55 protein-coding genes and 1 riboswitch (1 of these 56 cut by a window edge) are annotated in these 56126 nt (G+C 61.2%); of the genes, 27 read left to right on the forward strand and 28 right to left on the reverse strand.

Annotated elements, in window-relative coordinates:
- The 4 genes from AC1D17_RS10545 to AC1D17_RS10560 form a co-directional block, all read right to left on the reverse strand.
- Window positions 1–660 carry the 5' portion of a tripartite tricarboxylate transporter substrate-binding protein gene (locus tag AC1D17_RS10545; protein ID WP_477565359.1) on the reverse strand. The gene continues 324 nt to the left of window position 1, outside the view, so only the first 660 of its 984 coding nucleotides appear in the window; it begins with the start codon at window positions 658–660; the stop codon falls past the left edge of the window.
- Between the two features lie 202 nt (window positions 661–862).
- Window positions 863–2218, reverse strand: a complete 1356-nt coding sequence (locus AC1D17_RS10550; RefSeq protein ID WP_477565360.1) for a sigma-54-dependent transcriptional regulator — start codon at window positions 2216–2218, stop codon at window positions 863–865.
- A complete protein-coding gene (locus AC1D17_RS10555; RefSeq protein ID WP_477565361.1) occupies window positions 2215–4035 on the reverse strand; it encodes a sensor histidine kinase in 1821 nt (606 codons plus the stop codon). The genes AC1D17_RS10550 and AC1D17_RS10555 overlap by 4 nt, the downstream gene beginning before the upstream one ends.
- Window positions 4036–4143: 108 nt before the next feature.
- Complete coding sequence (locus AC1D17_RS10560; RefSeq protein ID WP_477565362.1) at window positions 4144–4389, reverse strand: hypothetical protein; 246 nt, start codon at window positions 4387–4389, stop codon at window positions 4144–4146.
- 121 nt (window positions 4390–4510) lie between these two features.
- Here AC1D17_RS10560 and AC1D17_RS10565 point away from each other — a divergent pair, with 121 nt between their 5' ends.
- Window positions 4511–5395: a LysR substrate-binding domain-containing protein gene (locus AC1D17_RS10565; RefSeq protein WP_477565363.1), complete on the forward strand. Its 885-nt coding sequence runs from the start codon at window positions 4511–4513 to the stop codon at window positions 5393–5395.
- A gap of 20 nt (window positions 5396–5415) precedes the next feature.
- On the opposite strand, the gene AC1D17_RS10570 is transcribed toward AC1D17_RS10565, so the two are convergent.
- From AC1D17_RS10570 to AC1D17_RS10615, 10 genes are all read right to left on the reverse strand, one after another.
- The gene (locus AC1D17_RS10570) at window positions 5416–6486 is read right to left on the reverse strand and encodes a DNA topoisomerase IB (protein WP_477565364.1); all 1071 of its coding nucleotides are present in this window, start codon (window positions 6484–6486) and stop codon (window positions 5416–5418) included.
- Window positions 6487–6546: 60 nt separating this feature from the next.
- Entirely contained in the window at window positions 6547–8547 is a 2001-nt protein-coding gene (locus AC1D17_RS10575) for an ASKHA domain-containing protein (RefSeq protein ID WP_477565466.1), read from the reverse strand.
- 96 nt (window positions 8548–8643) lie between these two features.
- A complete protein-coding gene (locus AC1D17_RS10580; RefSeq protein WP_477565365.1) occupies window positions 8644–8982 on the reverse strand; it encodes a hypothetical protein in 339 nt (112 codons plus the stop codon).
- A 16-nt stretch (window positions 8983–8998) separates the two neighbouring features.
- Entirely contained in the window at window positions 8999–9964 is a 966-nt protein-coding gene (locus tag AC1D17_RS10585) for a methyltetrahydrofolate cobalamin methyltransferase (RefSeq protein WP_477565366.1), read from the reverse strand.
- A 104-nt stretch (window positions 9965–10068) separates the two neighbouring features.
- A complete protein-coding gene (locus tag AC1D17_RS10590; RefSeq protein WP_477565367.1) occupies window positions 10069–11163 on the reverse strand; it encodes a methylenetetrahydrofolate reductase in 1095 nt (364 codons plus the stop codon).
- Window positions 11164–11166: 3 nt separating this feature from the next.
- Window positions 11167–11748 carry a methylenetetrahydrofolate reductase C-terminal domain-containing protein gene (locus tag AC1D17_RS10595; protein ID WP_477565368.1) on the reverse strand — a complete coding sequence of 194 codons (582 nt, stop codon included), beginning with the start codon at window positions 11746–11748 and terminating at the stop codon, window positions 11167–11169.
- Window positions 11741–12043: a virulence factor gene (locus AC1D17_RS10600; RefSeq protein WP_477565369.1), complete on the reverse strand. Its 303-nt coding sequence runs from the start codon at window positions 12041–12043 to the stop codon at window positions 11741–11743. Before AC1D17_RS10600 ends, AC1D17_RS10595 begins: the two co-directional genes overlap by 8 nt.
- A 112-nt stretch (window positions 12044–12155) precedes the next feature.
- Window positions 12156–12932 (reverse strand): formyl transferase, encoded by a 777-nt coding sequence (locus tag AC1D17_RS10605; protein ID WP_477565370.1) that lies wholly within the window; start codon window positions 12930–12932, stop codon window positions 12156–12158.
- A 20-nt stretch (window positions 12933–12952) separates the two neighbouring features.
- Window positions 12953–13591, reverse strand: coding sequence for an exopolysaccharide biosynthesis protein (locus tag AC1D17_RS10610; protein ID WP_477565371.1), 639 nt, complete (start codon window positions 13589–13591; stop codon window positions 12953–12955).
- Between the two features lie 217 nt (window positions 13592–13808).
- Window positions 13809–14414 carry a DUF1638 domain-containing protein gene (locus AC1D17_RS10615; protein WP_477565372.1) on the reverse strand — a complete coding sequence of 202 codons (606 nt, stop codon included), beginning with the start codon at window positions 14412–14414 and terminating at the stop codon, window positions 13809–13811.
- A gap of 54 nt (window positions 14415–14468) precedes the next feature.
- On the opposite strand from AC1D17_RS10615, the gene AC1D17_RS10620 reads away from it, so the two are divergent.
- The gene (locus AC1D17_RS10620) at window positions 14469–14627 is read left to right on the forward strand and encodes an entericidin domain-containing protein (RefSeq protein ID WP_477565373.1); all 159 of its coding nucleotides are present in this window, start codon (window positions 14469–14471) and stop codon (window positions 14625–14627) included.
- 78 nt (window positions 14628–14705) lie between these two features.
- On the opposite strand, the gene AC1D17_RS10625 is transcribed toward AC1D17_RS10620, so the two are convergent.
- Entirely contained in the window at window positions 14706–15404 is a 699-nt protein-coding gene (locus AC1D17_RS10625; RefSeq protein WP_477565374.1) for a corrinoid protein, read from the reverse strand.
- Window positions 15405–15771: 367 nt separating this feature from the next.
- Here AC1D17_RS10625 and AC1D17_RS10630 point away from each other — a divergent pair, with 367 nt between their 5' ends.
- From AC1D17_RS10630 to AC1D17_RS10650, 5 genes are all read left to right on the forward strand, one after another.
- Window positions 15772–17343, forward strand: coding sequence for a trimethylamine methyltransferase family protein (locus AC1D17_RS10630; RefSeq protein WP_477565375.1), 1572 nt, complete (start codon window positions 15772–15774; stop codon window positions 17341–17343).
- Window positions 17344–17450: 107 nt separating this feature from the next.
- Complete coding sequence (locus tag AC1D17_RS10635) at window positions 17451–18152, forward strand: ferredoxin (protein WP_477565376.1); 702 nt, start codon at window positions 17451–17453, stop codon at window positions 18150–18152.
- A 64-nt stretch (window positions 18153–18216) separates the two neighbouring features.
- Complete coding sequence (locus tag AC1D17_RS10640; protein ID WP_477565377.1) at window positions 18217–18966, forward strand: phosphodiester glycosidase family protein; 750 nt, start codon at window positions 18217–18219, stop codon at window positions 18964–18966.
- Window positions 18967–19045: 79 nt separating this feature from the next.
- Complete coding sequence (locus tag AC1D17_RS10645) at window positions 19046–19567, forward strand: RNA polymerase sigma factor (protein ID WP_477565378.1); 522 nt, start codon at window positions 19046–19048, stop codon at window positions 19565–19567.
- On the forward strand, window positions 19567–21690 hold the full coding sequence (locus AC1D17_RS10650; RefSeq protein ID WP_477565379.1) for a vWA domain-containing protein: 2124 nt from the start codon (window positions 19567–19569) through the stop codon (window positions 21688–21690). The genes AC1D17_RS10645 and AC1D17_RS10650 overlap by 1 nt, the downstream gene beginning before the upstream one ends.
- A gap of 92 nt (window positions 21691–21782) precedes the next feature.
- On the opposite strand, the gene AC1D17_RS10655 is transcribed toward AC1D17_RS10650, so the two are convergent.
- Window positions 21783–22130: a hypothetical protein gene (locus AC1D17_RS10655; protein ID WP_477565380.1), complete on the reverse strand. Its 348-nt coding sequence runs from the start codon at window positions 22128–22130 to the stop codon at window positions 21783–21785.
- 184 nt (window positions 22131–22314) lie between these two features.
- Here AC1D17_RS10655 and AC1D17_RS10660 point away from each other — a divergent pair, with 184 nt between their 5' ends.
- Window positions 22315–23334 carry a glycosyltransferase family protein gene (locus tag AC1D17_RS10660; protein WP_477565381.1) on the forward strand — a complete coding sequence of 340 codons (1020 nt, stop codon included), beginning with the start codon at window positions 22315–22317 and terminating at the stop codon, window positions 23332–23334.
- 65 nt (window positions 23335–23399) lie between these two features.
- Here the strand turns inward: AC1D17_RS10660 and bmt are convergent, their stop codons facing one another.
- The 6 genes from bmt to AC1D17_RS10690 all read right to left on the reverse strand — a co-directional run bounded on the left by bmt (window position 23400) and on the right by AC1D17_RS10690 (window position 30620).
- Window positions 23400–24419, reverse strand: a complete 1020-nt coding sequence (gene bmt / locus AC1D17_RS10665) for a betaine--homocysteine S-methyltransferase (protein ID WP_477565382.1) — start codon at window positions 24417–24419, stop codon at window positions 23400–23402.
- Between the two features lie 81 nt (window positions 24420–24500).
- A complete protein-coding gene (locus AC1D17_RS10670) occupies window positions 24501–25874 on the reverse strand; it encodes an O-antigen ligase family protein (protein WP_477565383.1) in 1374 nt (457 codons plus the stop codon).
- Window positions 25875–26114: 240 nt separating this feature from the next.
- On the reverse strand, window positions 26115–27158 hold the full coding sequence (locus AC1D17_RS10675; protein WP_477565384.1) for a quaternary amine ABC transporter ATP-binding protein: 1044 nt from the start codon (window positions 27156–27158) through the stop codon (window positions 26115–26117).
- Window positions 27151–28059, reverse strand: a complete 909-nt coding sequence (locus AC1D17_RS10680; RefSeq protein WP_477565385.1) for an ABC transporter permease — start codon at window positions 28057–28059, stop codon at window positions 27151–27153. The genes AC1D17_RS10675 and AC1D17_RS10680 overlap by 8 nt, the downstream gene beginning before the upstream one ends.
- A 307-nt stretch (window positions 28060–28366) precedes the next feature.
- Entirely contained in the window at window positions 28367–29365 is a 999-nt protein-coding gene (locus AC1D17_RS10685; RefSeq protein ID WP_477565386.1) for an ABC transporter substrate-binding protein, read from the reverse strand.
- Window positions 29366–30212: 847 nt separating this feature from the next.
- Window positions 30213–30620, reverse strand: coding sequence for a hypothetical protein (locus AC1D17_RS10690; protein ID WP_477565474.1), 408 nt, complete (start codon window positions 30618–30620; stop codon window positions 30213–30215).
- Here AC1D17_RS10690 and AC1D17_RS10695 point away from each other — a divergent pair.
- The 5 genes from AC1D17_RS10695 (at window position 30604) to cobO (ending at window position 39164) form a co-directional block, all read left to right on the forward strand.
- Window positions 30604–32058 (forward strand): cobyric acid synthase, encoded by a 1455-nt coding sequence (locus tag AC1D17_RS10695; RefSeq protein WP_477565387.1) that lies wholly within the window; start codon window positions 30604–30606, stop codon window positions 32056–32058. The two genes, AC1D17_RS10690 and AC1D17_RS10695, sit on opposite strands and share 17 nt — an antisense overlap.
- A 126-nt stretch (window positions 32059–32184) precedes the next feature.
- Window positions 32185–32554, forward strand: a riboswitch (cobalamin riboswitch).
- A gap of 175 nt (window positions 32555–32729) precedes the next feature.
- Window positions 32730–33269 (forward strand): bifunctional adenosylcobinamide kinase/adenosylcobinamide-phosphate guanylyltransferase, encoded by a 540-nt coding sequence (cobU, locus tag AC1D17_RS10700; RefSeq protein ID WP_477565388.1) that lies wholly within the window; start codon window positions 32730–32732, stop codon window positions 33267–33269.
- A gap of 3 nt (window positions 33270–33272) precedes the next feature.
- Window positions 33273–34337: a cobalamin biosynthesis protein CobW gene (cobW, locus tag AC1D17_RS10705; protein WP_477565389.1), complete on the forward strand. Its 1065-nt coding sequence runs from the start codon at window positions 33273–33275 to the stop codon at window positions 34335–34337.
- 222 nt (window positions 34338–34559) lie between these two features.
- Window positions 34560–38471 (forward strand): cobaltochelatase subunit CobN, encoded by a 3912-nt coding sequence (gene cobN / locus AC1D17_RS10710; RefSeq protein WP_477565390.1) that lies wholly within the window; start codon window positions 34560–34562, stop codon window positions 38469–38471.
- A 48-nt stretch (window positions 38472–38519) separates the two neighbouring features.
- Window positions 38520–39164, forward strand: a complete 645-nt coding sequence (gene cobO, locus AC1D17_RS10715; RefSeq protein ID WP_477565391.1) for a cob(I)yrinic acid a,c-diamide adenosyltransferase — start codon at window positions 38520–38522, stop codon at window positions 39162–39164.
- 13 nt (window positions 39165–39177) lie between these two features.
- Here the strand turns inward: cobO and AC1D17_RS10720 are convergent, their stop codons facing one another.
- From AC1D17_RS10720 to AC1D17_RS10730, 3 genes are all read right to left on the reverse strand, one after another.
- The gene (locus tag AC1D17_RS10720) at window positions 39178–39963 is read right to left on the reverse strand and encodes a TSUP family transporter (RefSeq protein WP_477565392.1); all 786 of its coding nucleotides are present in this window, start codon (window positions 39961–39963) and stop codon (window positions 39178–39180) included.
- A gap of 126 nt (window positions 39964–40089) precedes the next feature.
- Window positions 40090–40353 (reverse strand): DUF1488 family protein, encoded by a 264-nt coding sequence (locus tag AC1D17_RS10725; protein WP_477565393.1) that lies wholly within the window; start codon window positions 40351–40353, stop codon window positions 40090–40092.
- Between the two features lie 64 nt (window positions 40354–40417).
- Window positions 40418–40585 carry a hypothetical protein gene (locus AC1D17_RS10730; RefSeq protein WP_477565394.1) on the reverse strand — a complete coding sequence of 56 codons (168 nt, stop codon included), beginning with the start codon at window positions 40583–40585 and terminating at the stop codon, window positions 40418–40420.
- Window positions 40586–41163: 578 nt separating this feature from the next.
- On the opposite strand from AC1D17_RS10730, the gene AC1D17_RS10735 reads away from it, so the two are divergent.
- The 6 genes from AC1D17_RS10735 (at window position 41164) to AC1D17_RS10760 (ending at window position 46368) form a co-directional block, all read left to right on the forward strand.
- A complete protein-coding gene (locus AC1D17_RS10735) occupies window positions 41164–41652 on the forward strand; it encodes a cobalamin biosynthesis protein (RefSeq protein ID WP_477565467.1) in 489 nt (162 codons plus the stop codon).
- Window positions 41649–42491, forward strand: a complete 843-nt coding sequence (cobA, locus tag AC1D17_RS10740; protein WP_477565395.1) for a uroporphyrinogen-III C-methyltransferase — start codon at window positions 41649–41651, stop codon at window positions 42489–42491. Before AC1D17_RS10735 ends, cobA begins: the two co-directional genes overlap by 4 nt.
- Window positions 42488–43792 carry a cobyrinate a,c-diamide synthase gene (locus AC1D17_RS10745; protein WP_477565396.1) on the forward strand — a complete coding sequence of 435 codons (1305 nt, stop codon included), beginning with the start codon at window positions 42488–42490 and terminating at the stop codon, window positions 43790–43792. The genes cobA and AC1D17_RS10745 overlap by 4 nt, the downstream gene beginning before the upstream one ends.
- Entirely contained in the window at window positions 43789–44793 is a 1005-nt protein-coding gene (gene cobD / locus AC1D17_RS10750; protein ID WP_477565397.1) for a threonine-phosphate decarboxylase CobD, read from the forward strand. Before AC1D17_RS10745 ends, cobD begins: the two co-directional genes overlap by 4 nt.
- 12 nt (window positions 44794–44805) lie before the next feature.
- Window positions 44806–45789, forward strand: a complete 984-nt coding sequence (gene cbiB / locus AC1D17_RS10755) for an adenosylcobinamide-phosphate synthase CbiB (protein ID WP_477565398.1) — start codon at window positions 44806–44808, stop codon at window positions 45787–45789.
- A 150-nt stretch (window positions 45790–45939) separates the two neighbouring features.
- Window positions 45940–46368 carry a L,D-transpeptidase gene (locus AC1D17_RS10760; protein ID WP_477565399.1) on the forward strand — a complete coding sequence of 143 codons (429 nt, stop codon included), beginning with the start codon at window positions 45940–45942 and terminating at the stop codon, window positions 46366–46368.
- A gap of 57 nt (window positions 46369–46425) precedes the next feature.
- On the opposite strand, the gene AC1D17_RS10765 is transcribed toward AC1D17_RS10760, so the two are convergent.
- On the reverse strand, window positions 46426–47451 hold the full coding sequence (locus tag AC1D17_RS10765) for a zinc-dependent alcohol dehydrogenase family protein (RefSeq protein WP_477565400.1): 1026 nt from the start codon (window positions 47449–47451) through the stop codon (window positions 46426–46428).
- A gap of 115 nt (window positions 47452–47566) precedes the next feature.
- On the opposite strand from AC1D17_RS10765, the gene AC1D17_RS10770 reads away from it, so the two are divergent.
- From AC1D17_RS10770 to AC1D17_RS10805, 8 genes are all read left to right on the forward strand, one after another.
- On the forward strand, window positions 47567–48472 hold the full coding sequence (locus tag AC1D17_RS10770; protein ID WP_477565401.1) for a LysR family transcriptional regulator: 906 nt from the start codon (window positions 47567–47569) through the stop codon (window positions 48470–48472).
- 132 nt (window positions 48473–48604) lie between these two features.
- The gene (locus tag AC1D17_RS10775) at window positions 48605–48889 is read left to right on the forward strand and encodes an acyl carrier protein (protein ID WP_477565402.1); all 285 of its coding nucleotides are present in this window, start codon (window positions 48605–48607) and stop codon (window positions 48887–48889) included.
- A 226-nt stretch (window positions 48890–49115) separates the two neighbouring features.
- Window positions 49116–49601, forward strand: coding sequence for a 3-hydroxyacyl-ACP dehydratase FabZ family protein (locus AC1D17_RS10780; RefSeq protein ID WP_477565403.1), 486 nt, complete (start codon window positions 49116–49118; stop codon window positions 49599–49601).
- 2 nt (window positions 49602–49603) lie between these two features.
- Window positions 49604–50809 (forward strand): beta-ketoacyl-ACP synthase, encoded by a 1206-nt coding sequence (locus AC1D17_RS10785; protein ID WP_477565404.1) that lies wholly within the window; start codon window positions 49604–49606, stop codon window positions 50807–50809.
- Window positions 50810–50821: 12 nt separating this feature from the next.
- A complete protein-coding gene (locus AC1D17_RS10790) occupies window positions 50822–52105 on the forward strand; it encodes a beta-ketoacyl-ACP synthase (RefSeq protein WP_477565405.1) in 1284 nt (427 codons plus the stop codon).
- Window positions 52106–52156: 51 nt separating this feature from the next.
- Window positions 52157–53185, forward strand: coding sequence for a zinc-binding dehydrogenase (locus AC1D17_RS10795; RefSeq protein ID WP_037159356.1), 1029 nt, complete (start codon window positions 52157–52159; stop codon window positions 53183–53185).
- An 11-nt stretch (window positions 53186–53196) separates the two neighbouring features.
- The gene (locus AC1D17_RS10800; protein ID WP_477565468.1) at window positions 53197–54129 is read left to right on the forward strand and encodes a lipid A biosynthesis lauroyl acyltransferase; all 933 of its coding nucleotides are present in this window, start codon (window positions 53197–53199) and stop codon (window positions 54127–54129) included.
- 369 nt (window positions 54130–54498) lie between these two features.
- Window positions 54499–55212: a PAS domain-containing protein gene (locus AC1D17_RS10805; RefSeq protein WP_477565406.1), complete on the forward strand. Its 714-nt coding sequence runs from the start codon at window positions 54499–54501 to the stop codon at window positions 55210–55212.
- Window positions 55213–55322: 110 nt separating this feature from the next.
- Here AC1D17_RS10805 and AC1D17_RS10810 read toward each other — a convergent pair whose 3' ends face one another.
- Both AC1D17_RS10810 and AC1D17_RS10815 read right to left on the reverse strand, forming a co-directional pair.
- A complete protein-coding gene (locus AC1D17_RS10810; protein ID WP_477565407.1) occupies window positions 55323–55673 on the reverse strand; it encodes a VOC family protein in 351 nt (116 codons plus the stop codon).
- A 15-nt stretch (window positions 55674–55688) separates the two neighbouring features.
- A complete protein-coding gene (locus AC1D17_RS10815; protein ID WP_477565469.1) occupies window positions 55689–56087 on the reverse strand; it encodes an SRPBCC family protein in 399 nt (132 codons plus the stop codon).
- Window positions 56088–56126 lie beyond the last annotated feature (39 nt).

A 56126-nucleotide genomic window follows, 5' to 3' on the forward strand; every position in this document is an offset into this window, starting at 1 on the left:
CTTGATGGTGCCGCCGAGGATCTGCTTGGTCGTGTTGGTGGTCTGGTCGCACATGATATCGACCTGGCCGCCGAGCAGGTCGGTCATTGCCGGACCCGTGCCCTTGTAGGGAACGGTGACCAGCGGCGTTTCGATGGCACTCATGAACATCATGCCGCAGAGATGCGAGGCAGCGCCGATGCCGGCATTGGCAACGGTGACCGTGTCCTTGTTGGCCTTGACGTAGTCGATCAGGCCCTTGAGGTCCGTCGGCTCGAAATCCTTGCGGGCGACGATCGTCATCGGTACCTCGGTGACCAGTCCGACATATTCGAAGGCGTTCAGCGTGTCATAGGCAAGCTTGCGGTAGAGCGTGGCGCTGGTCGCCATGCCGATATGGTGCAGGAGAACCGTGTAGCCGTCCGGATCGGCCTGTGCCACGCGGCCGGCACCGAGCGAGCCGCCGGCGCCGCCGACATTCTCGACGATGATCTGCTGGCCGAGATCCTTCGACATGGATTCTGCAACCAGCCGGGCAACCGTATCGGTCGGGCCGCCGGCCGAGAAGGGAACGACCATGGTGATGGTGCGGTCCGGATAGGTCTGGGCGTTTGCGGAAATGGAAACAAGCGAAACGGAGGCGAGGGCCGTCATGCCAAGCATGGCTGTCAGGGTTTTCATCGAAGTCCTCCCGGATGAAACATGTTGCCAGCCGGCGCAGCTCCTCCCGCGCCGATTCTGGATGTTTCATTGTGGGGCCGGGCAGCCAAGGGGCAACCGTTTCCCGGGCGCATTTTGGGGTATTTGCAGACAGTGCGGCGCAGCATGGGTCGGAACGGAAACAAACGCCGTCAGGTATGGGTGGATTTCCACCCATTATCCATCAATGGGCGTAGTCGTCATCGACGGCAGGCAGTTTTTTGTCGAGCCCGTATTTCTGCATTTTCTCGTAGAGTGTCTTTCGCGATATTCCCAGGAGCTCATAGACGGGCCGCAGCGCACCGCCATGGGCGGCAAGCGCGCTGGCGATGATGCCGCGTTCGAAATCGGCAACCTTGTCTGCCAGCCGCTGTTTTTCGGGCCGTGCCTGGGCTTCGTCCGGCTTGAGATCAAGTCCAAGGACCAGCCGGTCGGCAGCGTTGCGCAGTTCGCGGACATTGCCCGGCCAGGACCGTCCGGCGATTTCGGTGATCAGGCTAGGGGGCACATCGATATCGTTGCGCCCGTAACGGGCGGCTGCCTCCCGGACCAGTTGCAGGAAGAGAAGCGGGATATCGGCCTTTCGCTGCGCCAACGAGGGCACATGCAGCGTCGCGACATTCAGACGGTAGAGAAGATCGGCACGAAAACGGCCGGCGGCCACTTCCGCTTCGAGATCGACCTTGCTGGTTGCAACGAAACGCACGTCGAGCGGCACGATCTCGTTCGAGCCGAGCCGGGTAATCACCCGCTCTTGTAGCACCCGCAGGAACTTAGCCTGCAAGTCGAAGGGCAGGGAGCCGATCTCATCGAGCAGGATGGTGCCGCCGCGGCCATGTTCGAACTTGCCGTAGCGCGGCCGCAGCGCACCCGGGAAAGCCCCGGCTTCATGGCCGAACAGTTCGCTCTCGATCAGGTTTTCCGGCAGGGCGGCGCAGTTGATGGCGATTAGCGGCCGGTCGGCGCGGGCGCTGATATCATGCAGCGCGCGGGCAACCACTTCCTTGCCGACGCCGGTTTCGCCGATGATCAGCGTATCGGCATCCGTGCCGCCGATAGCGCGCAGGCGGTAGCGCAGATCGACCATGGCCTGCGTCCGGCCGGGCAATCGCGCCTCGATATCGTCGCGCTTGCCGGCAACAGCCCGCAGCCGCCGGTTTTCCAGCACGAGGCTGCGGCGGTCGAGCGCCCGGCGGGCTACCGCTGCCAGATGCTGGGCGGTAAACGGTTTTTCGAGGAAATCGTAGACGCCCTCGCGCATCGCCTTGACGGCCAGCTGCACGTCGCCATGGCCGGTCACCAGGATGACCGGGATTTCGGCATCGACCTCGCGGATGCGCTGCAAAAGCGTCATGCCATCCATGCCCGGCATGCGGATGTCGCTGATGACGACGCCGGAAAAACTGTAGCCGGTCAATTCCAATACGTCCTCGGCGCTGGAGAACGTATCGACATCCAGTCCGAACAGGCCGAGCGCCTGCGCGGTGGAGCGGCGCATGTCTTCTTCGTCATCGACCAGCAGCACGCGTAGATCGCTCACTCGGCGGCCTCCTGCGCTGCCGTTGCTGCTTCGAGTTCGATACGAAACACGGCGCCGCCCTCCGGATGGTTTAAGACGGAGAGACTGCCGCCGAAATCCTTGATGATGTTGTAGGAGATGGACAGGCCCAGACCCAGGCCCTTGCCGACCCCCTTGGTGGTGTAGAAAGGATCGAAGATGCGCTCGGTGATCGCAGCCGGCACACCCGGTCCGTGATCTCTGATCGTCAGGATGACCTTTTCGTTCTGACGTTCCGCCAGGACGTGGATGCGCCGGTCGTCAAGACCCTCGATCGCATCCGCCGCGTTGGTGATGATGTTGACGAGGACCTGCTGCAGCCGGACGGAGCCGGCCTTGACCATGACGGCATCGCTGCCGGGCTCAATCGTGAGGTCGGCATCGGCGGTCTTCAGGCGGGCAGAGACGATCTCCAGCGTATCGGCAATGACGGCGTCGAGCGCCACGGGGCCAAGCTTCTCATTCGGCTTGCGGGCGAAATTGCGCAGATGGCGGCTGATCGAGGCCATGCGGTCGATCAGCCCGGAAATGCGCCGGACATTGTCGCGGGCCTCCGGCACGCGTTCCAGGTCGATCAGCATCGCCGCGCTGTCGGCATAGGTCTTGGCAGCTGCCAGCGGCTGATTGAGTTCGTGCGAGAGGGCGGCAGACATCTGCCCCAATCCGGCAAGCTTGCCCGCCTGGATCAGGTCGGCCTGGGTCTTGCGCAACTCCTGTTCGGTCAGCCGTCGCTCGGCGATCTCTTCCTCGATGCGTTGATTGACCAGTGCCAGATCGGCGGTGCGTTCCTCGACCCGGTGTTCCAATTCGTTGCGCGCCTCGGTCTGCATCCGCATCCGCTCGGCAAGACGGGCGCGGCGCTGCAGGACGATCGCCAGCGCAAGGCCGGTCAGGCACAGGAAAAGAACGACGGCAATGATGGTGGTGCGCGCCTGGGCGCGGACGGAGGCCGTGTCCATCAACACATTCACGGTCCAGTCGGCCTCGGGCATATATTGCGACAGGACCAGATATTCCCGGCGGTCCGCGGTGGTCATGGTCATCAGCGCATGACCGTCAAGCTCGCTCCGGGTAATCGGTAGCGGCTTGAGCTCTGCCTCGGCGTAGCGCCGCGAGGCCTGTGTTCGTTGCAGGCGCGCGCTGTTCAGCGGCAGAATGCTGGAATAGAGCCATTCCGGGCTGCCGGTCATGAAGACGATGCCTTCGGGGTCGGAGACGAAGATCTTGTACTCGCCGCCGCGCCATGATGTTTCGATCGAATCGATATCCACCTTGAAGACGATGACGCCGCTGATCCGGCCGCCGACGCGGATCGGCGAGGCAAAATAGTAGCCGCGCTTCAGCGACGTGGTGCCGAGCGCATAGAAACGCGACTGGCTGCCTTTGGCGGCATCCTGGAAATAGGGGCGGTAGCTGAAATTCTGACCGACGAAGCTTGCCGGCCGATCGTAATTGCTGGCGGCAATCGTATTGCCGTCCATGGTCATCACGTAGATATCGGAGGATTCCAGCAGCCGGTTGATATCCTTGAGATAGACATTCGCCACCTCGCGCAGGGCCTTGTCATCCGGATGGGTGATCAGCTCCTTGATGTCGTCGTGATCGGCGATCAGCGCCGGCAGGGGCTCATAGCGGCTGAGATGGCCGCTGAGCGCCGATACCGCCAGGCGCAAAGCCGAGTTTGCCTGAAGCGACGCCTCGTTCATATAGCTGCGCGTCGCCAATGCTCCGCCGTGAAAAACCACGGCAAACAGCAAAAGGGGTGCAAGACACAGTGCGACGAGCAGGCGGTATTTCACGGATTAAAGGCTCCTTTCCCGTTTCCGGCCAGCGGCTATGCGCCACCGGCTACGAGTTTAGAGGCCTGCACCGGAGTTTCCAAGGGGCCGTTGCCGGGCGGTCCGCGCTTAACGCTTATCCAGCGCTATGACGGTGCCATCGGAAAAAGCCAGATCCTGTTGTAGACTGGCCGGCAGATGAGAGATTTCGCGCCGGGTCGCCTTGCGGGTTTGCGCGACCTTGCGGGCGTAGTGCTCCTCGCTCAGTTGCTGGACGAGCGGCGCAAACATGTGGCGCACGGAGAATGTGAAGCCGCCGGCGCGAAGCCGAACCGGGGTGTTTCTGGCCGTTGTCGTGTCGTGTTGCAGGGACATGGGAAGCTCCTTTCATCACGTCTTCGATGTTTGCAACTTGACTATCGCGCCCTGTTGAGGTTCAATCAAACGAAATGAAGTGATACTGTTATTCAGAAAATCTGATCCGAAAGGTTCTGCCATGAACATGATGATGCGTCATGTCCTTCCGCTTCTCGAACTGGACATCCTGAAGACCTTTGTCGCCATCGCCGAGACCGGGAATTTCACCACGGCCGCCGAGACGGTCTACCGGACGCCATCGGCGGTCTCGATGCAGATCAAGAAACTCGAGGAAATGCTCGGCTGCGTTCTCTTCCTGCGCGATGCGCGCTCGGTATCGCTGACGCCGAAGGGCGAGGTGCTGCTCGGGTTCGCACGGCGCATGCTGGCACTCAACAACGAAGCCGTGTCGCGTTTTCTTCTGCCCGACATGAACGGTGTCGTGCGCGTCGGCGCGCCGGAAGATATCGGCGAGCGCATCCTGCCCGAAGTGTTGAAGCGTTTTTCCGAATCCTATCCGAATGTCACGGTTGACGTCACCATCGGCACCAGCACCGTCATGCGCAAGCGTGTCGAGGAACACCGCATGGACATTGCCATCTTCAACAGCATGGCCGGCGAAAACACCGGCGGCGGTGAAATCCTGGTGTCCGAGAAGCTCGTCTGGGCCGGTACGAAATGCGGGACGGCGCACACCCGCGAACCGCTGCCGATTTCGATGTGGGAAGATGGCTGCGTCTGGCGCGCCGATGCGGTGGACCAGCTGACCCGGTCCGGCCGAAAGTTCCGGGTTGCGTTTCTCAGCGCCCACACGACAGGGCAGCGCGCCGCTATCCAGGCGGATCTGGCGATTGCGCCTCTGCCGCGTTACCTCGTCCAGGGCGATCTCGTGGCGCTCGGCGAGGCGGAAGGCCTGCCGGAACTCGGCCACTACAATATCGGCCTGCAGGTCGTCGACAATCCGTCGCCGCCGGTTCTGGCCGTGGCCGAGCATGTGCGGACCGCGTTCGTCGGATTGCAATAATCGATGGGCAGGGGCGGCGCTCAGACGCCGCCCTTTTTCAACCAGCGCTGCACCCGGATTTCGTCCTCGTCCATCCAGCGCGTCAGCGTCTCGCTGCGGCTCGGCCGGATTTTCGCAAGGTCGGCAAGCGCGCCGCTCTCAAAATCCTCAAAAACTTTCGGGTGAATATAGGCTGACCGGCACACGGCGCGGGTGTTGACCAGCCGCGCGGCAACACTGTCGATCACATCGTTGACCTGTTGCTTCACCTGCCGCCGGCTTGAGCCTGGCTCGATCACGGACAGCGCCGTCGCTGCCATGCGGGTAGCGCCCCAGGTGCGGAACTGCCGCGAGGAGAAATCGGCACCGGAGGCCTCGCGGATATAGGCATTGACGTCCTGCGAGCGGATCGCATGCCGTTCGCCGTCCTCGTCGAGATATTGAAACAGCTGCTGGCCGGGCAGTTCCTGCAGCATCCGGATCGCCTTGATGATGCGCCGGTCGCTATGGCTGAGGCGCCATTCCTTGCCGGATTTTCCCTTGAAGTTGAAATGAACGCTGGAACCCTCGATCTTCACATGACGATTGCGCAGCGTCGTCAGGCCATACGAGCCGTTCTCCTCGGCATAGGTGGTGTTGCCGACGCGGATATAGAGATTGTCGAGCAGCCAGACGACGGTCGCCAGGGCCTTGTCCATGCCGGGTTTTCTCAGACGCAGGTCTGTGTCCACCTTTTCGCGGATTTTCGGCAGTCTGGCGGCAAAGTCCGGCAATTGCCCAAACTTCGTCTTGCCGCGCCCGGCCGACCATTCCGGGTGATAGCGATATTGCTTGCGGCCGCGCGCATCCCGGCCGGTTGCCTGCAGATGCGCGTTCGGATCGGCTGAAATCAGCACGTCGGTATAGGCGGGCGGGATGGCAAGCGCTGCAATCCGGTCCAGTTCGGCCCGATCGGTAATCCGTTGCCCATCGGCGTCATGATAGAGGAAGCCCCGCTTGCCGGGTCTGCGGGTTATGCCGCTGTCCAGATTGGCGAGATAGACGAGTTCGGCCGATTGCGGCTTTTCTGCACCGGCTTTCCGGGCGCTTCGCTTTCGGGTTTGAGAAGGCATCTGATCCACAGTGCGGCAAGAACGCGGCCGTGGTCATTTGGTTCCCGCCGGTTCGTTACGCTAGTCGCGGCTTCTGCGCCTGCGCCGGCCGCCGCCATCGCCACCGTCGTCGGACAAGACCTTGCGCTCGGGCAGGGTTACGACCTGGGCGAGCTTCGGGAAGCTATCGACCTTGTTCGGAAGCGCCATCGCGTAGACGAAGTGTTCCTGAAATTTTGATTCAAGTGCCGTCTCTATCTTCTCGATTTTGCTGACGGTTTGCTCGATCTCGCGGCGGTGTCCGCGGTTCAGCAGCGCCATCAGCGCGCCGGTGCCGGCCGCGTTGCCGACGGCCTTGACCTCTGAGAGATCGCAGTCGGGAATAAGGCCAAGCACCATGGCATATTTCGGATCGATGAAGGAGCCGAAGGCGCCGGCAAAACGGATCGTATCGACATGTTCGATCTCGAGCTTTTCCATCAAAAGCTTGATGCCGGCATAAAGGGCTGCCTTGGCGAGCTGGATGGCGCGCACGTCGTTCTGGGTCACAGTGATGCGCTGGTCGCCATCGTGCAGAAGATAGGAGAAGGTGCGGCCGTTCTGCAGGATGCGCGGGCTCTTGGCCGCCATACCGCCATCGACGACGCCGTCTTCCGAAATGATGCCGCAGAGATACATCTCGGCCACCACCTCGATAATCGCGGAGCCGCAAATACCGGTGACGCCGACGGAAGCCGCGCCCTCGGCAAAGCCCTCTTCATCCGACCATTTGTCGACGCCGATGACGCGGAATTTCGGTTCCAGCGTTTCCGGATCGATGCGGACACGTTCGATCGCACCGGGAGCCGCCCGCTGGCCCGAGGAAATTTCAGCGCCTTCAAAGGCAGGCCCGGTCGGCGAGGAGGCGGCAACGACACGATCCTTGTTGCCGAGCACGATCTCGGCGTTGGTGCCGACATCGACCAACAGCATCATGCGGTCCTGGCGGTATGGTCCTTCGGCGAGCGTCGCACCGGCCGCATCGGCGCCGACATGGCCGGCAATGCACGGCAGCATGTAGAGACGCGCGCCGCGATTGACGTCGATGTCGATCTCATGGGCCCAGTATTGCAGGGCGCCGGAAACCGCCAGCGCGAACGGCGCCTGGCCGAGTTCGGTCGGGTCGATCCCGAGGAACAGGTGGTGCATGATCGGATTTCCGACGAAGACCATGTCGAGAATATCGTGTCGATCGACCTCGCCCTCGTCGCAGACCTTGCCGATCAGCGAATTGACGGCCCCGCGCACCGCTTTGGTCATCGCCTCGCGGCCGTCCGGGTTCATCATCACATAGGAGACGCGGCTCATCAGGTCTTCGCCGAAGCGGATCTGCGGGTTCGACGTGCCGGAAGACGCAACGATGCGGCCGGAGAGCAGCGAGACCAGATGCATGGCGATAGTCGTCGAGCCGATATCGCAGGCGACGCCATAGGCTTCGTTCTTCAGCCCCGGCCACAGGCCAACGATGAACGGGCGGGAACTATCCATATCGCGGTGGATGGCGGCGGTAACGCCCCAATTGCCCTTGCGCAGGATGCCCTGGATCTGCGGGATCAGGTGCGGCGCGATCAGGAGATCCTTCCAGCCCCAGTCCTTTTCCAGCATGACCTTCAGCCGGTCGAGATCGCCAAGCGGCTTGTGCATGTCGGGCTCGTCGACCTCGACATAGCAGAGCTGGACGGCAGCATTGCGCTCGATCACCCGGTCGGTTGCCGCCTTGCGCACCACCTGCGCATTGATGACGGTATCCTGCGGCACGTCGATGACGAGATCGCCGAGGATTTGCGACGAACAGGAAAGACGACGGCCGTCCGGCAGGCCGCGAATGCTTTCGTAACGCTCTTCCTTCGGCCCCTTGACGGAAATGTGCTCGAGCGAGGAGACGATTTTATGCTTGGCGAAATTGCCTTCCTGAACAGATACCTGGCAGCGCCCGCAGGTCGCCCGTCCGCCACAGACACTCTCGACATAGACGCCGAGCGAGCGCGCTGCGTCGAGCACAGGCGTGCCGACGGGAAACCGGCCGCGCTTGCCGGATGGCATGAACAGGACGAGGGGATCGCTTTTGTTTTCCTGTGCGGACACGGTCAGTTCATTCCCATTCACTTGGCCCATTCATTTTGGCCTGTTGGCTTCGGCCTATTCACTCAGCCGGCGCGCATTGGCGCGGACACGGCTGCCGTATGGTTTCAGTGCTGCCACTGCGACGCGGTCGGAGGATCCGGCCAGCCCAGCGCATGTGCCGGTAGCGAGCGCAGTTGCGGCAATCATGCCTTCCTTCACCATCGCGATGTTCACCGCCATGACGCTTTCGGTGGCAGCCGAGAGCTTTTCGGTGATCATCCGGCTGACTTCAGCCACTCCGCCCGGTGACCCGCCCGAGAGGGCAAAATCCTGCAGACGCGAGGATATGACCATCGGGGCCTGGAACCAGAGGCTGGAGAATTCGTCGAGCAGATCGGCACTGAAAAACATCATGTCTCTTTTCTGGCGGTTACTCCGCCCTAGCACCGGCACCGGCCCGTCCGGCGCGGCCGCCACGGCGGCCGCCGCCGGCACCTGCCGGTGATGCTGCTGCGGCAACAGTGCCGCCTTCAGCCGGTTTGTGATCACGATAGGTCATGATCCAGTTGCCGCAGTTCGGATCTGTGCCATTCAGGACGTTGGCCGCGCGAACGGCTTCCATTTCCTGCGGGCGGCAGGGGTTCATGATCGCCGACGTCATGCCCGCACCAATAACCATGGGGATGAAGCCGGCATTGATGCCGTGGCGATGCGGCAGGCCGAACGAGATGTTCGACAGGCCGCAGGTGGTGTTGACCTTCAACTCGTTGCGCAGACGGTGCAGCAGCGCAAAGACCTGCCGGCCGGCATCGCCAAGAGCACCGATCGGCATGACGAGCGGATCGACCACGATGTCATGCGGCTTGATACCATAATCCATGGCACGTTCGACGATTTTCTTCGCAACTGCGAAACGAACGTCCGGATCCATGGAAATGCCGGTCTCGTCATTCGAGATGGCAACGACCGGAACATCGTATTTCTTGACGAGCGGCAGGATGGCTTCGAGCTTTTCCTCTTCGCCGGTGACGGAGTTGACCAGCGGCCGGCCCTTGGCGACCCGAAGGCCCGCTTCGATTGCCGCGGTCACCGAACTGTCGATCGACAGCGGCACATCGACGAGGCCCTGGACAATTTCGAGCGTCCTGACGAGCAGGCCCGGTTCCGTCTCGTTCGGGTTGACGGAGGTGACGCCGGCGTTGACGTCGAGCATCGTGGCGCCCGCCGCCACCTGTTCCAGCGCATCCTTGATGACCGTGTCGAAGTTGCCTTCGATCATCTCGGCGGCCAGCTTCTTGCGGCCGGTCGGATTGATGCGCTCACCGATGACGCAGAACGGCTGGTCGAAGCCGATAATGATTTCGCGGGTGGCAGAGGCAACGATGGTGCGGGTCATGTCTGATCCTTCGGGTCGGTGGGGCGCTCGATCTCTGTCATGCGCCGGGTAGGGTTGTCAAAGACCTGACCTTTTCGGCCATGTCCTTGCTATTCATTATCATTTCAATGCGGACGATGGGCTGCGACGTCGGCCATTTCTTCCTGGTTTTCGGTCTTTCCGTCCTTGAGCGCTTCCAGCCGCTCGGCAACCCTGGAGTCACCCGGATTTTCCTCGCGCTTCCAGGGCGTGCGGCCCTTCAGGACGCCCGATTCATGGACGATCTCGGCGACATATTCCTCCTGCCGGTAGGCCATCACATGCACACCGGAAACGCCCTTGATCTCCTTCACCTCGTTGATGATGTCGATGCAGAGCTGCTTGCCTTCCTTTTTCTGGTCCTGCGCGCCTTCCAGCCGCTTGATGATTGCATCCGGGATATGGATGCCGGGCACGTTGTTGCGGATCCAGTTGGCGGTCTTGGCCGAGGCCAGCGGGCCGACGCCGACGAGGATGAAGCATTTTTCATCGTAGCCGAGGTCGCGTACCTTGTTCATGTAGTCGCGGAACATCGGCACGTCGAAGCAGTACTGGCTCTGGACGAACTGGGCGCCGGCCTCGATCTTCTTGCCCAGGCGGTAGGGACGGAAATCATAGGGCGGTGCGAACGGATTGATCGCGGCGCCGAGAAAGACCTGCGGCGGTGTCGTCAGCTTGCGGCCGGAGAGGAACTTGCCGTTGTCGCGCATGATCCGCACGGTTTCGAGCAACGACATGCAGTCAAGGTCGAAAACAGGTTTTGCGCCCGGCTGGTCACCCGCCTGCACGCCGTCGCCGGTCAGGCACATGATGTTGGTCACGCCCATGGCCGCCGCCCCCAGCACGTCGCCCTGGATGGCGATGCGGTTCTTGTCGCGGCAGGCAATCTGCATGATCGGGGCGTAGCCCATGCGGGTCAGCAACGCGCAGATGCCAACCGACGACATGTGGCAGTTGGCGCCGGACGCATCGACAGCGTTGATCCCGTCGACCCAGCCTTCGAAGATCGCGGCGCGTTCGTAGACGTCTTCCGGATTGGCGCTGTCGGGCGGGTTCAGCTCTGCGGTGACGGCGAATTCGCCGCGCCGCAGCACACGTTCCAGGCGGCCGCGCGAGGAATGGCCGGGCAGGGGATCGAGCGGCAGATGGCGGCCCAGCGGATTTTCATCGATATGGGCCATGCGTCAGGCGTCCTTTGCGGTGGCGGCCGCGGCTTCGCGGGCTTCAGCGGCCTGTGCGGTGACGCGCAGCCAGGACGACGTTTCGCGCAGCGACTGGTTGACGGGTTTCTGCACGTTCATGATCGCATCGCCCCTCACCATGTTGCGCGAGCCTTCCCAGGCCTTGACCCAGACGCACGGCATATCCGGCTCGACCTCGCAGTTGCCATTGGCGCGCACGCCGCCACAGGGGCCGTTGCGCAACTGCTTGGGGCAGTTCATCGGGCAGGACATGCCTGTCGATGACAAGGCGCACTGGCCGCACATGCGACAGTCGAACAACAGGCCCTTGACGTTGCGTTCGATGAAAGTGATCGGCGCTTCCACGCGGTTGTAGCCGATCGCTTTCCACAGCGGATGAAGCAGCAGGAAAACATCGGCGAAACGGTGGTAGAACCATTCGAGGAACCGCGAATGGCGCACGGCCCACAGGCGGATCGTATAGCTGCGGCGGGCGCGGCGGTTGGGCGAGACACTGGCCGGCGTATAGGCGCCGGTTGCGGCCTTCTTGGCAGGTGCGGCATTGCCGGGTTTCGCGTCAGCCATTGTCTTTGCCACCGGATTTGACGAGGGCGACCAGGCGCTCCTTGTCGTAGGCTGCTTCCAGCTCGGCGGCAGCCTTGTCGGCCTCCAGCTCGAGATCGTCCGAGACGGAGACCGGGTCAGCCTTGCGCCATTCCGCCAGATAATCGCCGCTATCGGCAGCCCCGGTGCGCATGGCGCACATGTCGATCGCTTCGGTAAAGCGCAGGGTCAGTTCCCGCTTGGCGGTCTTGCGTCCCTGCTTGATGATGACCTGCGCGGGAATATCGCGCCAGTAAACGATAATGCGATCTGCCATATGCCCGAAATCTCCTCTTGCCCGACAATGCGCATCTTGCCGCGTCATGGCTCACCTTGGCACGACGCGCGTCATGCTCAAAAGCGACTTGGCCGCCGTGTTGGCGATATAACTACCAGATGCCGCGCGAGAAGCCATTCCAGAGCCAGGCCCAGATCGGCGGATGATACCATTGGCGCGAATTGCCATTTGCCGGCAGAGGCTTGAGATTGCCCGACAGCGCATCCGCGACGGCGCGGATGGCAATATCGGTTGAGGCTGCGGTTTGCAGCAGCGGATAGGTATGAATCGTGTCGTTTTTCGACGGTGTCATTCGTGATTGATAGAGAATGCCGCCGGTATCGACACCGGCATCGACCAGGTGCACGGTCGCGCCGAAATTGGCCTCGTCGTTTTCGACCCTTGCCCAGTATCCGCCCATCAGTCCGCGATAGCGCGGATTGATGCCGGCATGGAAATTGATGAGCGGGCAGGGCATGGCAGACAACGTCGATGCAGAAAGCATGCGGCAGCTGACGAGGAACACGACGGCGGGATTGATTGTGCGGATATGCTCGATGGCGGACTGCGTGTTGATGGAGGCTATCGCGATGACGGGGACAGCGGGGTTTTCGCTGTCGTCAACGTCATACTGGCCGATAATTTCTGCGGCGCGTTTCTCGGTAAAGCGCTTGCCGAACTTCGAGGCCGTCATCGTTGCAAACTGGCCGAGCGCCGTGACCAGCCCCAGTTTGCGAATACGGCGCTTGAGGAAAACGGATTTGGATTCAGGCTCTTCCAGTAGAACCGTAACATTGTCGAAGCGGGCATGCAGAGCATTGATCAGGACATGCGGATTGCGTCCGCCGGCAGTCACTACAAGGATCTGTTTGCTGGCTACGGAGGTCATGCCGGCGATCACCGTTTGTCTCAAAAGATGAAGGTCAGGAGCGCGCCGGCGGCAAGGATGACGGTGGCTGCGACGGCAAGGGAGATGACGCCGATCAAGGCACCGGCCACCAGTCCAAGGCCATCCCGTTCCGTGTGGGCAAAGCCGATGACGGCGAGTGCGAAGGCGGGCAGCCAGTTGCCGAAGGGGATGGGCAGGAAGATTACGATCGCCAGAATGAGCGCCAGAAGGCCGATCAGTCTTTCGGCAAACCGGCTGGCAAGGAACCAGCCACGCGGCCTGATCAGGGTTTCGGCCCGCTGCAGCCAGGGGGTGATGCGGTTGACGAAGACGAAGAACGTTGTGTTTTCAAAAGCATAATCGCCCATACGCTGCGGCAGCCAGATACGGGTGCGGCGCGAGGCCAGCATCTGCCAGGCAATGAAAATCAGTGGCAGGCCAAGGATGAATGTAGCGCCCGGCGGCAGCGGAATAAGATTGGGAAGGGCGAAGACAACGAGGAAGGCCCCGAAGGAACGGTCTTCCATGGCGGCGGCAAGCTCGCGCAGGGTGATTTTCGGTCCGGCGTTGAGCGAGAGATTGCGCAGCAGTTGGGAAAGCTGCTGCGGATGGTGTGTTGCCGCCCTCGCTGGCAGGTCCGTTGCGAAAATGTCCGTCATCCCCGTCACCTTTTGTTGTGTTTGTTCGGGGAATGTGGCCGGGCAGCCGTTACCATGCACTTAAATCAAATGCGATCATGGCCGCAAAATTCAGCCAAGGCTAACAGATGGTTTCCGGCGCGATTACAGCGCCGCGCGGCATCATGATGCGCAAAGGGCGCTGCAGCACTTTAAATGTGCGGATGATTTTTCCTTCGATCGATGCCGATTTACGAAATTATGCGGTGGCGTGCAGAAGTGCCGGTGTCAAATCGCCATAACCGGTAAAACGATATTCGTAGGTTAGCCCCAGTGTTTCTGCGGCTTTTCGCGCCTTTTCCTGCAGCTTTTCGTCTTCGACCTGCGAGAGGTAGACGAGTTTCTTATAATGGCCGAAATACATGTCGCGCAGTTCCGGGTGACGGTCGAGGCCAAGCGGCTCGATGACGAAGGCCTCGAATTGGCGGGCCAGGAAATCGGTGAGAAAGAACGAGGTGAAATCGTCGTCCCAGCCTGCATCGAAGGCGGCGTTTCCTGCAAAGAAGGAAAAACAGTGCGGCCCGGCGATGCGTTCGACCTGTTCTTCTTCGCAAAGCCTGTCCAGAAGGCCGCCGGTGCCGCAATCGGCGTAGGCGATGAAGATGCGGCCGAACCCCTCGGCGCGCGCCTTGTGGATGGCCGCCTTGATGCCGGGGGTGATCTTGTCGGGGGTGTTGTGCCAGATTGCCGGCAGGCATATGAGATCAATGTGGTCCAGCCCGTTGGCTTCGCACACCGCGAGGATTTCGCGGGCGATCGCACCACAACCAATGACGTGAACTTTTTCCGCTTTCGCGCGTTGCATAGCCGAAAATCTTTCCTCGTCAAATTGACCTGTCACACATAAGGAACCCAAGTCATGACAGCAAAGGCAATCGCCACAATCGCTATCGTCCTGTTTTCCATCACGACGCTTGCCTCGTGCGGCAATACCATCCGCGGTATAGGCCGCGATACCGCCAATGTGGTGGATGCGACCCAGGACGCCGGCCGTAGTGTCGGGCGTGCCGCGAAGTAAGGCTTGGTCCCTTATATAAGAAAACCGGCCGCGCTTTTCATCAGCGTGGCCGGTTTTCATCGGTCAAACCGGTTTTGATCAGGCGCCGGACAGCTGGTTGTGCTTGCGCTTCATGAAGTCCTTCGCCGTTTCGACAGCGACGGCCGCATCGCGGCAATAGGCATCGGCGCCGACGGCCCTGCCGAATTCCTCGTTGAGCGGCGCACCGCCGACCAGAACGACGTAGTCGTCGCGCATGCCCTTTTCCTTCATCGTGTCGATAACGACCTTCATATAGGGCATCGTCGTGGTCAAAAGCGCCGACATGCCGAGAATGTCAGGCTTTTCGCGCTCGATGGCGTCGAGATAGTTCTCGACCGGATTGTTGATGCCGAGATCGACGACGTCGAAGCCGGCACCTTCCATCATCATGCCGACAAGGTTCTTGCCGATGTCGTGGATGTCGCCCTTGACGGTGCCGATGACGACCTTGCCCTGCTTCGGCGCGCCGGTGGCGGCAAGCAGCGGGCGGAGGATGGACATGCCGGCCTTCATCGCGTTGGCAGACAAAAGCACCTCAGGAACGAACAGGATGCCGTCGCGGAAGTCGATGCCGACGATGCGCATGCCCTCGACCAGTGCCTGGGTCAGAACGTCATAGGGCGCCCAGCCGCGCTTCAGGAGGATGTTGGTGCCGTCCTCGATCTCTTCCTTCAAGCCGTCGTAAAGATCGTCATGCATCTGCTGCACGAGCTCGTCGTCGGAAAGATCCTCGAGAATGATTTCGTCGTCTGCCATGATGGTTTTCCTCGGTTCCTGGCGCTGTCAGGCTTAAACCTCCCCGACGCAGTCACTATACTTAGCTTTGTTGTTTCCAAAAGCTCTTTTCGAAAGCGACGTCGCATGCGATGAAAAACGACGGCAACGCGATAGCCGGAAGGCCATATCGGCTGCGCCTAACAAAAACAGTGTATTGCCTGCTGTGGCCGTCGGAAAATATGATATCCGCAATTCAGGCCGGTCCAAAACCAGACGTCAACAAGGTCCAGCCGCGATCGTGTTCGAGTTGCGCCACCCGTTGGCGCATTGAGAACCGTTCGGATGGTAGGGCTTGGTAGCATAGGCTCGACATGTGCGCAGACGAGGCGCGGGAGAGGATAAAGAAATGGTAGATGTGACCGAGCAAACGGAAGAAACCGGCGGACGCCGCTCGCGTGGCGAGGGCCGGGGTGCGGCCGCCCGCCGTGCCTCGCGCACCGGCGGTGGTGCACCGCCGTCGCTTCCCTATATCACGCGCAAGATTCGCGAGTACGAAGTTCTCGACGAGGAAGGCCTGGCGCTGATCGAGGCCAATGCCGACCTGATTCTCGAAGAAATCGGCATCGAGTTCCGCGACGACGAAGAGGCGTTGGCGCTCTGGAAGCAGGCCGGAGCCGACGTTCGCGGACAGCGGGTGCATTTTCCAAAAGGGCTGTGCCGCGAACTCCTGAAAACCGCGCCGTCCAATTTCACCTGGCATGCGCGCAATCCCGAGCGCAGCGTCCATATCGGCGGCAAGGCCACGGTGTTTGCACCCGTTTACGGACCTCCCTTCGTGCGCGATCTCGAAGGCCAGCGCCGCTATGCGACGATCGAGGACTTCCGCAACTTTGTGAAGCTCGCCTATATGGCCCCGTCGATGCATTCCTCGGGCGGCACAGTCTGTGAACCGGTCGATATTCCGGTCAACAAGCGCCATCTCGATATGGTCTACAGCCATATCAAATATTCCGACAAGCCGTTCATGGGTTCGGTGACGGCGCCCGAACGTGCCGAAGACACGATCGCCATGGCCAAGCTGGTGTTTGGCGATGATTTCGTCGAAAACAACTGCGTCACGCTCAACCTGATCAACGCCAATTCACCGATGGTGTTCGACGAGACCATGGTCGGTGCCCTGAAGGTCTATGCCCGGCACAACCAGGCTTGCGTCATCTCTCCGTTCATTCTTTCCGGCGCCATGAGCCCGGTGACGGTGGCGGGAACACTGACCCAGATTCTCGCCGAAGTGCTGGCCGGTGCCGCGTTCACCCAGCTGATCCGCAAGGGTGCACCGGTCCTGTTCGGCACCTTCGCCGCCTCGATCTCCATGCAGTCGGGTGCGCCGACCTTCGGCACGCCGGAGCCGTCGCTGGTTTCCTATGGCGCGGCCCAGCTCGCCCGCCGCCTCGGCCTGCCGTTCCGGACCGGCGGATCGCTCTGCGGTTCCAAGGTTCCCGATGCCCAGGCCGCCCACGAATCGGCCAACACGCTGAACATGACGCTGCTTGCCGGCACCAACTTCGTCCTGCACGCGGCCGGATGGCTGGAAGGCGGTCTGGTCTCGTCCTATGAAAAGTTCATGATCGACCAGGATCAGCTCGGCATGATGCAGAAGATGGCCGAAGGCGTCGATCTCTCCGAAAACGCGCAGGCGCTCGATGCCATCCGCGAAGTCGGCCCGGGCAGCCATTATCTCGGCTGCGCCCATACGCAGGCGAATTTCCAGACGGCGTTCTACCGCTCGGCGCTTGCCGACAACAATTCGTTCGAGCAGTGGGAAATCGAAGGCGAGAAGCGCGTCGAGCAACGCGCCAATGCGCTGGCCCGCAGCTGGCTGGAACATTATGAGCGCCCGCCGCTGGATGCCGCGATCGATGAGGCTCTTCTCGATTACATCGCCAAGAAGAAGGATTCGATGCCCGACGCCTTCACTTGAAGAGAGCCCGAACAAGCCAGGGAGCAAGGCGGAGCGGCGCAAGTGGCGGATTTTGTCCAGAAGGAAGTCTGGCGCCCACATTACGACAGGCAGGGGCCGAAACCGAAATGACCGGTCCCACAACATCGAACGATGTCTTGAGTGAACTCCGTGCAGCCCTTGCGCCGCACGGAGTTTTTTTGCGCGGTGTGGTCAATTTTGCCGAGGGAGAGGCGGCACCCTTGCTTAGCGACAGGCGGGTGGCCAGAAGCGTTGTTCTGCTTGGGAATGCCGGCGGTTCAATCTGGCCGGCGTTTCAACGGTGGCGCGGCGGCTTGCCGGACCGCGGTGGCGAAAACCCGCTCGATCGCTGGTCGAAGGCGGTGATCGAACCTGTGGCGCAGCATCTCGGCGCGACCGCCTATTTCCCCTCCGATCCGCCCTGGCAACCGTTTCAGCAATGGGCGATGCGGGCCGAGGGGCTTCAACCATCGCCACTCGGGATTCTCATTCATCCGCAATACGGCCTCTGGCATGGATATCGCGGTGCCCTTGGTTTCGACCGCGAACTTGCTGCGACGATACCTGCCAGCCAAAGCCATCCCTGCGATCACTGTCCCGGCAAGCACTGCCTTTCAAGCTGTCCGGCGAACGCCATCCTGGCAGACGGCTTTCAGATGGTGCCATGCCGCACCCATCTGAAAACCAGGCAAGGTGAGGCCGGGTGTTTGTCGACCGGTTGCATCGCCCGAAATGCCTGTCCGGTCGGAACCGAACATCGCTATCCGGTGGAACAGTTGCATTTTCATATGGCTGCCCTGAATTTGTAGATTATCCGCCTCCATTTTGCTCTTGTCGCGCGACAGGGTCTGGCGCGTATGAAATGAGGTGGACATGTTTCGTTCGTTGAGCATCGGGTTGGCCATGACCGCATCCATTCTTTCCGCTGAGGAAGCCGCTGCCGCCTGCCGTAAGGTGATGCATCTGACGCAAAGCTATGCGGTCTGCAGCTTCGACCCCGCCGTGGGCGACATCCGCATCTTTCATCGCGGCCGCGACGGTCTGCCCTATGCCGGGTTTGAGAACCTGTCCCGCGATCTGCGGCAGGAGGGCGAGTATCTCGAATTCGCCATGAATGGCGGCATGTATGAGCGTGATCTGACATCTGTCGGCCTGCTGGTGGCCGATGGTATCGAGCGCAAGGCGATCGACCGGGGGCATAGCTGGGGCAACTTCTACCTGAAGCCTAATGGCGTGTTTTTCCTGCAGGGCGGCCGCGCCGGCGTTCTGGAAACCGAGGCCTATATCGACGCAGCGATCACGCCGGATTTTGCCACGCAGTCCGGGCCGATGCTGGTGATCGACGGAGACGTGCATCCGGCCTTCCTGCCGCTAAGCGACAGCCTGCAGATCCGTAACGGCGTCGGTGTCGATCAAAAGGGCATGGCGGTTTTCGCCATTTCGCTGGAGCCGGTTCGCTTCCATGATTTCGCGACCCTGTTTCGCGATCGGCTCGCTTGCGCCAATGCGCTTTTCCTCGATGGATCCATCTCCAGCCTGTTTGCACCGGCGCTTGGCCGCTATGACAATACGCATCCGATGGGGCCGATCATCGCCGTGACACGGAAAATTCCGGGGGCGTAAAAATAATTTCGATCCGGGCCCAAGGATCGGCTATCGCCAAACGTCAAAGTACCAGTTGCAACAAATCCGGGCGGGTGATTTGGACGAGGATCTTATCGAACGGGCTCAGAAAGGCGATCGAAACGCCTTTAGCCTGCTCGTCGAGCGGCATTATGATTTCGTCCATGCCGTTGCCTGGCGCTGGTCCGGCAATGCCGGCGATGCCGAGGATATCGCCCAGACGGTATGCCTGAAGCTTGGGCAGGCGATCAGGGCGTTTCGCGGTGCGAGCCGGTTTCGCACCTGGCTCTACACGCTGACGCTCAACGCAGCGCGCGATCACCAGCGAAGCCAGCTACGGGAACGGCGCAATGCGGCAAATTTTCTGGCCGACCCGACCAGCACTGCGGCAAACGACAACCACGATCAGGCCGAGGCGTTGTGGGATGCCGTGCGGCAACTGCCCGACAAGCAGGGCGATGCCGTTCTGCTCGTCTACGGCGAGGGTCTGTCGCATGCGGCGGCGGCCGACGTCATGGGATGTTCGGAGGCAACAGTGTCCTGGCATGTGCATGAAGCCCGCAAGCGTTTGAAAATCCTGCTCGGCAGGGAGACGATGTGATGAACGACGATCTGAAAGACCTTGGCCGCATGACCCCGCCTGCGCCTTCGCCGGATGCGCGGGCGCGCGCGCTGTCGCTGGCGATGCAGGCTTTCGACGAGGCGGAAAATACTTCCGAACGACCCCAAGGAACGGCCGGTGCCCGGCGTCAAAGCTCCATATTCAACAGGCTATGGAGCCCCGTCATGAACAGGAAATTTCTCGCAGGTTCGGCACTCGCCACGCTCTTGGTGGTGCCCGCTGCCGCCTTTCTCACGCTGGAACTGACCCGCGGTGGTTTGCCGGTCGATACCAACGGGCAACAGGTTGAGGTGGCAGGCCGCGACGCACTGAAGGATGCGGAGGCAAAGAAAGCGGCGCCGGCGAAACCAAACGCCTATCCGTCTGCCGACAAGGTCTCAGCGGACGGCACTGCTGGAACGCAGCCATCCGGTGCCCTGGCCAATCGGGTTGACGCGCGTGAGGCTCAAGAACCGGCGGCGCGTGGCAGAGCTGGGGTTGAAGTCATGGTCGGCAAAGCGGTGCCCGGGCAAGCACAGCAGGAGCTTGAATTCGACGCTGCCGCAAGTCAGACAGGCAGGACGCAATTCGCCGCGCCGCCGGCTTCGGTCGCAACGGAAACGATGTCCGGCGGCTCTATCGTAGGGACTATGCAGTCGCCGGCTCCGGCCGATACCGTCTGGCAAGCTGAGGAAAACCGCGACCGCTTCACTTCGGCCGATACCAATCCGGTCAAATCCGTCGCCACCGATCCGGTCTCCACCTTCTCGGCCGATGTCGATACGGCGTCCTATTCCTTCGTGCGCAAGTCGCTGATGGCCGGGCAGATGCCGGACCCTGACAGCGTGCGGGTCGAGGAGATGATCAATTATTTCCCCTATGACTGGCCGGGTCCCGACAGCAAGGACGCGCCATTCAAGGCGACGGTCACCGTGCTGCCGACGCCATGGAATGCCAATACGCGGCTGATGCATGTGGGGATCAAGGGCTATGACGTTGCGCCGGCCGTGGCGCCGCGTGCCAATCTGGTTTTCCTGATCGACGTCTCCGGATCCATGGACGAGCCGGACAAGCTGCCGCTTCTGAAAAGCGCCTTCCGCCTTCTGGTCGAAAAACTGAAGCCCGAGGATACCGTGTCGGTCGTCACTTACGCCGGCGATGCTGGCACAGTGCTGGAGCCGACGGCGATCAAGGAGAAAGCAAAGATCCTTGCGGCGATCGACACGCTGCAGCCGGGCGGATCGACGGCGGGCGCGCAAGGGCTGGACGCCGCCTACAATCTGGCTGAACGGGCCTTCGTCAAGGGCGGTATCAACCGGGTCATGCTGGCCACCGACGGCGATTTCAATGTCGGGCCGTCGAGTGACGAAGAGCTGAAGGCGACAATTACGGCCAAGCGCAAAAGCGGTATCTTCCTCTCCGTGCTGGGTTTTGGCCGCGGCAATTACAACGACGCGCTGATGCAGACGCTGGCGCAGAACGGCAATGGCACGGCCGCCTATATCGACACGCTGGCCGAAGCGCAGAAAACGCTGGTCGAGGAGGCTGGGTCGTCGCTCTTCCCGATTGCCAAGGATGTGAAATTCCAGGTGGAGTTCAATCCGCGTGAGATCGCCGAATATCGTCTGATCGGTTACGAGACCCGTGCCCTGAAGCGCGAGGATTTCAACAATGACAAGGTCGATGCGGGCGATATCGGCTCCGGCCATCGGGTCACCGCGATCTACGAAATCACGCCGAAGGGAAGCCCGGCGGTTCTCAATGACGACCTGCGCTATGGCACAGCACCGGCTGAATTGTCAGACGGTCCGGCCCCCTCCGGCGAACTGGCATACCTGAAAATCCGCTACAAGCAGCCGGATAGCGATACCAGCAAGCTCATTACGACGCCGGTGACACAAGCCAATGCCGTGGCGAGCCTGGAGCAGGCCGGGCAGGATGTGCGGTTCTCCGTCGCGGTCTCGGCCTTCGGCCAGAAGCTGCGGGGAACGGATGCCGTGTCCTCCTATCCCTATGGCTCGATCCTTGATCTTGCATCCGCCGCCAAGGGCGAGGATGCCTATGGCTACCGGGCGGAATTCCTCAATCTGGTACGGCTTGCCAAGGGTCTCAGTGGAGAATAACGCCCCTGTCTTGAACTGAGCCAAAGCGCGCCCTCCGGTGAAACGGAGGGCGCTCGCCGCCGGGTTCCAGGCGCAGCGCATGTCTGATGCATTCAGGCTTTCGGATAGGCCTTTTCCAGCCCGCCCGAACGGACGAGCCCGATGCGGAAAGCCTGATAGGCGGCGTGCTGGCTGGATTTTGCCGCTTCCATCAGGCGGATCTGCAGCCGGGCAGGGGCGTTCGAGCCCAGCCACTCGCCGAGCTTTTCCAGTTTCAACGAGTTCAACAGTTTTGCCGTGGAGGCAAGGTCGAGCTGGCGGTACAGGCCTTCGATCAGGTTTTCATCCTGCACGGCATTTTCCATCAGCAGCAACAGGTAGGCTTGCTCGCTTTCGCCGAGGGCTGCCAGCTTTTCGGCAACGGAATCGCGGGCGGGGAATGCAGCGGGTATGCCGTTCATGTCTAAGCTTTCTTTATTCGCAACAGGTCAATCGGGCGGCAGAGTATCGGCCCAGGCTGGGGCAAAACTGGATTCAGCCGCAAGGCTGGCGCAGCCTTGCCGGTGCTATTGAAAGAACCTTCCGATGTCATGACCCGCGGATTCTGGATTCGGCGTTCGGGCGTTTTTTTTAGCGGTGATCCGTATGACCCAACTTTCTATCTGCATGCCCAGCAACCGGCCGTGGGCGAGGTCGCGCGGTTCGATCGAGAGCGCTCTGGCCTATGCCGAAAAAACCGGTGCGCGGCTGATCGTGTCCGACAATTCCCGTGACGCGGAAAAGCGCGCGCAGCTTCAAAACCGTTCGCCCAATCTGCTTTATCATTATTCGCCGAGCGAGGACGCTTCCGCCAATTGGATGGAAGCTCTGTCCTTGGCCGATACGCCGTTCCTGCTGCCGATGGGCGACGACGACCAGATCCATGTCAACCAGGGCCAAACGCCGGTCGATCTTTCCTTGCTGCCCGGCGATGTTGTCGGTGTGCGCCCGCAAACGCAGATCTGGACGGCGCAGGCCGGCGTCTGCCAGTCGGAGAGCTACACGATCGATGGCGCTTCGCCGGGTGAGCGGCTGCAGGAATTCACCCGCAAGGTGATGGGCAATAACAGCATTTATTACAGCATATACCGCACAAGCGTCTTCGTGCCGCTGTTGCGGTTCTTCACGCAGGCGCATCCGACCAAGGGGGGATATTGCGACTGGGCGTTATCCTTCGCGCTGATGACGGCCGGCAGAATGGTCCACGATCCGTCGCTGATCTACCGGTACGATCTCGGCATCTGGGCGAGCGCGCAAGGCATTGCCGCCGCCTCCAGCAATCTCTACCAGAAGGCGGGGCTTCCGGCGGACAGTGAAAAGTTTGCCGCGCTTTTGCGGTTTTTGGACGTTCATGTTTTTACGCTTCGCCGCTCGCTGCCCCTGGCTCCTTCGGAACGCGCAGACGTGCTTCTGATGAATGGCCGCCTTGCCATGGCGGAATTTCTACAGAGCGTCCGGACCAATGCCGCCGATTATGACGAGGTAGTGGTCTACCTTGCCGGGCTGATCGAACAGGAACGGGATATCCAGTCGATCTTCCATCTTGCATTGCTGATGACGGATTGTATCAGGCCCGGCCTGAAGGACGGCTATATCCGCTTCTTCCAGGCCGCCGACGCCGCCTGAAATGCAAAGGGCCTGAAAATCTGCGGATCTTCAGGCCCTGTCGTTTTTTGGGGACTGTATCCCGATCAGCCGCGGCGACGGCTGCCGCGTTCGCGGGCAGGGGCCGGCGGGCTTTCATTGGCAGTCTTGTTGCGCATCGGACCGATGCGCTCGATGATGGTTTCGACGGTCGGCCGTTCGCCCGGCACATAGGTGTCGAGCGCCACCCGCATCGCGGCCAGATGTTCGCACGACGTACCGCAGCAGCCGCCGATGATTTTGGCACCGGCATCACGGGCAAGGCGCGCATAGTCGGCCATCAGCGGCGGGGTTCCGGAATAGTAGATTTCCGAACCGCGGAATTCCGGAATGCCGCAATTGCCCTTGATGATGATGTTTGCCGCCGGATTGGCATCCGTCATGTCGAGCAGCGACGAGAGGATGTCGGAAGCGCCGACGCCGCAATTGGCGCCGGTTGCGACCGGGCCACTGCCGATGTCCTGTGCGACCGCAAACATATCCTTGGGATGCAGGCCCATCATCGTCTTGCCGGCCGTGTCGAACGAACCTGTATAGACATAGGGCAGCCCGACCTTGACCGCTGCTTCTGCAGCAGCGCGGATTTCGTCAGGCGCTGACATGGTTTCGATCCAGGCGACTTCCGCACCGCCGGCCTTCAGGCCCTCGATCTGTTCGACGAACGCCTCGACCGCATCTTCATAACTCATGGCACCAAGCGGGATCAGCAGTTCGCCGGTCGGACCGACCGAGCCTGCCGTGATCACCTTGCGCGGTGCCTTGTCGGCGACTGCGCGGGCTATTTCGGCGGCGCGTTTGTTGAGGTCGTAAACGCGATCCTGCGCCTGATGCAACTTCAGACGATGGCGCGTGCCGCCGAAAGAGTTGGTCAGGATGATGTCGGCGCCAGCATCGACGAAATCCTGATGCAGCTTGGTGATATTGTCCGGCTTGGCTTCGTTCCAGAGTTCCGGTGCTTCGCCCGCTTCCAGTCCCATGGCAAACAGCGAGGTGCCGGTCGCACCGTCGGCGAGAAGCACGCCCTTGGCGTCAAGGAGGTCGGAAAGCGGATTGGCGTGAACGGTCATGGGGTATCCTGATCTCATCGGGTTTCCTAATCATATAAAGATATCCTTATATGATTGCAAGGGCGCAGCTGTTCGCCGAGCTTAATCCGCGTCTTGGCGCAGGTTGCAGCGCGCGGCCATGTCGAGCCCGAAAACCGCCAGCGCCAGAAGCATCCACTGGGGATCGGCGCGGTTCAGAATGAAGGATTCAAGCATGCCGTTATAGGTCATGAATACGATGACCATCACGCAGAACTCCGAAAAGTTGCGGCTTCCAGTGCGCCGGGCGGCCCGAATGTAGTCGATGAGCGGCTTAACGAAGAGAAGAAGGATGATCACGCCTCCGCCCGGAATGCCGAAGGTCAGCAGCGCGTCGAGGAAGGTGTTGTGCGCCGATACGATCCCGCGCACGTCCCAATCCGCTTCGAAATTGGCTTCCATGCCGCGTATGACCGGCGACAGCCAGAAACTGGCATACCCATGGCCGAACCAGGGATGCGCGGCGATGCTTTCGGATGCAAACTGCCAGATCGCGTCGCGACCCGTGAAGGTGTGGTCCTCCAGCACCGCTGCGGTCATCGCGAGCAAGCTGGGGGAGTAGATTGTCCCGACGGTGAGGCAGGCGACGAGCACTGCGAAACACAGGTGCACGATGACGATTGCGCCCGGACTGCGCATCGCGCTGCCGCAAAGTACGATGCCGATCGCCAGCGGCAGGAAACCGATCGTCGTCTTCGAGCCGGTATGAAGAACGAAAATGACGGCAAGGAGCGTGATGGCCCACCCGCGCATCCGGGCGCCTGCGCGGATGCAGTATATGCCGAACATGGCGAGCACTGAAAAAATCGGGGCCGATACGTTCTTGTGCGCGAGATGGCCGCGCCAGTAGCCGGCATGCCACGGCTCCGAACCGATGGCCTGATGGATCGCCCGGTCGGGTAGCAGCACCAGGGCGGCATAGTTGACGACAAGCAACAGCAACACCGCATTGGCGCTGGCCGAGACGAAGTCTTTTTCGCTGCGCGGCAAGACCAGCACGCCGGCAACAATCAGCATGGCGACAAGACTGAGCGTGACGCCGCGTGCCGAAGCGGCCGGGTCATAGGACTGCAGGCAGGAGAAATAGGCGATTGCAAAAATGATCAGCCAGCTGGGAGAGATCAGCCGCAGCAATGTGCGGGGAGGAACGGAGGCCAGCATGAAGAATATGAACAGCCCGCCCAGCCCGAGATAGCCGATCTGATTGACGACATTCGCCGTGCTTCCAACGTCTCCCTCGGAGGCAATATCTCCCGTAAAAGGACTGAGGGTGAAGATCATGATGAACAGGCCGAAGCCCGCCAGCAATGACGTTGCAGCCCGCATGATCGCCGCAACCCCGTCGGGCGCCGGCTGCGGTATGATCAATCTGGCGTCTGCTTCGTGCAAGGCGGTGTGTCCGTGACTGACGGCGAAGATGGCGGCGGCCGTTGCCATCCACCCACCTTCCGGTACCACCCGCGCCCGGCCGCGCGACGCGCGCGCCTGAAAGCGATGTTGGCCTGCCTTATCGCACAGTGCCCCCACATGGTTAAATCGCGGTAAAGATCGGTCCGCCTGTGGACCGGGCGGTTAAGCCGGACGATCACGATCCGCCTGGCGCGCAGGCTCGGGGCGAGCCTTCCAGGAAAGGGCGGGACAGGCCGGTTTGTCCGCCCTGTCCTCCTGAGGCAGCCTTCAGGCTGCCTGCAACTGATGGCTGATCGGCGTCACCATGGCCGAAATGATCGTGCCGAGATCGATCGAGCCGACCGGCCGGCCATTGGCATCGACCACATGGGCAACATTCTGGTTGGCGACCGTCATCATCCGGGCAGCACTTTCCAGCACGGTGCCGATGGTGACGGGTACGCCTTCCGGATTGCCCGACAGCGGCTTCATGATCGTTTCGACATTAATGACGCGGCCGCGGTTCACTTCCTTGACGAAGGCGGTGATGTATTCGTCGGCCGGCTTCAGGACGATCTCCTGGCCCGTGCCCTGCTGGATAACCTTGCCGTCGCGCAGGATGGCGATCTTGTCGCCGAGCCGAAGGGCTTCGTCGAGATCGTGGGTGATGAACACCACGGTCTTCTTCAGCTCTTTCTGCAGGTCGAGCAGAACCGTCTGCATATCGACGCGGATCAACGGATCGAGCGCCGAATAGGCCTCGTCCATCAACAGGATATCGGCATCGTTGGTCAGTGCCCGGGCAAGGCCGACGCGCTGCTGCATGCCGCCGGAAAGCTGGTTGGGATAGTGGTTCTCGAATCCCTTGAGGCCAACGCGCTCGATCCAGCCCTGCGCCCGCTTGCGGCTTTCCTCCATCGGCACGCCCTGGATTTCCAGGCCGTAGACGGTGTTTTCGATGATCGTGCGGTGCGGCAGAAGCGCGAACTTCTGAAACACCATCGCTGTCTTGTGGCGGCGGAATTCGCGCAGGTCGTTTTCGCTCATCTTGCAGACGTCGACACCGTCATAGAGCACTTCACCGGCCGTCGGATCGATCAGGCGGTTGATGTGGCGGATCAGCGTGGATTTGCCCGAGCCGGACAGGCCCATGACCACCATGACGCCGCCTGCCGGCATGGAAATGTTGATGTCCTGCAGGCCGAGCACGTGGCCATGCTTTTCGTTGAGCTCGGTCTTGCCGAGGCCGGCCTTGACCTGATCGACGAAGTCACGGCCGCGTGGTCCGAAGATCTTGTAGAGGTTCTTGACCTCGATTGCGTGACTAGCCATGGATCACCTCCGAATGCTTTTGCAGCCGCTTGCCATAGGCCTGGCTGGTGCGGTCAAAAATGATGGCGATCGCAACAAGCGCGAAACCATTGAAGAAACCGACGGTGAAGAACTGGTTGTTGATGGCCTGCAGCACGTTGCGGCCGAGGCCGCCGACGCCGACCATCGAGGCGACCACGACCATGGCGAGAGACATCATGATGGTCTGGTTGATGCCGGCCATGATGGTCGGCAAGGCAAGCGGCATCTGGACATTTTTCAGTCGCTGCCACGGCGACGAGCCGAACGCGTCGGCCGCCTCCAGCACTTCCTTGTCCACCAGCCGTATCCCGAGATTGGTCAGACGGATCATCGGCGGCACGGCATAGATGACGACGGCGATCAGACCTGGAACCTTGCCGATACCGAAGATCATCACGACTGGGATCAGATAGACGAAGCTCGGCATCGTCTGCATGACGTCGAGGATCGGATTGATGACGGACTGGGCGCGTTCGGAGCGGGCCATCAGGATACCAATCGGAATGCCGACGATAATGGCGATAAACGTACAGACCGTGACCATGGCCAAGGTGACCATCGTGTCGTTCCACAGGCCGACAAGGCCGATCAGCAGCATGGAGGCGATCGTGCCGATGGTAATGCGCAGGTCGCGGCTGCCGTAGTAGACGATCGCAACCATCACGGCCAGGATGATGATCCATGGCGAGCTGACGAACAGCTTTTCAAGATAGTTCAGAAACCACTGAAGCGGCTGGACGAGAGCATCGATGGCGTTGACATATTCGCGCACGAGGGCCTTGAAGCCATCATCGACGCTTTTTCGAGCCATGCGGATAGTCGTTTCGTCGATCGCCGGAAATTTACAAAGCAGATCTGGCAAGTAACTGCATATTGCCATGTTGTTCCCCTTTAAACCGGAAGTTTTATAACGCCGGCCGCGTCACCAATGCCTTTGAGGCCTTTGCGCGCAGACTTGGGTGGTTTCTTTACGAACCCCGGCATGCCGAAAATGTGACAGCTTTCCGCCGCAAGCGGCTATGCCGTTTGCGACGATTTTCGTTTTCATATCCATATTTCACGGAAATACCGGCGGCATTTCGTGTCGCCGGCTATTGGGCCTGTTGTTTTCCGGCGTCATGGCAATGTGCTGCGTTACCGGCCAAAGGCCGGCAGCGAGGCAAGCTTCGCTGCCGGCGGTCTTTCCGTTAGAGGGCTGCCTTGACCTTTTCGGCGACGTCAGGCGCGACCCACTTGGTCCACATGTCCGGATAGTTTTCCAGGAAATGCTTGGCTGCGTCTTCGTTGGTGCCCTGGTTGGCGTCCATCCAGGCGAGAACCTTGTTGACGGTGCCGTTGTCCCACTTGCGAACCTTGACGTAGTCCATCGCAACGCTGGCCTTCTCGGAGAAGGCCTTTGTCACCACCGTGTAGACGTCAGATGTCGGGTAGGAGTTGACCTTCGGATCCGGGCAATCCGGAACGGCGGTGCACGCGTCCCAGTCGGCCTTGTTGTGCTCGACACCGAAGCTGAGGCGCGTCATCTCGTACTTTCCGAGAATAGCCGTCGGAGCCCAGTAGTAGCCAAGCCAGCCGGTCTTCTTTTCAAAGGCGTTGGAGATCGAGCCGTCGAGACCGGCTGCCGAGCCGGTATCGATCAGCTCGAAACCGAGCTTTTCGGCGCCGAGCGCCCTATAGAGGTTGGCGGACGAAACCTGGCAGTTCCAACCCGACGGGCAATTGTAGATAGCGGCCTTTGAAGCATCTTCCGGCGCCGGGAAGAGTTCCGGATGTTTCAGTGCATCCTGAACGGTCTTGATGTCGGGATGGGCGTCTGCAACAAACTTCGGAATCCACCAGCCTTCGACACCGCCCTCGCTGAGCAGCGGCGCGGCTTCGATCAGGCGGCCTTCCTTGATGGCGGCGTCGAGCGGCGTGCGCACCGCATTGACCCACAATTCGGGCGCCATGTCCGGCTGCGCCTTCTCGTTCATCGAGGTGAAGGTCGGCATGGTGTCGCCGGTTACCAGCGTTACCGTGCAGCCGTAGCCGTTCTCAAGGATATACTTGTCAACATGGGCGGCGACGCCGGCGGATGCCCAGTTCATTTCTGCGATGCTGACTTCGCCGCATTCGGCGGCGGATGCCGAACCTGCCAGCGCGTAGAGGCCGGCAGCAAGGATAGTGGAAGCGAGGAGCTTCTTCATGTTTAAGACCTCCCAGTCTTAATGCAGCCAAAAATCTTGGGGTTGGTCGGGATACTGCATCTCCCGGAAACCCAATCGTTCAGGTTGAAGCAGATCGGGGGGCGCTTGTGGCAAGGCCAGTCTTTCATCCCCGCTGCGACGGCGTTGGAGTTTTGTTGTCTGACTGCGCAACTCCGCCGTCAGTCCTCTCTTTTTACCGTTGGGGGTAGCGTAAGTATTCCACAGGAGAAATCAACCTCCGGAATCGTTTTAAGCCGTGCCGGCGGCTTTCTCGGGCCGCCAAAAGGCGCGCGCAAGCCGTTGAATTTTAATGATACGGGCAAAATTTTGTGCAAATGCGCCGATCTTTGGCGTAAAATTAGCACTGCTTCACACAAGAGGTGCGAAGCGTGTTTTATCGCAGACAAATTGTGTTCCGTATGCGCCTTCAAATTGATTTTCATCGGGCATGAAAAAAAGTGAAAAAAATGCGGAATTCACCTTTGGTTAAGCTCTCACTAACCATCCGGTAACACTGTCAGGCTAATTGTTTTCGTGCGGCAGGGAAACTTGGCCGCCCGGCTGGATCAGGTTCTGCGTCCCGGCCGGAGCGATCTCCGGGTGTATGCCGGAGGGGCCATGCGTACTGTTGGCAGACCGCACAGTTCCGAAAGGAGCGGGTGCGGTTTTCGCGTTTACAGCGCCGCGCGTCATTCATGACGCGCAAGGGTCTGCATGGTTTTTCCTTAAATCGGAATCGATTTAAGGAATGATGCGGTAAGAGCCGGTGTCCGCCTTGGCTTTCGGTCACAAAAAAACCGCGCCTCTTTAACTGGCGCGGTTCGAGTGGTCAGTCTGGGAGAGACTATTAGCCGACGCTGCGCGTCCGGATGAAACCAAGCGGGCCGAAGGGGGTCGGCATGACCGTGTTGCGAACGCGCGACTGGCTGTCGGGAGCCTTGGAGTTCCAGGCGATCTGAACGAAATTGGGCTTGCTGAAGATGAACAACATCTGGGTGTGACCTTGGGTGTGAAGCGTTTGTTCGCTCTGTGGTTTGATGGTGCTGATATACGCCTGCTGCGGCGCAAAGCAACAAGAGTTTTTGCCATGGAATGTCGCTTTTCGGATACTGTTGCCGCAAAGCTGCGCAAGCCTTGCAGCGGTCTGAAACATGGCGTGAGCGAACGGCCGCAATGGTGGCAAGAATGCGGCAAAACATGGCTTTGCTTGTGGCGATAGCGATGCTAGACGAGGTGTCATGACAAAGACGATCATGCTTCAGGGAACCGGCTCCGATGTCGGAAAAACGGTATTGGTGGCGGGCCTCTGCCGTGTCGCATCCAACCGCGGTCTGAAGGTGGCACCGTTCAAGCCGCAGAACATGTCGAACAATGCCGCGGTGTCGGACGACGGCGGCGAGATCGGCCGGGCGCAATGGCTGCAATCGATGGCTGCCCGCATCCCGTCATCGGTGCATATCAACCCTGTTCTGCTCAAGCCGCAGTCGGAAACCGGCAGCCAGATCATCGTCCAGGGCAAGGTCGCGGGGCAGGCCAGGGGGCGCGATTATCAGGCCTTGAAACCTAAATTGATGGGCGCCGTCATGGAAAGCTTCGAAACCGTCCGGTCCGGCGTCGATCTGGTTGTCGTCGAAGGAGCCGGATCGCCGGCCGAAATCAACCTGCGCGCCGGTGACATCGCCAATATGGGATTTGCCACCCGCGCCAAAGTTCCGGTCGTGTTGGTCGGCGACATCGATCGCGGCGGCGTCATCGCCTCGCTTGTCGGCACCCACACTATTCTGTCCGCCGAAGACCGCGCCATGATCAGCGGCTATATCATCAACAAGTTCCGGGGCGACGTGTCGCTGTTCGACGACGGCATAGCTGCAGTGAGAAGTTTCACCGGTTGGCCTTGCTTCGGCGTCGTTCCCTGGCTGAAGAGCGCCGGCCGTCTCCCGGCAGAAGATTCCGTCGTGCTGGAAAGGCTGGCACGGGGGGCGGGCAGAGCGCTGAAGGTTGCCGTGCCCGTCCTGTCGCGCATCGCCAATTTCGACGATCTCGATCCGCTGGCCGCGGAGCCGGAAGTCGATCTCGTCTTCGTTCGTCCCGGCGAGAGAATTCCAGCGGACGCCGGTCTGGTGGTCATTCCGGGATCGAAGGCGACGATTGCCGATCTCAGCGATTTTCGCGTGCAGGGCTGGGATCGTGACCTGCAGGCGCATGTCCGGCGTGGTGGCCGCGTCATCGGGATTTGCGGCGGCTACCAGATGCTGGGGGACCGGGTCACCGATCCGCATGGAATCGAAGGCAATGTCGTTGAAATCGAAGGTCTCGGCCTGCTTGCGGTCGAAACCGAGATGGCGCCGGAAAAGACGGTGCGCAACAGCAGCGCCCGCTCGGCGGTCTACGACGTTGCGCTGGAAGGCTACGAAATTCACCTCGGCCGCACCACCGGCGCCGACTGCGTCCGCCCGGCCGTGATCATCGATGGCCGGCCGGACGGTGCGGTGTCGGCGGACGGCATGGTCAGCGGAACCTATCTGCACGGTCTGTTTGCCAGCGATGCCTATCGCGCTGCGCTGCTGAAAAGCTTCGGCATCGAGGGCGGTGGTGAAAATTACCGGCAATCGGTCGACCGGGCGCTCGACGATATCGCGGCAGAGCTGGAAGCGGTGTTGGACCCGCGCTGGCTGGATGGCCTGATGTCTTGACGTCCTGATCGCGGCGGTTTTCAGATTTCTCCCGATGCCTCGAGGATCAAGCGAAGTCTTGCCGAGGCCGGGCCGAACCCGGCGACGGAGATCGCGCCGCAATTGACTTGATCCGGATGAGCGCCTAATCATCAACCATTGGATGGTTCCCGATGTGCCGTTGCATGTCGGGAGTAAATGGGAATGCGACGGGCCGGACCCAAACCGGGCGTCCTTATCGCAGCCGACCCCGCGACTGTAGAACGGTCAGGGTTCGCCATCCGGGAAAGCCGATGGTCCGGACTGTCCGCATTCGCGGCGGCGGAAGGGTCGGCCCAACCGGAAAAGCCACTGGAGCGGCATCACGATCAGCCGGGGCTGGACGCCTCTAAATCTACGAATCGTCCACCTCTTCGTGATACCCAAAACCTCCGGGAAGGCGAGGCGAACCCGTTCGTGCCCTTAAGCGGCACGTGGCGCCGTGAGCCAGGAGACCTGCCATCCTCAAGGGCCCCATCTTAGCCAGGGGTTCGCCCGATCCAGGGAGAGACACTCCCGATGCCAGCACGGAGGTTGTCATGGCTTCATTATCCCGTTCCCGGAACGGTCCGTTTCGCGTTGCCGCGGATGCAGGCTTGCGTGGTGTATGGGTCCGTTTATCGCCCGGCGTGCGCTGAGGCCGGGATCATTTCATGACAGCGATACAGTCAGGCAGTGTGCTGGCAGGCAGCGTGCTGGTTCTGGGCGGCGCCCGTTCCGGCAAATCCGCTTTTGCCGAAAAACTCGTCAAGGCGTCGGGTCTTGGCATGCATTACGTCGCGACCGGGAGGGCCTGGGACGGTGAGATGCAGGCAAGGATTGCCGAGCATCGCGATCGCCGCGGGGCCGATTGGCAGACCCACGAGGAGCCGCTCGAGCTTGCCACCTGCCTTGAAGCGATCGACGCGCCTGATCGCATCGTTCTGATCGATTGCCTGACCCTGTGGGTCACCAACCTGATGATGGAGCATCGGGATATCGCGGCCGAATTTGAAAAGCTCGCGGCCTATGTGCCGCAAGCCAAGGCCCGGCTGGTCTTCGTCTCGAACGAGGTCGGGCTTGGCATCGTGCCGGAAAACCGGATGGCGCGCGACTTTCGCGACCATGCCGGCCGGCTGCACCAGATCATTGCGGAGATATCCGCAGACGTCTATTTTATCGCGGCCGGATTGCCGCTGAAAATGAAGGGTTGATCCATGACCATTGAAAAAGCCGCCCACGGCAAGATCCCGGCAACCGTCATCACCGGCTTCCTTGGCGCCGGCAAGACGACGATGATCCGCAACATCCTGCAAAATGCCGGCGGCCGGCGCATCGCGCTGATCATCAACGAGTTCGGCGATCTCGGCGTCGATGGCGACGTGCTGAAGGGCTGCGGCGCCGAAGCCTGCAGCGAGGACGACATCATCGAGCTGACCAATGGCTGCATCTGCTGCACCGTGGCCGACGATTTCATTCCGACCATGACCAAGCTGCTTGAGCGCGGAAACCGCCCGGACCATATTGTCATCGAAACATCCGGCCTGGCGCTGCCGCAGCCGCTGATCGCTGCCTTCAACTGGCCGGATATCCGCACGCAAGTGACCGTCGATGGCGTCATCACCGTCGTCGATAGCGCCGCCGTCGCCGCCGGACGGTTTGCCGACGATCACGACAAGGTCGATGCGCTGCGCGTCAACGATGACAATCTCGATCACGAAAGCCCGATCGAGGAGTTGTTCGAAGACCAGCTGACCGCCGCCGATCTGATCATTCTCAACAAGACCGACCTGCTCGATTCGACCGGTCTTGCCTTTGTCCGCAACGAGGTCTCCGCGCGCACCAGCCGCAAGCCGGCGATGATCGAAGCGAAGAACGGCGAGGTTTCCGCAGCCGTGCTGCTTGGCCTCGGTGTCGGCACGGAAAGCGACATCGCCAACCGCAAGTCCCATCACGAGATGGAACATGAGGCGGGCGAGGAGCATAGCCATGACGAGTTCGACAGTTTCGTTGTCGAACTGGGGCCGATTGCCGATCCCGCCGGTTTCATCGAAAAGCTGAAGCCGATCATCGCCGCACACGATGTGCTGCGCCTGAAGGGGTTCGCCGATATCCCCGGCAAGCCGATGCGCCTGCTGATCCAGGGTGTCGGCGCCCGTATCGAGCAGTATTTCGACCGCCCATGGGCTGCAGGCGAAGTGCGCCGCACCCGCCTGGTCGTCATCGGCCTGCATGACATGGATGAAGCCGCCGTACGCGCTGCCATCGCAGCGGCGGTTTGAGGGCGTTTTGACCGGGCGCGAGAATTTTCCCTTCCCGACCCCTCCCCACAAGGGGGAGAGGCCAGAACGGCGCTTGCCGCTATTTTCGTACCCGGTCGACCGGTTCAGGGCCTGTTTCCCATTCGAGACGAACAGGCTTGGCAAAGAGGTGCGGAAGGCTAGTCCCGCCCCCTTGTGGGGAGGGATTGGGGAGAGGACGTCGCCCAGTCTCAGGGAGGTTGCATGCATCTCCTCCTAGCCCAGAAGGGAACGATCACCGACGGCGAGGAAGCGATCGATCTCGGTCAGTCGCCGGCTGATATCCTGTTCCTGTCCGCCGCTGATACCGAACTTTCGTCGATCGCCGGCGCGCATCGCGCGCGTGGGGCCAAGCCGAGCCTGCGGGTGGCCAGCCTCTTGACGCTCAAGCACCCGATGTCGGTGGATACCTATGTCGAGCGCACGGCGCGCCATGCCAGGCTCATCATCGTGCGCCCGCTCGGCGGTGCCAGCTATTTCCATTATGTGCTGGAGGCGCTGCATGCGGCAGCCGTCACCCATAAATTCCAGATTGCCGTACTGCCGGGCTGCGACAAGCCCGATCCGGGGTTGGAACCGTTTTCGACCGTCCCTGCCGAAGACCGCAACCGGATGTGGGCCTATTTCACCGAGGGCGGCGCCGACAACATGGTCCGGCTGCTCAGCTATGCCGAGGCGCTGATTGACGGCTCGGAAAAACCGGAATCCGCAGCGCCGCTGATGAAGGCGGGAATCTGGTGGCCGGGGCAGGGCGTGATTGGAACCGAGGCATGGAAGAAAGCGGTAGGGTTTGTCCCGGGCAGAGCGGAATTTGAACCTGCCGACCGTGATTTGGAAAAGCGAGAGCTTGCGCCGGCAATCTCCCCCCTTGAAGGGGAGATTCCTGATAGGGCGGAGGGGGGAATCGCTCCTCAGTCACGAAACGGCCCTATCGTCGCCCTCTGCTTTTACCGCGCCCTCGTCCAAAGCGGCGAGACCAAGCCTGTCGAAGCCCTGATCGACGCGCTCGGTGCTGAAGGTTTGACGGTGCTGCCGGTGTTTGTGTCCAGCCTCAAGGATGCGGTCTCGATCGGTACGCTGGAGGCAGTTTTCGGCGAAGTGCCGCCGATGGTGGTGATGAATGCGACCGGGTTCGCGGTTTCCGCGCCTGGCGCCGACAGAAAGCCGACCGTGCTCGAGTTTTCCGGCGCGCCGGTCCTTCAAGTGATCTTTTCCGGCTCCTCGCGTGCCGCCTGGGAAGCCTCGCCGCAAGGCCTGATGGCGCGCGATCTGGCGATGAACGTGGCGTTGCCGGAAGTTGACGGGCGCATCCTGTCGCGGGCCGTTTCGTTCAAGGCTGCGGCTGTCTACGACGCCGATGTCGAGGCCAATATTGTCGGCCATGAACCTCTGGCCGATCGCGTCGCCTTTGCCGCCAAGCTGGCAGCCAACTGGGCCAGACTGCGTCAGGCCGCACCGGCTGAGCGCCGCGTGGCGATCGTCATGGCGAATTATCCCAACCGCGACGGGCGGCTCGGCAACGGCGTCGGCCTCGATACGCCCGCCGGCACGATCGAAGTCATGAAAGCGATGGCGGCCTGCGGCTACGGGATTGATGATATCCCGCGTGATGGCGATGCGCTGATCCGGTATATGATGGACGGGCCGACCAATTCGGCGCGGGTGGACTGCGAAGTCCGCGAGACGCTTTCCTTGAGTCAATACAAGGCCTTCTTCTCGTCTCTTCCCACTCAGATTCAGGGTGAGGTTGTTGACCGCTGGGGCCGGCCGGAGAGTGATCCGTTCTTCCGCGACGGCCGCTTTGCCCTGCCTTTGACGCGCTTTGGAGAAACGCTGGTCGGCATTCAGCCGGCGCGCGGATACAATATCGATCCGAAGGAAACCTATCACTCGCCGGACCTTGTGCCGCCGCATGGCTATCTGGCGTTCTACGCCTTCCTGCGTCAGGAATACGGTGCGCATGCCATCGTCCATATGGGCAAGCACGGCAACCTCGAATGGCTGCCGGGAAAATCGCTGGCGCTGTCGGAAACCTGTTATCCGGAAGCGGTGTTTGGTCCGATGCCGCATCTCTATCCGTTCATCGTCAACGATCCGGGCGAGGGCACGCAGGCCAAGCGGCGTAGCAGTGCCGTCATCATCGATCACCTGACGCCGCCGCTGACGCGGGCCGAATCCTACGGCCCGCTGAAAGACCTCGAAGCGCTGGTGGATGAATATTACGACGCAGCCGGCGGCGACCCGCGGCGTCTCAGATTGCTGAGCAAGCAGATCCTCGATCTCGTGCGTGACATCGGCCTCGATCATGACGCCGGCATTGCCGGGTCCGACGCCGAGGACAAGGCGCTCGAAAAGCTCGACGCCTATCTCTGCGACCTCAAGGAACTGCAGATCCGCGACGGTCTGCATATCTTCGGCGTTGCTCCGGAAGGCCGGCTGCTGACGGACCTGACGGTTGCTCTTGCGCGTGTGCCGCGCGGGCTGGGCGAGGGCGGCGACCAGAGCCTGCAGCGGGCGATGGCAGTGGATGCGGGGCTGGGGCGTTCGAAACTGATCTCCCCCTCAAGGGAGGAGATCAATCCGGAACGTTCGTTCGACCCGCTCGACTGCGTCCTTTCCGATCCCTGGCATGGCCCGCAACCGGCCATGCTTGCCGAAGTCTCCGACGCCCCATGGCGGACCGCCGGCGATACTGTCGAGCGCATCGAGTTGCTGGCCACGAGGTTCGTCTCCGGCGAATTGCCGTGCCCTAAAAGCTGGACCTCCACCCGCGCTGTTCTCGACGAAATCGAAGCCCGCCTCAAGCCCTCGATCACCCAATCCGGTCCCGCCGAAATCGCTGCGCTGATGACCGGGCTCGACGGCCGTTTCGTGGCTCCCGGCCCCTCCGGCGCGCCGACGCGCGGGCGGCCGGACGTGCTGCCGACGGGCCGCAATTTCTATTCGGTCGACAGCCGCGCCGTGCCGACGCCGGCAGCGTTCGAGCTCGGCAAGAAATCGGCCGAACTCCTGATTCGCCGCTATCTGCAGGATCATGGCGACTGGCCGACATCCTTCGGTCTCACAGCCTGGGGCACGTCGAACATGCGCACCGGCGGCGATGACATCGCCCAGGCAATGGTGCTGATCGGCACCAAGCCCGTCTGGGATATGATCTCGCGCCGCGTCACGGGCTATGAGATCGTGCCGCTGGCAACGCTGGGCCGTCCGCGGGTCGATGTCACCCTGCGCATTTCCGGTTTCTTCCGGGATGCCTTTCCCGAGCAGATCGGACTGTTCGATACGGCGATCCGCGCCGTCGGCGCGCTCGAAGAGGATGACGCCGACAATATGATCGCCGCGCGCATGCGCGTCGAAACCAAACGGCTGGAGGCTTCCGGCGTTTCGTCGAAGGAAGCCGCACGACGCGCTTCCTACCGTGTCTTCGGAGCCAAACCCGGTGCCTACGGTGCGGGATTGCAGGCGCTGATGGATGAGGGGGGATGGGACAACCGCGCCGATCTCGCCGATGCCTATCTCACCTGGGGAAGCTATGCCTATGGCGCCGGTGAAGACGGCAAGGCGGAGCGCGGGCTTCTGGAAGCACGGCTGAAGACTGTCGAGGCCGTCGTCCAGAACCAGGACAACCGCGAACACGATCTGCTCGACAGCGACGATTACTACCAGTTCGAGGGCGGCATGAGCCTGGCGGTCGAGCAGATGGCAGGCGCGCGCCCGGCCGTCTATCACAACGACCATTCCCGCCCGGAAAAGCCGGTGATACGCTCGCTGGAGGAGGAAATCGGCCGGGTGGTGCGTGGCCGCGTCGTCAATCCGAAATGGATCGAAGGCGTGATGCGTCATGGCTACAAGGGCGCTTTCGAGATCGCCGCCACGGTCGATTACATGTTTGCCTTCGCGGCAACGACCGGCGCTGTGCGCAGCCATCATTTCGAGGCGGTCTATCAGGCCTATGTGATGGACGAGAGGGTCCGCCAATTCATGGAAGACAAGAACCCGGCAGCGCTGCGCGAAATGACCGGCAAGCTGATGGAGGCCATCGATCGCGGCCTGTGGTCGCCACGCTCCAACTCGGCGCGTTTCGAGATTCAAGGTCTCGCCGCAGCGGYGGAATAGCGGCGAGCACGCCGTTCTGAAAACATTCGAATTCTGAGAGGATACACGATGAGCGAAGACGACGTACAAGCAACCGGAACCGGCCCCGTCAACGACGAGGCGCGTCACGCCATGAAGATGGCGAAGAAGAAGACCGCGCGCGACAAGATCATGGCGACCAAGACGGATCAGAAGGGCCTGATCATCGTCAATACCGGCAAGGGCAAGGGCAAGTCGACTGCCGGCTTCGGGATGATCTTCCGCCACATCGCCCATGGCATGCCGTCAGCCGTCGTCCAGTTCATCAAGGGTGCTTGGGAAACCGGCGAGCGCGACCTGATCGAGAAGCATTTTGGCGATGTCTGCCAGTTCTATACGCTGGGAGAAGGCTTTACCTGGGAAACCCAGGATCGTTCGCGCGATATCGCCATGGCGCAAACGGCCTGGGAAAAGGCCAAGGAGCTGATCCGCGACGAGCGCAATTCCATGGTGCTGCTCGACGAGATCAATATCGCGCTGCGCTATGATTATATCGATGTCGCCGAGGTGGTGCGGTTTTTGAAGGAAGAAAAGCCGCACATGACCCATGTCGTCCTGACCGGCCGCAATGCCAAGGAAGAGCTGATCGAGGCGGCCGATCTCGTAACCGAGATGGAACTGATCAAACATCCCTTCCGCTCCGGCATCAAGGCCCAGGTCGGCGTCGAATACTGAGCGGCTGGGGCTCCTATATGCCCAGCCAGATCCGGACCGGATGGCCCGGATCTGCCAGAAGCTTGATTGCCAGCGCGATGCAGGTGACGACCAAAAGCGGCTTGATGATCTTCGAACCGTTTTTCATCGCGAAACCCGAACCGACCTGCGCCCCGGCAAACTGGCCGGCGCCCATCAACAGGCCGACTTTCCATAAAACCACGCCGTAAATCACGAAGACGACGAAAGCGCCGATGTTGGAGCCGAAGTTGAGGAACTTCGTGTGAGCGGCCGCCTTCAAGACGCCGAAGCCCGCAAGCGCAATGAAGGCGAGCATGAAGAACGAGCCCGTGCCCGGTCCGAAGACGCCGTCGTAAAAGCCGATCGCCGGTACCAGCGTCAGCGAAAACAGGAAAGGCGTCATCCTCTGTGCCTTGTCGGCATCGCCGAGACTCGGCTTGACGGCGAAATAGAGCGCGATCGCGACGAGCAGGAAGGGCAGAACGGCCTTCAGCACATCGCCCGGCACCACTGTTGCAAGGATGGCCCCGAGCGCTGCTCCGAGCGCCGACATCGCGGCCATCGGCAGTTGTTTGCGCAGGTTGACATGACCATGCCGGGCATAGGCGAGGCTTGCCGAGCCGGAACCGAACAGCGACTGCAGTTTATTGGTGCCCAGTGTTTCGAGCGGCGGAATGCCGGCGATCAGCATGGCGGGGATCGTGATCATGCCGCCGCCGCCGGCGATCGAATCGATGAAACCGGCGAGAAAAGCAGCGACGAACAACAGGGCGAGGAGGTGGGGAGCAAGATCGTGCAAGAGAGAGACTCGGACAGTCGGAGCGGATGGAAATTCAGCCACTGTGTGTCAGAGGTTTGCTGGAAATGCAAAGGCAGCACGAAGGACTGTGTCGGCCCTTCCTGAAAATAGTGTTGGGTTTGCGCCCTATTTGAAATGCGCCTCGGTCAGCACGTAGCTGTCGCGCCGGTCACGCGCATAGGCCTTGCGGGCGATATCCTGTACCGAGCTGCGCGCCGCATCGAAGGCTGCCAGGCAATCGGCCTCGCTCGGAGAGCGCGAGACGATCTTCGACAATGCGCCGATTTCGACGAAGAATTTTACTTCGAACATGCCGTCATACCCGAGAAAGCGGATGCGTCTCGCGGATTCGTTGTAACTGCGGCTGGTGTTCGGAAACGTCAATGCCATGAAGCGATATACCTTTAATCGTTGAAAGCCATGTTGCGCCTGATGCCGCGTCCTGCGGCAGGGTTTATAGCAGGCGGTTGTCTTCGACAGTGCGCAGCATGCGGCGCAGTCGACCGTCGCTGTCCGGCTTCCTGATCGTCTTGGTTACGATTTCAGCCGTATTTTTGGCAGGCTTGGGTGTCGCGACGCCGTTCACCTTGATCCAGGCGAGCTTTTTCTTGAAAAACATCATGGGCGGTCCTCCTGCATCCGATCGGCCGCAAGTCACGAACGATCGATGCTGTTTCGATAAATGCCCGTGCGCCGAACGCACAAAGTCCTGTGGTTCGTGACGTCACTCATCTTGAATTGGTGTCGCGATGACAAGGAGCCTTTGGAGGCTCAACATCGGCAGAAAATATTCCAAAGCGCAACGCTGGCGCAGGTGCCGGAAGAAAGCGTGTCTTTAATAAAGGCACCTTCGTCAACCGTGGGCGTCGATTGAGGTTTAAATGAGATCGAACAGCGTATCCCGCGGATGATGTTCGGCGGCAGCGGGAATCATCTGTATGACGCGGGCCACACCGCGAATGGCGCAATCCGGTTTGACCGGGCAGGTGGCCTCCGGTAAACAGGAGGGACGTGCGACGGTGCCCATCACGGTGGGCTGAAAGAGCGTCCGGTGCGGCCGACCCAGCCAGGGGGCCTCATCCGGTGCTGTCCAGACCGCTTCGGAGCCTTTGGCTGTCGAAGGCCCCGGCGCATCGTGAATATGCGGCGCGGGAGGCCGTTTTTGTGATGCATCTGGATATTCGCGATCAAGCAGGCCGTATGCCGCTCGTTCTGGGTCTTGGCTGCGAGCGCGGCACGCCGGGCGGCGAGGTGATCCGGCTTGCCGAGGAGGCGCTGGCCTTGGCCGGGGTCGCTCGTCACGCGCTTACCGCAATTGCCTCGCTGGACAGCCGTGTGGCGGAACCGGCGATGATCGCCGCTGCCGAGCACTTTTCCGTCCCTTTCATGGTCTTCGACACCGGCGCGCTGGAGGCGCAGTTTCCACGGCTGGAAAACCCTTCGGATATTGTCTTTGCCTTGACCGGCTGCCATGGCGTGGCGGAAGCGGCGGCACTCGCGGCTGCAGGCAAGTCCGGCGCCCTGATCGTTCCGAAGATCAAGTCGGCCCATGCCACGGCCGCCATGGCTCGCGGGGCATTTATCGAATCAAGTCAGGATGTTGCTGTTGGACGTGAATGCAGTGATTCGGGACCTTCACAGACTGAGTCAGCGTCGCCGCTGCCTGCCTTGGCGGAGATGACACGATGACCGATGTGTTGTTTTCCGGCCTTCCAGAACTTGAACAGGGCACCGTGTGGCTGGTCGGCGCCGGTCCCGGCGATCCGGGTCTGCTGACGCTGCATGCGGTGAACGCGCTGCGTCAGGCCGATGTCATCGTCCATGACGCACTGGTGAACGCCGGCTGCCTGAGCCTGGCAAAACCGGGCGCTGTTCTGGAATTTGCCGGAAAGCGTGGCGGCAAGCCGTCGCCGAAACAGCGCGATATCTCCCTGCGGCTGGTCGAGCTGGCACGCCTGGGCAAACGCGTGCTGCGGCTGAAGGGCGGCGATCCCTTCGTCTTCGGCCGTGGCGGCGAGGAGGCGCTGACGCTGGTCGAGCACGGCATCCCGTTCCGCATCGTGCCGGGCATCACCGCCGGTATCGGCGGGCTTGCCTATGCCGGCATTCCGGTAACGCATCGCGAGGTCAATCACGCGGTGACATTCCTCACCGGCCACGATTCCTCCGGCCTCGTTCCCGACCGCATCCACTGGGAAGGCATCGCCAAGGGGTCGCCTGTCATCGTCATGTACATGGCGATGAAACATATCGGCCAGATCACAGCCAATCTCATGGCTGCCGGTCGTTCACCGAATGAGCCGGTCGCGTTCGTCTGCAATGCCGCCACGCCTGAACAGACGGTGCTGGAAACGACGCTCGCGCGGGCCGAGGCCGATGTTGCCGCGTCCAGTCTTGAACCGCCGGCCATCGTCGTCGTCGGCGAGGTGGTGCGCCTGCGCGCGTCACTCGACTGGCTGGGTGCTCTTGACGGCCGCGTTCTGACATCCGATCCGCTGTCGAGCCGGGCCTACAGGGACCCGGCATGAGCGGACTGCTGATCGCGGCGCCATCCTCGGGTTCCGGTAAAACCACGGTGACGCTCGGTCTGATGCGGGCGTTGCGCAATCGCGGCATTACTGTAGCTCCCGGAAAGGCCGGGCCAGATTACATCGATCCTGCCTTTCATACGGCTGCAAGTGGCAGGGCCTGCTTCAACTATGACCCTTGGGCCATGCGCCCGGAATTGCTGTGCACCAATGCAGCTATGCAGACTGCCGAAGGCGAAGTGCCGATTGTCGAGGCGATGATGGGGCTCTTCGACGGCGCGATCGACGGGAGCGGCTCGCCTGCCGATCTGGCGGCGATGCTTGGCCTGCCGGTTGTTCTGGTCGTCGATTGCGCCCGCATGTCGCAATCCGTTGCCGCCCTTGTGCGCGGCTATGCCTCGCATCGCGATGATGTCCATGTGGCCGGCGTCATCCTGAACAAGGTTGGCAGCGAGCGTCATGAAATGATGTTGCGCAATGCGCTGGATGAGAGCGGCATGCCGGTGCTGGGTGTCCTGCGTCAGAACGGCGATTTGAAACTGCCGGAACGCCACCTCGGTCTCGTGCAGGCTGACGAGCACGCAGCGTTGGATAGTTTCATCGAGCATGCCGCGATGCATGTCGAACAGGGCTGCGACCTGGATGCCATCTTGTCATTGAGCCAACGGCGTCCGGCAACACGCATGGACGTGCAGGTCACGACGCTGAAACCGCTTGGCCGGAAAATCGCCATCGCTCGCGATATAGCCTTTGCGTTTTGCTACGAGCATCTCCTGTCGGGCTGGCGGCGCGGCGGTGCCGAACTGGCATTCTTCTCGCCCTTGGCCGACGAGCCGCCCGCAGACGATGCGGATGCCGTCTATCTGCCGGGCGGCTATCCCGAGCTTCACGCCGGGCGTCTGGCCGATGCCGGGCGGTTCAAATCCGGCATGGCGGCGGTGCGGGATCGCGGTGCGCGCATTTTCGGCGAATGCGGCGGCTATATGATGCTCGGCGATGGGCTTGTCGCCGCCGATGGCAAGCGCTACGCAATGCTCGGTTTCCTGCCGCTCACCACCAGTTTTGCCACGCGCAAGCGGCATCTGGGATACCGGCGGGTCACTCCGCTCGATGCCAGTTTTTTTGATGGTCCGCTGATGGCGCATGAATTTCACTATGCAACGATCCTGTCTGAGGGCAATGCCGACCGGCTGTTCGATACAGAAGATGCCGCAGGAACGCCGCTCGGGCCTGCAGGGCTCAGGCGCGGCCGGGTTGCCGGCTCCTTCATGCACATCATCGACATGGCCCGCTCCGCATGAGTGCGCCGATTGCGCATGGCGGCGGGATCACCGAAGCCGCGGCCGTTTTCGGCGGCAGGCCGGAAGACTGGCTGGACCTTTCGACAGGTATCAACCCCAACCCGGCGAAGTTGCCCGGCATTCCGGTCCACGCCTGGCACCGGCTGCCGGATCGTCATCTGGTGGACCGTGCGCGAAAGGCCGCTGCCCGCTACTATCGCAGCGGCGACGTCCTGCCGCTTGCCGTTCCGGGTACGCAATCGGTTATCCAGCTCCTGCCGCGCCTTGCCGCGCAGGGCAGGCGCATTGCCATTTTCGCGCCGACCTATGGCGAATATGCGCGCGCATTCATAAGCGCCGGTTTCACCATCGATGAAATCTCCACGCCTGATCAACTGATGCCGGATCATGGGCTGGCCATACTGGTCAATCCCAACAATCCGACCGGACGGGCCTTTCGGCCAGCGGAAGTGCTCGCGATGACGCAGCGCATGAAGGCCAATGGTGGGCTGCTTCTTGTCGATGAAGCGTTTGGCGATACCGAGCCTGATCTCAGCGTCGCGGCGCAAGCTGCCGGTCACGACAATCTCATCGTCTTCCGTTCCTTCGGAAAATTCTTCGGTTTGGCCGGCTTGCGGCTTGGTTTCGTCGTTGCCGCAGAGCCGGTTCTGTCGGCGTTTCAGGAATGGCTCGGACCCTGGGCGGTGTCGGGGCCGGCTCTGGTGACGGCGGCAAAGCTGATGAGTGGCGATACCCAGGCGGTGCGGTCGTCGATTTTGGAACGCCGGGAAGGTCTCGAAACGGTCTTGCGGCAGGCCGGGCTGACGATCGTCGGCGGCACACCGCTTTTCGCTCTGATCGACCACGAACGCGCTTCGGACCTGCACCGGCAGCTCTGCCGGGACCGGATTCTGACGCGAAAATTCAATTATGCGCCCTCGTGGCTGAGGATTGGACTTGCGCCCGATGCGGCAGGCGATACACGCTTGGCGGATGCCCTGCGCAAAGCGCACCTCGCCTGAACGGACCCTTCAATGTCGACTGGAATTTTGCTCGTCCTGATCGCCGCCCTTCTGCTTGACCGGATTGTTGGCGATCCCGATTGGCTCTGGCGCCGGCTGCCGCATCCGGTCGTCCTTTTCGGTGCCATGATCGGCTGGTGTGACCGGACATTCAACCGCAAGCGCCTGGCGGACGAGGCCTTGCGGATCAGTGGTGTTCTGGTGATTGCCGGATTGCTGCTGTGGAGCCTTCTTTGCGGCTGGATGTTGCACCGGTTGTTCATGCGGATCGGGCTTTTCGGCTGGCTGCTCGAAATCGTCGCCGTGGCGGTGTTTCTGGCGCAGAAAAGCCTTGCCGATCATGTGTCGCGGGTGGCATCCGGACTTCGGGCCGGCGGGCTTGCCGGAGGGCGAAAGGCTGTATCGATGATCGTCGGGCGCGATCCGGAGACCCTGGACGAGCCTGCGGTATGCCGGGCGGCGATCGAAAGCCTCGCAGAGAATTTCTCCGACGGTGTCGTCGCCCCGGCTTTCTGGTATGCGCTGCTCGGCCTGCCGGGACTGCTTGCCTACAAGATGCTCAACACCGCCGATTCGATGATTGGCCACAAGAGCCCGAAATATCTCCATTTCGGCTGGGCTTCGGCTCGCCTCGATGATCTCGCCAATATTCCCGCGGCACGGCTGTCCATTCTGCTGATCGCCGCAGGCTCAGCCATAACCGCTGGGCGGCGGGCGGCGCGAAACGCGCTCGGCACGGCGTTGCGCGACCACGGCCTGCATCGTTCACCCAATTCCGGCTGGCCGGAAGCGGCGATGGCCGGAGGGCTTGACCTGCAGCTGGCGGGACCGCGGATCTATGCGGGTGCGCTGGTCAATGAACCGATGATCAACGGCGCGGGCCGGGCAGTGGCAACGGTGGCCGATGTGGAGGCCGGTGTTTCTATATTCTACGGCGCCTGCGGCTCGCTTGCAGTTGTGGTGGCGATTTCGGCTGTTCTCGCCAGTATAGTTTAAGGTCGTTACTCGGATCGAAAAATTTCATCCGCCCTCGTTAACGCCGAATTTTCCAATTGTCTTAAACGTCTATCATTGCAAACACTGTAAAGTCTGTGTCGTGTTTGGGACGCCAGTAACAAAGGTACGTACTTTCGGAGAGGATTTTTCATGCGTAAATTCTTCGTTGCCTCATTGACACTCTTATTGATGCAATTTCATTTGCCGTCAGCCTTCGCTGCCAATCTTATTGCCAAAGTCAGCCTTTCTTCTCAAACCATGACTGTGTCACAGAACGGTTTCGTGCTGTATCGCTGGAAGGTTTCCACCGCGCGCAAGGGTTATGTCACGCCGCAGGGCAGCTGGAGCGCCAAGTGGCTGTCGAAAAACCATCGCTCGCGCAAGTATGATGACGCGCCGATGCCCTACGCGGTCTTCTTCAACGGTGGCTACGCCGTCCACGCGACTTTTGACCTCAAGCGCCTCGGCCGTCCGGCTTCGCACGGCTGTATCCGCCTGCATCCGGAAAATGCCGCCGAGTTTTTCGCGCTGGCCAGCCAGTATGGTCTGAAGAATACCAAGATCGTCGTTAGCCGCTGATCTGTTTCAGCGATGGCTTGGGGCTGGCGACGACACCAGCCCCAAGCCGTTTCGCAATCAGTTCAGGTCGATGACGATCTTGCCGAACGCGCCGCGATCGAGATGATCGAGGGCCGAGTGCAGATCCTCCAGCGGGTAGCGTGCGTCGATGACCGGTTTGATTCCCGTCGAATCGATGGCACGCCCGAAATCCTCCAGCGACCGCCGATGGCCGACGCTGATCCCCTGAATGACCGGCGATTTCAACAGCAACGGCGCTGCAGGTCCGGCCACCTCGAAACCCTCGAAGACACCGATGACCGAGATTTTTCCGTGAACGGCAACGGCGCGGATCGATTGCCCGAGATTGGGGCCGCCGGCGATTTCCAGAATGTGGTCAGCGCCTTCGTCACCGGTAATCCTGTAGACGGCCTCGACCCAGTCCTCGTTGCTGCTGTTGATTCCGTGGTCGGCGCCGAGCGCCTTTGCCCGTTCCAGCTTGCCGTCGCTGCGCGAGGTGACGATGACGTTGGCGCCATGCGCCTTGGCGATCTGCAGCCCGAACAGGGCAACGCCGCCGGTGCCCTGGACGAGCACGGTCGAGCCGGCCTTAAGCTTGCCGAGCTCGATCAAGGCGAACCATGCGGTCAGGCCTGCGACGGGCAGGGTGCTTGCCTCGGCATCGTCGAGGCTTTGCGGTGATGCAGAAAACCAGTCCTGCGGAAACACGACATAATCGGCCAGAACGCCCTGATAGGCGCCGCCAAGCGTCTTGTAGGCCGGTGTGCGGGCATTGCCGTTGTCCCCGGCGTCGATCCAGTCCGGCTTGAACATGGACATCACCCTGTCACCGGGTTTGAAACGGCTGACACCGGGACCGACCGCATCGACCACGCCGGCCATGTCGGAGGCCGGAACAAACGGGTCGGGCAGCGTCAGCCCCATGCCCGTTTCGATCACCAGCTTGTCGCGATAGTTGAGCGACGCTGCCGAAACCCTCACGCGGATTTCGCCCGGTCCCGGCTCGGGGATCGCCACGGTCTCCAGTTTCAGCTTGTCGCGCCCGATTGCCGGCATCGACCAGCGCCTCATTGTTTCCGTCATGTTTCGTCTCCTGCTTTTTGGTTGGTTCAAGCGATGAGGCGACGCTAGCATTGCGTTTCATTCGCCAGTGGCGATATGTTTTCCGCGCATTGGTTCCTTGAAGGCTACAAAAGCAATGAATGATCGTTTGAATGGTGTGTCCGTCTTCGTCGAGGCGGTTGAAGCCGACAGTTTTTCCGCAGCCGCCCACCGGCTCAATCTGTCGCGCTCGGCTGTCGGCAAGACGATTGCGCGGCTAGAGGAACGGCTCGGTGCCCGGCTGTTTCACCGCACCACCCGTAGCCAGACGCTGACGGAAGATGGTCAGGTTTTTTATGAACGCTGCCTTCGGGCGCTGGAAGAGCTGCGGGCGGGCGAGGCCATGCTGGAATCGGGACGCAAGGAGGTGGCGGGGCGTCTTCGGGTGTCGATGCCCGTCCTGTTCGGCCGGCGCTGCGTTGCGCCGATTCTTCTGAAACTTGCCAGCGAGCACCCGAAACTCGAACTCGACCTGAATTTCACCGATAGCAAGGTCGATGTCCTCGAAGACGGCTTCGATCTTGCCATTCGCAACGGCCCGCTTGGCGAGTGGCCTGGGATGATGGCGCGCCGGCTGGCATATCAGCGCATGACGGTCTGCGCCTCTCCGGACTATCTGAGCATTCATGGCACGCCGAAGACCAGGGACGAACTGCTACATCATCATGCGATCCTCTATGCCCGATCCGGCCACATCCGCTCATGGCTTTTTCCGGTGGAGGGGGGGCCGGATGCTGAAATCCTGCCGCCCTCGCGCATGCGTTTCGATGATCTGGAGATGATCGCCGATGCTGCGGTTGCGGGGCTTGGGCTCGTCTGGCTACCCTGCTGGCTGGTCCAGGACAGGGTGCATGAGGGTCGTCTTGTCCGGCTGTTTGCGGATGAACGCCGCCTGTCCTTCGATTGCCACGCCGTCTGGCCGCAGACGCCGCATCTGCCGCTGCGCGTCAGGCTCGCGATCGATGCGTTGGCCACCGGCCTACCGGCGGTAACAGGCCTTTGAGGGCCGGTAATTCAGGCTTGGCTTGATGTTTGGGCAACACCGTCGTCATAAATGCAACTCTTGAGCTCAAGGCCATTGGCTTTTCGGCCGCATTTACCTATAGGTTCGCCAAAACATGTATTCTTAAGAGGTATGGGCGTGACAGCTACATTCGACAAGGTCGCCGACATTATTGCAGAAACCAGCGAGATCGATCGCGAAACGATCACGCCCGAAAGCCACACCATCGACGATCTGGGCATCGACAGCCTGGACTTCCTCGACATCGTCTTTGCGATCGACAAGGAATTTGGCATCAAGATCCCGCTTGAGCAGTGGACGCAGGAAGTCAACGAAGGCAAGGTTTCGACGGAAGAGTATTTCGTCCTGAAGAACCTTTGCACCAAGATCGACGAGCTGAAGGCCGCCAAGGGCTGATGACGGTATCCTGCGTTTGACACGCCGGAACACCTGCATGATTGGTATCAATGCCGCCTGTCGCGTGGACTGCGCTTGACAGGCGGCATTTGCGTTTTTACTTGACGGGCGCATGATCGCGGCACCGAACCGGTTTCGGGCGGGTCGTGCGTGGATTTGAAATCCGGGGTAGGTCGGGCGCTGTCTCCAACGCGCCGCCCTCCGGGCCAAGCTGGATTTGCTCCTGATGCTCCTTGAATATTTTCAGATGATCGACCGGGTCGAAACGGTCGATCTCGCCGCCAAGACGCTAACAGCCCGCTCTGTGGTTCCGGCCAAAAGCCCCGTTTTTGAAGGGCATTTCCCCGGCTATCCGCTGGTTCCCGGCGTTCTCTTGATCGAGACGATGGCGCAGGCCTGCGGTTTTCTCGTGCTGGCCGCGACGGATTTCGCAGCGATGCCGTTCCTCATGTCGGTCGATAGCGCCAAGATGCGCACCTTTGTCGAGCCGGAAGCCGTTCTCGACATCGAGGCCTTTCTTGAACATGACGGCTCCGGCTTTGCCGTCGTGAAGGCCAAAATCACCTCGCAGGGCAAGAAGGTCTGCGACGCACAGCTGAAACTGCGCACCATGCCGTTCGATCAGGTGCCGCTCGGCCCGATCGTCAGGAAGCGCGCTGAAGAAGTGGGGCTGATGGCTGCAATGGCGGTCTCGGCTGCGACGGGAGAATGACGATGAGCAAATCTGCCAATGATGTTGTGATCACCGGTGTCGGCATCGTCACCAGCCAGGGCGTGGGGACTGAAGTGCACACGGCGCTTCTGACTGCGGCCGAGACGCCCGCCGTGCGTGTCGAGACCGAGCGTTTCGCGCCCTATCCGGTGCACCCGCTGCCTGAGATCGACTGGTCCCAGCAAATCTCCAAGCGCGGCGACCAGCGGCAGATGGAAAACTGGCAGCGCCTCGGCGTCTTCAGCGCCGGCCTGGCGCTCGACGATGCAGGGTTCAAGGACGATCTGGAGGCCTGCGGCAGCATGGACATGATCGTGGCCGCCGGCGGTGGTGAGCGCGACATCAATGTCGATTCTCTGATTGTCGACGAAGCGCTGAAGCGCAACGACCGCGAACAGCTGCTCAACGAAAAGCTGACGACCGAACTGCGGCCGACGCTGTTTCTGGCCCAGCTTTCCAATCTGATGGCGGGCAATATCTCCATCGTCCACAAGGTCACGGGCTCTTCGCGTACCTTCATGGGGGAAGAGGGCGCCGGCATTTCGGCGATCGAAACCGCCTTTGCCCGGATCAAGGCCGGACAGTCGACCCATACGCTGGTCGGCGGCGCGTTTTCGGCCGAACGTCTCGACATGATCCTGCTGATCGAAGCGATCCAGGGCCATGCGCTCGGCGGTCATCATCCGATCTGGTCGCGCAAGCCCGAAAATGGCGGGGGCATGATCACCGGTTCGGTCGGTGCGTTCCTGATGCTGGAATCGCGCGAGCATGCGGAAGAGCGCGGCGCCCGCATTTATGCGACGATCGATGCCGTTGGCGGCGATCGCGGCAGCCGCGAAGGCGACCGCCTCGAGCGGCGTCTGCAATATCTGACAGCACCCGCTGCAGACGCCGATCCGTCGCGGACCGTGGTCTTTTCCGGCACGACAGGGTTTCCGGATCTTGCTGCCCGCGAAAAGGCGTTTCTCGATGCGCAGTTCCCGAAGGCTGCCGTGCGCGCCTATGGCGGCCTTGTCGGACATGCGCTGGAATCCCAGTTTCCGCTGGGCCTGGCGTTTGCTGCGCTGTCGCTCGGAGCGGGTGCCAAGGTGCCGCCGTTTGATGTGGCCGCCGAGACCCCCATGGAAAAGCCGGCAAGGACGGCCATCGTCACGACGATCGGTCATGCGCGCGGCGAAGGCATCGCCGTACTTTCGGCAGAAGAATAAGGAGCGGCAGATATGACCAACGCTTACAAGGATCATCTCGGCCGCCCGCTGATCGCCGTCACCGGCATGGGCGTCATCACTTCGCTCGGACAGGGCGTCGAGGATAACTGGAAGGCGCTGACGTCTGGCGTCTCCGGCATCCACAAGATCACCCGTTTCCCCACCGAAGGCCTCTCGACAAAAATCAGCGGAACCGTTGATTTCATTGATCTGCCTGCTGAAAACGCTGTCGAGCGGTCCTACGCTTTTGCGCGCGAAACGACCGCTGAAGCTTTGGCCCAGGCCGGAGTGTCCGGCGATTTCAACGGCCCGCTCTTCCTGGCGGCGCCGCCGATCGAGCCGGAATGGAGCGCCCGCTTCGAGCTTGCCGACCGGTCGCGGCCCTCGCAGAAGCCGGGCGACGCCTATGACCGTTTTCTCGCGGCCATGCGCGACCGCTCCGATCCCGTGTTCCATGAGGCTGCATTGTTCGGCGCCATTTCCGAGCGCCTGTCCGACCGGTTCGGAACGCGGGGACTGCCCGTGACGCTATCGACGGCCTGCGCCTCGGGCGCGACGGCCATCCAGCTGGGTGTCGAAGCAATCCGCCAGGGACGTACCGACCGGGCGCTCACGGTTGCGACGGATGGTTCGGTCAGTGCTGAAGCGTTGATCCGCTTCGCCCTTCTGTCGGCTCTTTCGACCCAGAACGACCCGCCGGAGCGGGCATCGAAGCCTTTCTCCAAGGATCGCGACGGCTTCGTCATCGCCGAAGGTGCCGCGACGCTGGTGCTGGAATCGCTGGAAGCGGCGGTCGCGCGCGGCGCAAAAATCTACGGCATCCTGAAGGGCTGCGGCGAAAAGGCCGATTCGTTCCACCGCACGCGGTCCTCGCCAGATGGCGGTCCGGCGATCGCGACGATCCGCGCCGCCCTTGCCGATGCTGGCCTGAACGAAGGCGACATCAACTATATCAACGCCCATGGCACATCGACGCCCGAGAATGACAAGATGGAATATGGCGCGATGCTGTCGGTGTTCGGCGATGCGCTGCCGTCCATTCCGGTCTCGTCGAACAAGTCGATGATCGGCCACACGCTGACGGCGGCCGGCGCGGTCGAGGCGGTGTTCTCGCTGCAGACGATCCTGACCGGCACTGTGCCCCCGACCATCAACTACCAGAACCCCGATCCGACCATCATTCTCGATGTTGTGCCGAATGTGAAGCGGGACGCCAAGGTGACGGCCGTTCTGTCGAACTCCTTCGGCTTCGGCGGCCAGAACGCCAGCCTTGTCATGGCCGCTGAACCGGCCTAATCGGACATCATATCTCTTCGAGGCAAAGCCTCGGGCTCAAGGACTTATATCATGCGCGCTTTGCAACTGGTCGATGACCGTAAGCTGGAAATTACCGACCTTCCCGAGCCGGACGCGCCGGGTCCCGGCGAAGTCACCCTTCGCGTCAAGGCCGTCGCGCTCAATCATATCGACGTCTGGGGCTGGCGCGGCATGGCTTTTGCCAAGCGCAAGATGCCGCTGGTGATCGGTGCTGAAGCCTCCGGTGTCGTCGATCAGATCGGTCCGGGCGTTGCCAACGTCCTGCCGGGACAGCTCGTCTCCATCTATGGTGCCCGCACCTGTGGCCTGTGCCGTCCATGCCGCGAAGGCCGCGACAATCTTTGCGAACATGTCGGCGGCGTTCACGGCTTCCATCTCGATGGTTTCGCGCAGGAGAAGGTCAATCTGCCGGCACGCCTGCTCGTTCCTGCCCCTCCGGGTGTGGACGCTGTTGCTGCAGCCGTAGCGCCGGTCACCTTCGGTACCGTCGAGCATATGCTGTTCGACAATGCCAAGCTCGAACCCGGCGAAACCATTCTCATCCATGCCGGCGGTTCCGGTATCGGTTCGGCGGCGATCCAGCTTGCCAAGAAGATCGGCTGCACCGTCATCACCACCGTCGGCTCCGACGACAAGATCGAGAAGGCCAAGGCGCTCGGCGCCGATCACGTCATCAATTACCGCAAGGATCGCTTTGAGGGCGTCACCCGCAAGTTGACCAAGAAGAAGGGCGTCGATGTCGTCTTCGAACATGTCGGTAAGGATACCTGGGCTGCCTCGATGTTCGTCCTGAAGCGCGGCGGGCGTCTCGTCACCTGCGGTTCGACCTCCGGCGTTTCCACCGAAATGAACCTGATGATGCTGTTCCAGCAGCAGCTGAAGCTGCTCGGTTCCTTCGGCTGCCGCATGGAGAACATGGCTGACGCCATGCAGAAGATGGCTCGCGGGCTCGTTCATCCCGTCATCGACACCGAAGTCGGCTTTACGGAGATCGACAAGGCGCTCGAGCGGATGGAAACACGCCAGGTCTTCGGCAAGATCATCCTGCGGATGGACTGAACACAGTGCGCATGCTGATCACACGGCTGGTTCTTTCGCTGGAGCATTTCCGCCAGTGGTCGATCGCGCAGTTCGTCTTTTTGCTGTTGGGCACGCTGAAGCTGTTCCCTGCCAGAGGTGCGATCGAGTTCTCTGACCGTTTCACCCGTTGGCTGGGGCCGAAGCTCAGGCACCGCCACCGGCTGACGATGACTAATCTTCGCAACGCCTTTCCGGAGAAGAGCGAGGCTGAGATCGAGGCGATTGCGCTGGAGAGCTGGGGCAGCATCGGGCGGCTCGCCGCTGAATATGTCTTCCTGGATGAGCTCTTTGATTTCGATCCGGAAAACCTGGAGCCCGGCCGCATCGAGGTTTCCGGCATCCCGTTGTTCATCGAATTGCGCGACAACCCGCGTCCGTTCATCGTCTTTACCGCTCATAGCGGAAATTTCGAACTGCTGCCGGTCGCAAGTGCTGCCTTCGGGCTTGATGTGACGGTGCTTTTCCGGCCGCCGAACAATCCGTATGTTGCTGAAAAAGTTTTCGATTTCCGCAAGCAGCGGATGGGCAACCTCGTACCCTCGCATGCGGGCTCCTCATTCACGCTTGCGCGCAAACTGGAGGCGGGCGGTGCCGTTGGCGTTCTGGTCGATCAGAAGTTCCGCAAAGGCCTGACGACGAAATTCTTCGGCCGGGATGTGCGTACCAATCCTTTGCTGGCCAAGCTGGTGCGGCAGTTCAATTGCGAAGTCTATCCGGCTCGCTCCATCCGGCTGCCGGACGGGCGCTTTCGTCTGGAACTGGAGCCGGCCATCGAGATCCCGCGCAAGCCGGATGGCGGGGTCGATGTTACAGCGACGGCGCAACTGCTCAACGACAAGGTCGAGAGCTGGGTGCGTGAGTATCCGGGGCAGTGGCTGTGGTATCACGACCGCTGGAACATCAAGAAGACCCTGAAGGATTGACCATCGCGTTTGCCCATTGGCTTGTCGTCGAAACGGCCTGCACGGCATCTTGCGCGTGTTGTTTGAGCTAAGCGTGGCCTGTTGGGATCGCGGCCGGGAAGGAGGCGGTCCCAAAGGTCGCCTCTGACCAGGAAATGCCCGCTCCATTCGGTTGTTTTATACTCAGGGCCCAACATAACTTCGCTGGAAACGTTTTAGGTGATTTTTCAGAGTTGAACGCGTTTTCTTTGCGTGTAAACTGAGGTTTCTATCGACGATTGCAAGCGCTTCGGGTCTGGCGATCGGCCCGATTCAATCGATTAGTTGACTGGTTCGACTTCCAGGCGGCTTGGGCGAACCTTGAACGAAGTGGACGGGAGTGGGGCGGAATTGAAGTCACTGATCGATCTCTTCTGGTTCAAATATTCTCAGCTGCAATATGCCGTGCATTCCGGCGAAAAGGTGCTGATCAGCATTCTTGAGCGCGAGATCGATCCCGTCCTGAGAGCGATCTACGATGAAAAGGCGGAAACCGTCGCCGATGCGCGTCAGCAGTTTCAATTCATCCTGGATCTGCTGACCAAGGAAGCCGACGATGTCTCCAGCGTGTTGCGTCAGCGCGATGCCTTGCAAGGTCTGGCCGACCGGTATCTCTCAGCCGGCAGCGATGCGGTTGCTGGAAAAGGTTGGGTGCCGGCTGCTCCGCCTCTTGCCGTACAGAAGGGACGGGTCGATGAGGGCTTCCTCAACGAGGCAATTCTCGATTGCCTGCCGGACCGGATTGCGGTGATCACGCCGGACTATCGCTATCTCTACACAAATCCTGTCAATGCGTCGCGCCTTGAAGAACGTCCGATGGACCTCGTTGGCCGCCATGTCGTCGAGTTCGTCGGCATCCAGCGGTTTGAGCAACGGGTCAAACCGAACCTGGATAGGTGTTTTGCCGGTGAATTGGTGGACTATACCTTTGCCAAGGAGATCGAAAATCGCACCATCATTGTGCGCTGCCGGATGACGCCGTGCATGTCGAGCACCGGCAAGATCATCGGCGCCATTCTCGTTCTGCAGGAAATAGCCGACCGCCGCCGGTCGATCGCGGCCTGAGGCTACTGCATGGCTCCTTGGTCGGAGTCGATTTATGGAATTATGCAGCAGATTTAAAGCGCAGTAGAAGGCGAGGGCGCTTGCCCTCGCTCGGCTATCATTGTCTGGCTCTATTTGTCCGACCAGACGGCCAGTTCGTATCCGTCCGGATCTTGGAAGTGAAAGCGCCTGCCGCCGGGGAAGGAAAAGGTTTCGACAACGATGCGGGCACCGGCCGTTTCGAGCCGCGCCTGGGTCGCGGCCAGATCGTCGGCGTAGAGGATAATCAGCGGGCCGCCTGGCTTGGCGGTCCCGGTCGTCAATCCGCCGGTCAGCCGGCCATCGCTGAATTCGCAATAGTCCGGGCCGTAGTCGGTGAACGACCAGCCAAAGACCGACCCGTAAAATGCTTTCGAGCGGCTGATGTCGGAGACCGCGAATTCGATATTGTCGATCTGGCGATCAATGCCTTTTTGTCCCATCTCTGTCTTCCTTGGCTATGCTTCCAGCAATTGTTTCAATGTGGCGAGATCCTTTAGAACCCAATCGCGATCGGTGTCGAATTGGTCTTCGCTGACGCCGGGCAGTTTCAACAATGTGAACATGACCTCCGCGCCATCGCCGTTGGGAACAACGCGCAGCGCGTTGTGCACCACAAGGCCCGTTTCCATCGTCACGGAGTGATCCATCACGCCCAGATCGTTTGGTGGTGTGAAGCGGACCCGGACGCTGCCGAGCGGACCGTATGCGACCCAATCCTCGCCGTCCGGCTCAAGGCCCGATCCAAGCCCGGATGCCCACAGCGGCATGTTTTCCGGCCTTGCTGCAAAGGCGTAGACATCGCGCCAGTTCCGCTCGATGCCGATATGAACGATGGTCGCTTCCATCACGGGCACCATGTTTTCTCTCTCCCTGTTTCTGCCCATTTCCGGCGA

It is taken from the genome of Pararhizobium sp. P1_E7, assembly GCF_056405855.1.

Excerpts from the sequence above, each read along its gene's own strand:
- AC1D17_RS10655 (WP_477565380.1), bottom strand. The coding sequence starts at position 22,130 with ATGAACGGCATACCCGCTGCATTCCCCGCCCGCGATTCCGTTGCCGAA.
- AC1D17_RS10680 (WP_477565385.1), bottom strand. The coding sequence starts at position 28,059 with ATGGCAATATGCAGTTACTTGCCAGATCTGCTTTGTAAATTTCCGGCG.
- cobW (WP_477565389.1), top strand. The coding sequence starts at position 33,273 with ATGACCATTGAAAAAGCCGCCCACGGCAAGATCCCGGCAACCGTCATC.
- cobO (WP_477565391.1), top strand. The coding sequence starts at position 38,520 with ATGAGCGAAGACGACGTACAAGCAACCGGAACCGGCCCCGTCAACGAC.
- AC1D17_RS10565 (WP_477565363.1), top strand. The coding sequence starts at position 4,511 with ATGAACATGATGATGCGTCATGTCCTTCCGCTTCTCGAACTGGACATC.
- AC1D17_RS10690 (WP_477565474.1), bottom strand. The coding sequence starts at position 30,620 with ATGATCGTCTTTGTCATGACACCTCGTCTAGCATCGCTATCGCCACAA.
- AC1D17_RS10580 (WP_477565365.1), bottom strand. The coding sequence starts at position 8,982 with ATGATGTTTTTCAGTGCCGATCTGCTCGACGAATTCTCCAGCCTCTGG.
- AC1D17_RS10785 (WP_477565404.1), top strand. The coding sequence starts at position 49,604 with ATGAGCAAATCTGCCAATGATGTTGTGATCACCGGTGTCGGCATCGTC.
- cobA (WP_477565395.1), top strand. The coding sequence starts at position 41,649 with ATGACCGATGTGTTGTTTTCCGGCCTTCCAGAACTTGAACAGGGCACC.
- AC1D17_RS10605 (WP_477565370.1), bottom strand. The coding sequence starts at position 12,932 with ATGACCTCCGTAGCCAGCAAACAGATCCTTGTAGTGACTGCCGGCGGA.
- AC1D17_RS10670 (WP_477565383.1), bottom strand. The coding sequence starts at position 25,874 with ATGGCAACGGCCGCCGCCATCTTCGCCGTCAGTCACGGACACACCGCC.
- AC1D17_RS10730 (WP_477565394.1), bottom strand. The coding sequence starts at position 40,585 with ATGATGTTTTTCAAGAAAAAGCTCGCCTGGATCAAGGTGAACGGCGTC.
- AC1D17_RS10575 (WP_477565466.1), bottom strand. The coding sequence starts at position 8,547 with ATGCCATCCGGCAAGCGCGGCCGGTTTCCCGTCGGCACGCCTGTGCTC.
- AC1D17_RS10610 (WP_477565371.1), bottom strand. The coding sequence starts at position 13,591 with ATGACGGACATTTTCGCAACGGACCTGCCAGCGAGGGCGGCAACACAC.
- AC1D17_RS10590 (WP_477565367.1), bottom strand. The coding sequence starts at position 11,163 with ATGGCCCATATCGATGAAAATCCGCTGGGCCGCCATCTGCCGCTCGAT.
- AC1D17_RS10765 (WP_477565400.1), bottom strand. The coding sequence starts at position 47,451 with ATGACGGAAACAATGAGGCGCTGGTCGATGCCGGCAATCGGGCGCGAC.
- AC1D17_RS10810 (WP_477565407.1), bottom strand. The coding sequence starts at position 55,673 with ATGGGACAAAAAGGCATTGATCGCCAGATCGACAATATCGAATTCGCG.
- AC1D17_RS10560 (WP_477565362.1), bottom strand. The coding sequence starts at position 4,389 with ATGTCCCTGCAACACGACACGACAACGGCCAGAAACACCCCGGTTCGG.
- AC1D17_RS10635 (WP_477565376.1), top strand. The coding sequence starts at position 17,451 with ATGACCGGTCCCACAACATCGAACGATGTCTTGAGTGAACTCCGTGCA.
- AC1D17_RS10615 (WP_477565372.1), bottom strand. The coding sequence starts at position 14,414 with ATGCAACGCGCGAAAGCGGAAAAAGTTCACGTCATTGGTTGTGGTGCG.
- AC1D17_RS10640 (WP_477565377.1), top strand. The coding sequence starts at position 18,217 with ATGTTTCGTTCGTTGAGCATCGGGTTGGCCATGACCGCATCCATTCTT.
- AC1D17_RS10780 (WP_477565403.1), top strand. The coding sequence starts at position 49,116 with ATGCTCCTTGAATATTTTCAGATGATCGACCGGGTCGAAACGGTCGAT.
- cbiB (WP_477565398.1), top strand. The coding sequence starts at position 44,806 with ATGTCGACTGGAATTTTGCTCGTCCTGATCGCCGCCCTTCTGCTTGAC.
- cobU (WP_477565388.1), top strand. The coding sequence starts at position 32,730 with ATGACAGCGATACAGTCAGGCAGTGTGCTGGCAGGCAGCGTGCTGGTT.
- AC1D17_RS10725 (WP_477565393.1), bottom strand. The coding sequence starts at position 40,353 with ATGGCATTGACGTTTCCGAACACCAGCCGCAGTTACAACGAATCCGCG.
- bmt (WP_477565382.1), bottom strand. The coding sequence starts at position 24,419 with ATGACCGTTCACGCCAATCCGCTTTCCGACCTCCTTGACGCCAAGGGC.
- AC1D17_RS10630 (WP_477565375.1), top strand. The coding sequence starts at position 15,772 with ATGGTAGATGTGACCGAGCAAACGGAAGAAACCGGCGGACGCCGCTCG.
- AC1D17_RS10775 (WP_477565402.1), top strand. The coding sequence starts at position 48,605 with ATGGGCGTGACAGCTACATTCGACAAGGTCGCCGACATTATTGCAGAA.
- AC1D17_RS10760 (WP_477565399.1), top strand. The coding sequence starts at position 45,940 with ATGCGTAAATTCTTCGTTGCCTCATTGACACTCTTATTGATGCAATTT.
- AC1D17_RS10695 (WP_477565387.1), top strand. The coding sequence starts at position 30,604 with ATGACAAAGACGATCATGCTTCAGGGAACCGGCTCCGATGTCGGAAAA.
- AC1D17_RS10595 (WP_477565368.1), bottom strand. The coding sequence starts at position 11,748 with ATGGCTGACGCGAAACCCGGCAATGCCGCACCTGCCAAGAAGGCCGCA.
- AC1D17_RS10570 (WP_477565364.1), bottom strand. The coding sequence starts at position 6,486 with ATGCCTTCTCAAACCCGAAAGCGAAGCGCCCGGAAAGCCGGTGCAGAA.
- AC1D17_RS10790 (WP_477565405.1), top strand. The coding sequence starts at position 50,822 with ATGACCAACGCTTACAAGGATCATCTCGGCCGCCCGCTGATCGCCGTC.
- AC1D17_RS10625 (WP_477565374.1), bottom strand. The coding sequence starts at position 15,404 with ATGGCAGACGACGAAATCATTCTCGAGGATCTTTCCGACGACGAGCTC.
- AC1D17_RS10585 (WP_477565366.1), bottom strand. The coding sequence starts at position 9,964 with ATGACCCGCACCATCGTTGCCTCTGCCACCCGCGAAATCATTATCGGC.
- AC1D17_RS10600 (WP_477565369.1), bottom strand. The coding sequence starts at position 12,043 with ATGGCAGATCGCATTATCGTTTACTGGCGCGATATTCCCGCGCAGGTC.
- AC1D17_RS10800 (WP_477565468.1), top strand. The coding sequence starts at position 53,197 with ATGCTGATCACACGGCTGGTTCTTTCGCTGGAGCATTTCCGCCAGTGG.
- AC1D17_RS10770 (WP_477565401.1), top strand. The coding sequence starts at position 47,567 with ATGAATGATCGTTTGAATGGTGTGTCCGTCTTCGTCGAGGCGGTTGAA.
- AC1D17_RS10660 (WP_477565381.1), top strand. The coding sequence starts at position 22,315 with ATGACCCAACTTTCTATCTGCATGCCCAGCAACCGGCCGTGGGCGAGG.
- AC1D17_RS10685 (WP_477565386.1), bottom strand. The coding sequence starts at position 29,365 with ATGAAGAAGCTCCTCGCTTCCACTATCCTTGCTGCCGGCCTCTACGCG.
- AC1D17_RS10795 (WP_037159356.1), top strand. The coding sequence starts at position 52,157 with ATGCGCGCTTTGCAACTGGTCGATGACCGTAAGCTGGAAATTACCGAC.
- AC1D17_RS10745 (WP_477565396.1), top strand. The coding sequence starts at position 42,488 with ATGAGCGGACTGCTGATCGCGGCGCCATCCTCGGGTTCCGGTAAAACC.
- AC1D17_RS10675 (WP_477565384.1), bottom strand. The coding sequence starts at position 27,158 with ATGGCTAGTCACGCAATCGAGGTCAAGAACCTCTACAAGATCTTCGGA.
- AC1D17_RS10650 (WP_477565379.1), top strand. The coding sequence starts at position 19,567 with ATGAACGACGATCTGAAAGACCTTGGCCGCATGACCCCGCCTGCGCCT.
- AC1D17_RS10735 (WP_477565467.1), top strand. The coding sequence starts at position 41,164 with ATGCCGCTCGTTCTGGGTCTTGGCTGCGAGCGCGGCACGCCGGGCGGC.
- cobD (WP_477565397.1), top strand. The coding sequence starts at position 43,789 with ATGAGTGCGCCGATTGCGCATGGCGGCGGGATCACCGAAGCCGCGGCC.
- AC1D17_RS10620 (WP_477565373.1), top strand. The coding sequence starts at position 14,469 with ATGACAGCAAAGGCAATCGCCACAATCGCTATCGTCCTGTTTTCCATC.